The 57,671-nt window shown below is 59.6% G+C and carries 42 protein-coding genes (2 of these 42 cut by a window edge); 25 read left to right on the forward strand and 17 right to left on the reverse strand.

The features are described from left to right. Positions 1 to 1,416: the 5' portion of an ABC transporter substrate-binding protein gene (locus QD357_RS10965; RefSeq protein ID WP_414124304.1), read on the reverse strand. The gene continues 672 nt to the left of window position 1, outside the view; 1,416 of the gene's 2,088 nt are visible here — the first part of the coding sequence; the start codon lies at positions 1,414 to 1,416; the stop codon falls past the left edge of the window. A 135-nt stretch (positions 1,417 to 1,551) separates the two neighbouring features. After that, entirely contained in the window at positions 1,552 to 3,018 is a 1,467-nt protein-coding gene (locus QD357_RS10970; RefSeq protein WP_183938166.1) for an alpha-glucosidase/alpha-galactosidase, read from the reverse strand. A gap of 246 nt (positions 3,019 to 3,264) precedes the next feature. Here QD357_RS10970 and QD357_RS10975 point away from each other — a divergent pair, with 246 nt between their 5' ends. Further along, on the forward strand, positions 3,265 to 4,134 hold the full coding sequence (locus QD357_RS10975; protein ID WP_414124305.1) for an AraC family ligand binding domain-containing protein: 870 nt from the start codon (positions 3,265 to 3,267) through the stop codon (positions 4,132 to 4,134). 5 nt (positions 4,135 to 4,139) lie between these two features. Here QD357_RS10975 and QD357_RS10980 read toward each other — a convergent pair whose 3' ends face one another. Both QD357_RS10980 and QD357_RS10985 read right to left on the reverse strand, forming a co-directional pair. Further along, positions 4,140 to 4,559, reverse strand: coding sequence for a DUF983 domain-containing protein (locus QD357_RS10980; RefSeq protein WP_183938168.1), 420 nt, complete (start codon positions 4,557 to 4,559; stop codon positions 4,140 to 4,142). Positions 4,560 to 4,784: 225 nt separating this feature from the next. Continuing rightward, positions 4,785 to 6,188, reverse strand: a complete 1,404-nt coding sequence (locus QD357_RS10985; RefSeq protein ID WP_414124306.1) for a PLP-dependent aminotransferase family protein — start codon at positions 6,186 to 6,188, stop codon at positions 4,785 to 4,787. A 226-nt stretch (positions 6,189 to 6,414) separates the two neighbouring features. Here QD357_RS10985 and QD357_RS10990 point away from each other — a divergent pair, with 226 nt between their 5' ends. Next, on the forward strand, positions 6,415 to 8,658 hold the full coding sequence (locus tag QD357_RS10990) for a glycoside hydrolase family 2 protein (protein ID WP_414124307.1): 2,244 nt from the start codon (positions 6,415 to 6,417) through the stop codon (positions 8,656 to 8,658). A gap of 17 nt (positions 8,659 to 8,675) precedes the next feature. Here QD357_RS10990 and QD357_RS10995 read toward each other — a convergent pair whose 3' ends face one another. From QD357_RS10995 to QD357_RS11005, 3 genes are all read right to left on the reverse strand, one after another. Further along, positions 8,676 to 9,485: a phosphate/phosphite/phosphonate ABC transporter substrate-binding protein gene (locus QD357_RS10995; RefSeq protein ID WP_414124308.1), complete on the reverse strand. Its 810-nt coding sequence runs from the start codon at positions 9,483 to 9,485 to the stop codon at positions 8,676 to 8,678. A gap of 125 nt (positions 9,486 to 9,610) precedes the next feature. After that, entirely contained in the window at positions 9,611 to 9,916 is a 306-nt protein-coding gene (locus QD357_RS11000) for a type II toxin-antitoxin system RelB/DinJ family antitoxin (RefSeq protein ID WP_183938172.1), read from the reverse strand. Positions 9,917 to 9,985: 69 nt separating this feature from the next. After that, entirely contained in the window at positions 9,986 to 11,215 is a 1,230-nt protein-coding gene (locus QD357_RS11005) for a glycosyltransferase (RefSeq protein ID WP_414124309.1), read from the reverse strand. A 314-nt stretch (positions 11,216 to 11,529) separates the two neighbouring features. Here QD357_RS11005 and QD357_RS11010 point away from each other — a divergent pair, with 314 nt between their 5' ends. The 10 genes from QD357_RS11010 to QD357_RS11055 all read left to right on the forward strand — a co-directional run bounded on the left by QD357_RS11010 (position 11,530) and on the right by QD357_RS11055 (position 23,415). Next, entirely contained in the window at positions 11,530 to 12,861 is a 1,332-nt protein-coding gene (locus tag QD357_RS11010) for a polysaccharide biosynthesis/export family protein (protein WP_183938174.1), read from the forward strand. 32 nt (positions 12,862 to 12,893) lie between these two features. After that, complete coding sequence (locus QD357_RS11015; RefSeq protein WP_414124310.1) at positions 12,894 to 16,163, forward strand: Wzz/FepE/Etk N-terminal domain-containing protein; 3,270 nt, start codon at positions 12,894 to 12,896, stop codon at positions 16,161 to 16,163. Positions 16,164 to 16,167: 4 nt separating this feature from the next. Further along, on the forward strand, positions 16,168 to 17,454 hold the full coding sequence (locus QD357_RS11020) for a glycosyltransferase (RefSeq protein WP_183938175.1): 1,287 nt from the start codon (positions 16,168 to 16,170) through the stop codon (positions 17,452 to 17,454). Between the two features lie 148 nt (positions 17,455 to 17,602). Then, positions 17,603 to 18,295 (forward strand): sugar transferase, encoded by a 693-nt coding sequence (locus QD357_RS11025; protein ID WP_183938176.1) that lies wholly within the window; start codon positions 17,603 to 17,605, stop codon positions 18,293 to 18,295. Positions 18,296 to 18,441: 146 nt separating this feature from the next. Further along, positions 18,442 to 18,732, forward strand: coding sequence for a hypothetical protein (locus tag QD357_RS11030; protein WP_183938177.1), 291 nt, complete (start codon positions 18,442 to 18,444; stop codon positions 18,730 to 18,732). 101 nt (positions 18,733 to 18,833) lie between these two features. Continuing rightward, on the forward strand, positions 18,834 to 20,252 hold the full coding sequence (locus QD357_RS11035; RefSeq protein WP_414124311.1) for an oligosaccharide flippase family protein: 1,419 nt from the start codon (positions 18,834 to 18,836) through the stop codon (positions 20,250 to 20,252). Between the two features lie 55 nt (positions 20,253 to 20,307). Next, positions 20,308 to 21,129 carry a methyltransferase, TIGR04325 family gene (locus tag QD357_RS11040; protein ID WP_183938179.1) on the forward strand — a complete coding sequence of 274 codons (822 nt, stop codon included), beginning with the start codon at positions 20,308 to 20,310 and terminating at the stop codon, positions 21,127 to 21,129. Positions 21,130 to 21,151: 22 nt separating this feature from the next. After that, a complete protein-coding gene (locus QD357_RS11045; protein ID WP_183938180.1) occupies positions 21,152 to 21,403 on the forward strand; it encodes a hypothetical protein in 252 nt (83 codons plus the stop codon). Positions 21,404 to 21,467: 64 nt separating this feature from the next. Next, positions 21,468 to 22,652, forward strand: a complete 1,185-nt coding sequence (locus QD357_RS11050; RefSeq protein ID WP_183938181.1) for a DegT/DnrJ/EryC1/StrS family aminotransferase — start codon at positions 21,468 to 21,470, stop codon at positions 22,650 to 22,652. Further along, the gene (locus QD357_RS11055) at positions 22,639 to 23,415 is read left to right on the forward strand and encodes a 4'-phosphopantetheinyl transferase family protein (RefSeq protein ID WP_183938182.1); all 777 of its coding nucleotides are present in this window, start codon (positions 22,639 to 22,641) and stop codon (positions 23,413 to 23,415) included. The genes QD357_RS11050 and QD357_RS11055 overlap by 14 nt, the downstream gene beginning before the upstream one ends. Before the next feature lie 52 nt (positions 23,416 to 23,467). Here the strand turns inward: QD357_RS11055 and QD357_RS11060 are convergent, their stop codons facing one another. The 5 genes from QD357_RS11060 to QD357_RS11080 form a co-directional block, all read right to left on the reverse strand. Further along, a complete protein-coding gene (locus QD357_RS11060; protein ID WP_183938183.1) occupies positions 23,468 to 25,066 on the reverse strand; it encodes a hypothetical protein in 1,599 nt (532 codons plus the stop codon). Between the two features lie 48 nt (positions 25,067 to 25,114). Further along, positions 25,115 to 27,592 carry a condensation domain-containing protein gene (locus QD357_RS11065; protein ID WP_183938184.1) on the reverse strand — a complete coding sequence of 826 codons (2,478 nt, stop codon included), beginning with the start codon at positions 27,590 to 27,592 and terminating at the stop codon, positions 25,115 to 25,117. Next, on the reverse strand, positions 27,589 to 35,703 hold the full coding sequence (locus QD357_RS11070; protein ID WP_414124312.1) for an amino acid adenylation domain-containing protein: 8,115 nt from the start codon (positions 35,701 to 35,703) through the stop codon (positions 27,589 to 27,591). The genes QD357_RS11065 and QD357_RS11070 overlap by 4 nt, the downstream gene beginning before the upstream one ends. Next, complete coding sequence (locus tag QD357_RS11075) at positions 35,700 to 37,613, reverse strand: amino acid adenylation domain-containing protein (protein WP_414124313.1); 1,914 nt, start codon at positions 37,611 to 37,613, stop codon at positions 35,700 to 35,702. The genes QD357_RS11070 and QD357_RS11075 overlap by 4 nt, the downstream gene beginning before the upstream one ends. A gap of 338 nt (positions 37,614 to 37,951) precedes the next feature. Continuing rightward, entirely contained in the window at positions 37,952 to 38,794 is an 843-nt protein-coding gene (locus tag QD357_RS11080) for a glycoside hydrolase family 16 protein (RefSeq protein WP_414124314.1), read from the reverse strand. Positions 38,795 to 38,950: 156 nt separating this feature from the next. Between QD357_RS11080 and QD357_RS11085 the strand changes: the two genes are divergently transcribed. The 4 genes from QD357_RS11085 to QD357_RS11100 all read left to right on the forward strand — a co-directional run bounded on the left by QD357_RS11085 (position 38,951) and on the right by QD357_RS11100 (position 43,639). After that, positions 38,951 to 40,390, forward strand: a complete 1,440-nt coding sequence (locus QD357_RS11085; RefSeq protein WP_414124315.1) for a hypothetical protein — start codon at positions 38,951 to 38,953, stop codon at positions 40,388 to 40,390. Then, positions 40,387 to 41,652 (forward strand): polysaccharide pyruvyl transferase family protein, encoded by a 1,266-nt coding sequence (locus QD357_RS11090; RefSeq protein ID WP_414124316.1) that lies wholly within the window; start codon positions 40,387 to 40,389, stop codon positions 41,650 to 41,652. The genes QD357_RS11085 and QD357_RS11090 overlap by 4 nt, the downstream gene beginning before the upstream one ends. A gap of 232 nt (positions 41,653 to 41,884) precedes the next feature. Then, the gene (locus QD357_RS11095; protein ID WP_414124317.1) at positions 41,885 to 42,592 is read left to right on the forward strand and encodes a Crp/Fnr family transcriptional regulator; all 708 of its coding nucleotides are present in this window, start codon (positions 41,885 to 41,887) and stop codon (positions 42,590 to 42,592) included. A 279-nt stretch (positions 42,593 to 42,871) separates the two neighbouring features. Next, positions 42,872 to 43,639, forward strand: a complete 768-nt coding sequence (locus QD357_RS11100; protein ID WP_183938190.1) for a response regulator transcription factor — start codon at positions 42,872 to 42,874, stop codon at positions 43,637 to 43,639. Positions 43,640 to 43,702: 63 nt separating this feature from the next. On the opposite strand, the gene QD357_RS11105 is transcribed toward QD357_RS11100, so the two are convergent. Further along, positions 43,703 to 44,629 (reverse strand): FCD domain-containing protein, encoded by a 927-nt coding sequence (locus tag QD357_RS11105; protein WP_414124318.1) that lies wholly within the window; start codon positions 44,627 to 44,629, stop codon positions 43,703 to 43,705. A gap of 242 nt (positions 44,630 to 44,871) precedes the next feature. Here QD357_RS11105 and QD357_RS11110 point away from each other — a divergent pair, with 242 nt between their 5' ends. The 7 genes from QD357_RS11110 (at position 44,872) to QD357_RS11140 (ending at position 52,026) form a co-directional block, all read left to right on the forward strand. Then, entirely contained in the window at positions 44,872 to 46,377 is a 1,506-nt protein-coding gene (locus QD357_RS11110) for a UxaA family hydrolase (protein ID WP_414124319.1), read from the forward strand. A gap of 33 nt (positions 46,378 to 46,410) precedes the next feature. Further along, a complete protein-coding gene (locus tag QD357_RS11115) occupies positions 46,411 to 47,430 on the forward strand; it encodes an aldo/keto reductase (protein ID WP_183938193.1) in 1,020 nt (339 codons plus the stop codon). A 234-nt stretch (positions 47,431 to 47,664) separates the two neighbouring features. Next, on the forward strand, positions 47,665 to 48,654 hold the full coding sequence (locus QD357_RS11120; protein WP_414124321.1) for an ABC transporter substrate-binding protein: 990 nt from the start codon (positions 47,665 to 47,667) through the stop codon (positions 48,652 to 48,654). A 144-nt stretch (positions 48,655 to 48,798) separates the two neighbouring features. Next, positions 48,799 to 50,349: a sugar ABC transporter ATP-binding protein gene (locus tag QD357_RS11125; RefSeq protein ID WP_183938194.1), complete on the forward strand. Its 1,551-nt coding sequence runs from the start codon at positions 48,799 to 48,801 to the stop codon at positions 50,347 to 50,349. A gap of 34 nt (positions 50,350 to 50,383) precedes the next feature. Beyond that, the gene (locus tag QD357_RS11130) at positions 50,384 to 51,355 is read left to right on the forward strand and encodes an ABC transporter permease (protein ID WP_183938195.1); all 972 of its coding nucleotides are present in this window, start codon (positions 50,384 to 50,386) and stop codon (positions 51,353 to 51,355) included. A gap of 72 nt (positions 51,356 to 51,427) precedes the next feature. After that, complete coding sequence (locus tag QD357_RS11135; RefSeq protein ID WP_414124322.1) at positions 51,428 to 51,709, forward strand: type II toxin-antitoxin system ParD family antitoxin; 282 nt, start codon at positions 51,428 to 51,430, stop codon at positions 51,707 to 51,709. A 2-nt stretch (positions 51,710 to 51,711) separates the two neighbouring features. After that, positions 51,712 to 52,026, forward strand: a complete 315-nt coding sequence (locus QD357_RS11140; RefSeq protein ID WP_414124323.1) for a type II toxin-antitoxin system RelE/ParE family toxin — start codon at positions 51,712 to 51,714, stop codon at positions 52,024 to 52,026. A gap of 94 nt (positions 52,027 to 52,120) precedes the next feature. Here QD357_RS11140 and QD357_RS11145 read toward each other — a convergent pair whose 3' ends face one another. From QD357_RS11145 to QD357_RS11160, 4 genes are all read right to left on the reverse strand, one after another. Further along, positions 52,121 to 53,122: an acyltransferase family protein gene (locus tag QD357_RS11145; protein WP_414124324.1), complete on the reverse strand. Its 1,002-nt coding sequence runs from the start codon at positions 53,120 to 53,122 to the stop codon at positions 52,121 to 52,123. Continuing rightward, entirely contained in the window at positions 53,119 to 54,411 is a 1,293-nt protein-coding gene (locus QD357_RS11150) for an O-antigen ligase family protein (RefSeq protein WP_183938199.1), read from the reverse strand. The genes QD357_RS11145 and QD357_RS11150 overlap by 4 nt, the downstream gene beginning before the upstream one ends. A gap of 9 nt (positions 54,412 to 54,420) precedes the next feature. Next, entirely contained in the window at positions 54,421 to 55,629 is a 1,209-nt protein-coding gene (locus tag QD357_RS11155; protein WP_414124339.1) for a polysaccharide biosynthesis/export family protein, read from the reverse strand. Between the two features lie 148 nt (positions 55,630 to 55,777). Further along, on the reverse strand, positions 55,778 to 56,458 hold the full coding sequence (locus QD357_RS11160) for a sugar transferase (RefSeq protein WP_414124325.1): 681 nt from the start codon (positions 56,456 to 56,458) through the stop codon (positions 55,778 to 55,780). 748 nt (positions 56,459 to 57,206) lie between these two features. Between QD357_RS11160 and QD357_RS11165 the strand changes: the two genes are divergently transcribed. Then, positions 57,207 to 57,497, forward strand: a complete 291-nt coding sequence (locus QD357_RS11165; RefSeq protein WP_183938202.1) for an exopolysaccharide production repressor protein — start codon at positions 57,207 to 57,209, stop codon at positions 57,495 to 57,497. 88 nt (positions 57,498 to 57,585) lie between these two features. After that, a protein-coding gene (locus QD357_RS11170; protein WP_183938203.1) for a glycosyltransferase crosses the window boundary here: on the forward strand, positions 57,586 to 57,671 show its 5' portion. Its footprint extends 925 nt past the window's final position; the window shows 86 of its 1,011 coding nt (coding positions 1–86); the start codon lies at positions 57,586 to 57,588; the stop codon falls past the right edge of the window.

Genomic DNA, 57,671 nt, shown 5'->3' on the forward strand with positions numbered 1-57,671 from the left:
CGCCTTGGCAAGCAGCTCCTTGGCGCCCTTCAGATCGAACGGGTAGTAGACCGTCGAGTTGCGATCGTAGAAGCTGGTGCCCGAGGACAGGCCGCCGGGGTAGATCGCGGTGAACGGTCCCTTGACCAAGGAGTCACCGATTGCCTTGCGATCGAGCGCCATGGAGACGGCCTTGCGGAAATCCTCGTTGCGGTTCAGCTCGCGGATGGCCTGACCGCGTGGGTCCGGGTTGCCCCAGCCATTGGCGGAGAAGTTCATCTGCAGGTTATAGCCGATGAGGCGCGGACCGAAGGCGAGACGCGCCGGGGCGTCCGGCTGGGCAGCGCGCTTCAGCGAAGCGACGAAGTTTTCCGGCTGCTCCAGATTGGAGAGGTCGCCGGAGCCGGCAACCGCCTGCACGTCGCGGTCCGCCCAGGTCGAAAGCTTGTAGTGCAGCTCGTTGAGATAAGGCAGTTGATTGCCCTTCTCGTCGACCTTCCAGTAATAGGGATTGCGGCGCAGGACGATAATGTCATCGGACCGGTACTCGACCGGCACCCAGGCACCCATGACCGGTATGTTCATATATTCCGGCGGGAAGGCATTCTTGAACTGGTCGTAGGTGTTCTTCGAATATTTCGGATGCTGCGGCTTCAGAATATGCGACGGCCCTGGGCAGAAATTGGGATAGGCCATCGTGTAGAGATATTGTTTCGGGAAGGCATCCTTGAAGGTCCACTCGATCGTATAGTCGTCGATCTTCTTGAGGGTCGTCCCCTCGCCGAAAGCTTCCGGCGATGCGCCGCCACCGAGCGGCGAGACGTTCGGGTCGATGACTTCATCTTCCCAATAAAACATGATGTCGTCGGCATTGAAGGGAACGCCATCGGACCATTTCGCGCCTTCGACGAGATGCATGGTGAGCTTATGACCGTCCGGCGACCAATCCCAGCTCTTGGCAAGGTTCGGCAGCGGTTCGGTATCCTTCGCCTCGACCTGGAACAGCGGCGCGGTGCGCGTCAGGCACTCGGAGAGGCCGATATCGATGCCGCCCCACCCTTGCGTCTGGCCGGCACCATAATTCCATCCTTCCGGCCGTCCGCCGATGACGTGACGCAGCGTGTCGCCATAGACCCCGACGCCGTCAGGCATGTTGCCGGTTTTGAAGACGAGCGGTTCCTTAGGCAGGCGATCCTTGACTGGCGGCAACTTGCCGGTCTTTACGAATTTGTCGGTAACCCAGGCCGGCTCGTGGTATTCCGGCAGCGCCTTGAACTCCAGGATGGAGTCGCGTGCCACATATTTGATCTTGCCTTCGGCCGGGAAGACCGGCGGTACGGGCGGTACAGTCGGTTCGGATGCATAGGCGCTCATGGCGATCGCGGATGTGGCAATCGTCAACGCCGCAAGAAAGCTTATCCGTCGAAAATGTCTCATCGTTTTCTCTCTCCCGTTGTCGCGAGCGCCCCGCGGGTACGCCGCACTCCTCCATTGAACGGGTGCCGGCTGGCGTGCTGACGGGTCTCCTCCTGAAAGTCCCGCTGCAGCCAACCAGTCCCGAATGCCCAGTCCTTAACCAGCCTGCTTCATGGCTGCTTTTTCCGCTCGTAGCTCCTCGATCGAGCGTACGTTGCGGCTGGCCGCACCCTTCCAGTCGCGGGTCTTCACCTTGCCGCGCGATAGGCGATCCTTCGCCCCTTCGACCGCATGTGCGTATTGCGGCAGCCAGCGAGCCTCGGCCACGATCATTTCGTCGACCATCTGCCAGACCTCTTCCGGCGTCGATACGGCGCCGACCAACGGATCGTGCAGGACGGCGAGTTTCAGCAAATCGAGATCGCCGCTGACGGCGGCATGAACCGACATGCGCTGGACGTTGATCGAGGAAATGCAGGTCGCGGCGCAGGCTTCCGGCAGCGTGATGCCAGCCACCATGTTGATGCCGAAGCGATCGACGAAGCCGGGCGATTCAATGATGGCGTCCGCGGGCAGATTGGTGATGACACCGTTGTTCTTGACGTTGAAATGGCCGCGATAGACGCGATTGGTCTCCAGCGCCTCGAGAATATGGCTCGCATGCTCGTTCGAGCGCTTGGCCGGATCGATAGGCTTCGAGGCGCTTTCGAGGATCTGCGGGAATTCCGTCTCGAACCAGTTGCGAGTCTCGGTCGAATGGCGGAGATAGCCGCCGGTCTCGCCGTGGATCCAGTCGGACATGTCGATCCACTTGTTGATCTCGTCCGGCCGCTTGCGATACCAGGGTAGGTATTCCGAGAGATGTCCATTGCTTTCAGTGGAATAGACGCCGAAGCGCTTCAGCACGTCGATGCGCAACTTCTCCTGCTGCGAATAGACCGGATGCGCTTCGAAAGCGGCGACCAGCTCGTCTTTGCCGATCTTGCGGCCGTTGAGACGCAGATCGACGAACCAGGTCTGGTGATTGATGCCCGAGCAGATGTAGTCGAGCTCCGACTTGTCCTTGGCGCCGAGAACTTCGGCGATCTGCTCAGCCCCATGCTGGACGCCATGGCAGAGGCCGATCGTATCGACCTTGCCGTATTCGATCGCAGCCCAAGTATTCATCGCCATTGGGTTGGCATAATTCAGGAACTTCGCGCCGCTTTCAGCGACCTCGCGAATGTCCTTGCAGAAGTCGAGAATGACGGGGATGTTGCGCTGGCCGTAAAGAATGCCCCCGGCGCAGATCGTGTCGCCGACGCATTGGTCGATACCGTATTTCAAGGGGATGCGGATATCTTCGGCATAGGCTTCCAGCCCGCCGACGCGCACGCAACTGATGACGTAGCGCGCACCATCCAGCGCCTTGCGCCGTTCCGTCGTGGCAGTCACCTTGGTCGGCAACTTGTTCGCTTCGACGATCCGGTCGAGGATCGCTTTGATCATCGTGAGATTGTGCTCGCTGACATCGGTCAACGCGAATTCGACATCCCGGAACTCCGGCACGCAGAGAATGTCGGTGAACAGTTTTTTCGTGAAGCCGACGCTGCCTGCGCCGATAATGGCGATTTTGAAACTCATGATCCTCACCTTGAAGTCGGTCGAACAATCAGCAGCGGAGAAGAGGATGGTGTTTTCATCCCATGATCGCACAGACAGCGCGACATAGTAAAATCAACACTTTCTCCTCCTCCTGCCGGTCCTCATCGGCAGGTGCATGCTGTTTTCTGAGCGGAATTATGCCTATAATCATCTGGCCGACCAGAGAACTATTATGCTTTCAAGGGTAATTTTGTGCTGCAAGATTTGATCGCCAACGGACAGACCATGCGGACTGTCTCATTGCCGCGCGGACGCCACCGGCTGCACGCTATGCCGACCAGCGCCGGCTACGAAATAAGGGACAACGAGCTTTACGATTGGGATGGACGCGGGCGCGGCCAGACGCCGTTTACGGTGCTGCAGCATACGATCGGCGGCAGTGGCCGGCTGCGCTATGAAAACCGCAATTATCGTCTCAGCGCCGGTGATACGCTAATGGTGCTGGTGCCACACAATCATCGTTACTGGTTGGAAAAAGGTGAACGCTGGGAATATTTCTGGATATCGATGAACGGTGAGGAGGCGCTGCGCATCCATCGCCTCATTCTGGATGCCGCAGGGCCACTCTTGAAACTGCAGCAATCGACGATCGATCATCTTGCCGATTGCAGCCTGCGGCTGGTCCGGGGTGCGACTACACCGGCTTCTGCTTCCGCGGTTGCCTACGAAGCCGCAATGGCGCTTTATGACGATGTCTTCGGTTCGCATGGCGTCGCCGCCGACCGGTCTGCCATGCAGACGGTGATCGATTATATCGACGCCAATCTCGACAAGCCCTTGCCGGTCGCCGAACTTGCCAGGGTCAGCGGCCTCAGCCGCGCTCATTTCTCCCGCGTCTTCGCCGACAGCGAAGGCCTGCCGCCGGCGGAATTCGTCCTGCAGCAGCGCATGCAACGGGCCGCCAAGCTCTTGACCAAGGCGGCCTTCATTCCGGTMAAGGAGGTGGCGATCATGTCAGGCTTCGACGATGCCAATTATTTCTCAAAAGCCTTCCGGCGCACCTACGGGATCAACCCCACGGAGTTCCGCACCACCGGCATGTACGCGGCAGTGCGGAGCCCTGGGGAGGAAAGCAAGAATACGCGGATGAGATGATCCGGCTACGCGGAATGCGGATGCAGATCGTCGTTACGAGGCGTTTCCAGCCGCACCAGCTTCCCTTCTTCCGCCTTGTAGAAATATTGGCTCGCGACCAACCAGCCCTTTAACGGACGCAGCGGCGGGATGCAGGTGAGCAGCATGAACGGCAGCGTCGTAAACGCATGCACCCAATAGGGAGCCTCGAAGGCGACTTCGAGCCACACGGCAAGAGCGACGCTTGGAATGCAGGCGAAGCAGATGACGAAGAAGGCCGGGCCATCGGCCGGATCGGCAAAGGAATAGTCGAGGCCGCAGACTTCGCAGGACGGCCGGAGCGTCAGGAAACCCTTGAACATATGACCTTGCCCGCAGCGCGGGCAGTGGCCGCGCAAACCGGTTTGAAGCGGGGGAATAGGCGGCCATGCGTCTTCGGATGACATCGTTTTGTCCCTTCCAAGAATGGGGCATTCGCTGGAGAGCGTAGTGCCCGAGAACCTCGCAGGCGAAGCGCCCCATGCGGATCGTCTCGAAGCTGGGCGGCGCCGCCGGCGGCCTTCAAGCCACCCCGCCGTCCGTTGAAAGATGTATGGCACCAAATACATACATTGTCAATTATTGTATGTATATTGTTCGAGAGATATATGCAGGCGCGGCAATTTGTCCGATCAAATGACGAGCGCAGAAGCGGCCGGCGTCTCTGCCAGCAAATCGGCGACAATGCCAAGGCTCTGGCGCAGATGTTCGCGATCTTGCGCGCCGCCGAGCCCGAGGCGAACCGCCTCCGGCGCCGGACCAAGGGCAAAGGCATCGCTCGCGACGACGCCAATCCCCGCAGAGCGCAGCCGCGCCGTGATTTCGCCGCGCGACCATGCGGGCGACAGCCGCAGCCAGGCATGAAAACCTTCGGGATCGGCGAGAAGATCGGCTGGCAGCAGTTCCGCCGCAATTGCTTGGCGTGCCCTAGCCTCTCGGCGGATCGCCGCCAGCACGGCCTCTGCCGTCCCGTCTTCGATCCAGCGGCTGGCGATCGCAGCCGATAGCGGCGAGGCCATGCCGGAAGTGGCGCGGATGATGCCGGCAAGCCTGGTCGCTGCACGCAGATCCGGCACGGCAAGATAGGCGATGCGCAATGCGGGCGACAGGCACTTGGCAAGGCCGGCGATATGATAGACACGCTCTGGCGCAAGCGCCGCCAGCGGCGTGACCGGTTGCGTCGGCAGCGCACCATAGGCATCGTCCTCGATGACAGCGACATCGTAACGGGCGGCGATGTCGAGGATGGCCTTCCGCCGTGACAACGGCAGAGTGATCGTCGTTGGATTGTTGATGGTTGGATTGCAATAAAGCGCCTTGGGGCGCCTGCTAGCGCAGACTTGCTCAAAATCCTCTGGAATCAAGCCGTTATCGTCGGTTTCTATGCCAGCAACGGTCAGCCGCGAGTGCGCTGCGACCGAGAGAAAGCCCGGATATGTCAACGCCTCGGCGCAGACCGTGTCACCTGGAGCGGTCAGCATGCGGGTGATCGCGAGCAGCGCGCCCTGAGCCCCAGGGCAGACGAGAATGCGTTCCGGCCCGATATCAGGCAGCCGGCTTGTGAGCCATTCCGCTCCGGCCTCGCGATCACGGGCAGCGCCGCCGGGTTGTTGGTAGCGCAGCAGCAGGTCCAGCCCATCGCTGATTTCCAGCCCGCTGATTCCCTGCCACATCCGCGCCGTCAGGGCTTCGTCGTCGAAGCGCGGCGGCAGGTTCATGCTCATATCGACCAGCCCGGCGGGGATGGTCTTTTGTCGCTGCGGCGGCACTGCCCGGCCCTGGCTAACATAAGTCCCCTGCCCGATCCGCCCTTCCACGAGACCTCGTTTGCGCGCTTCGGCGTAGGCGCGGGTGACGGTGGTGAAATCGATGCCGAGCGCTTCAGCCAGCGCTCGCTGCGGCKGCAGGCGCGTACCGGTTGCTAGACGGCCGGCACGGATGTCGGCCTGCAAGGCATCGGCGATCGCCAGATAGACCGGTCCCGCCGCCCTGCTGATGGAGGGGGTCCAGAAGGACGTCGCCTGATCATCGCTCATGTCGGTACCTCCAGAGGAATGTATGCATATTGTATGGTTTTTTGGATTGCAAGCAAGAGCGAGGCCGCCGGGAAACGCCAATCCGATATCCGATTTCGTTGCACCGTCGCGAGAGGCCTGTATAGATATCGCCCGGCTGCGACCATGCTTCGCATCGCAACCACGCCTTTTTCCAAGCAATACGCGTTCGTCCAGGCTGCGACGGGCTCCATCGATAGGAATGAACATGCGTTCTGTTGTCGCTTTCAACGAATCCTGGACCTTTCAGGAAGGGTTCTCGCTTGCCGAAGTTGGCCGCCGTCAGGAGGGACAATCGGTCACCCTGCCACACACCGCGGTCGAGCTGCCGTTCAATTATTTCGACGAGAAATCCTATCAGCGCGCCTTCACCTACCAGAAGATCCTGCCCTGGAGCGCCGATTTCGCCGGACGTGAAGTGTCGCTGGTGTTCGATGCCGCCATGGCGGATGCGGTCGTTTATCTCAACGGCGAGGCAATCGTTGCCCACAAGGACGGTTACACGCCTTTCGAAGCGCGCCTGACCGACCGCCTGAAGCAGGGCGAGAACCTCCTTACCGTCAAGATCGACGGCAGCGAAAATCCGGAAATCCCGCCCTTCGGTGGCCGCATCGATTATCTCACCTATGCCGGCATCTACCGCGATGTCTGGCTGAAGGTCGCAGCCCCCGTCTCGATCGCCAACGTCAAGGTTGAGACCGGCAATGTGCTTGCCGCCGCAAAATCTGCTACCGTTCGCTGCGATATCGCCAATCCGCAAGGACTCGCCTTCAACGGCACTGTGACGGCCAGCCTTCGCGCGCCTGATGGCACCGTGCTGGCCTCGACTGTCGCCGAGACCTCGGGCAGCAGCGTCACCTTCACCTTCGACAATCTGACCGGCATCTCGCTGTGGGAACTCGACAACCCCGCGCTCTATACGATCGATGCCGAACTGAAGACCGACCATGGGTCGGACCGGTATACGGCGAATTTCGGCTTCCGCACGGCCGCGTTCACTGCCGAAGGTTTTCTGCTCAACGGCCGTAAGCTGAAGCTGCGCGGCCTCAATCGTCACCAGGCCTTCCCCTATGCCGGCTATGCCATGGGGCGCTCCGCACAGGAGCGTGACGCCGAACTCATGAAGCATGCGTTGAAGTGCAACGTTGTACGCACGTCGCACTATCCGCAATCGCCCTGGTTTCTCGATCATTGCGACCGCATCGGTCTTCTGGTCTTCGAAGAAATTCCCGGCTGGCAACATATCGGCGGCGAAGCGTGGAAACAGGAATCGATCCGCAACGTCCGCCGCATGATCGAACGCGACTGGAACCATCCCTCGATCATCATCTGGGGCGTGCGCATCAACGAATCGCAGGATTCCCACGATTTTTACGTCGAGACCAACAGGCTTGCGCGCGAGCTTGATCCGACCCGCCAGACCGGCGGCGTGCGCTACATCACCGAAAGCGAAATGCTCGAAGACGTCTATACGATGAACGACTTCATCCTCGGCAACGAGGAATTGCCGGGCTCCAATCGGCCGCGCACGCCTCTCCGGCCGCAGCAGGAGAATACCGGCCTCTCGCAGAATGTGCCCTATCTGATCACCGAGTTCGGCGGCCACATGTATCCGACGAAGATCTACGATCAGGAACAGCGCCAGGCCGAGCATGTGCGCCGGCATCTGGAAGTGCTGAACGCAGCCTATGGCGATCCGTCGATCTCCGGCGCCATCGGCTGGTGCATGTTCGACTACAACACCCACAGCGATTTCGGCTCCGGCGACCGCATCTGCTATCACGGCGTCATGGACATGTTCCGCGAGCCGAAATTCGCGGCCTATGCTTATATCAGCCAGTGCGAGCCTTCCGACGAAGTCGTGATGAAGCCGGTGACCCAATGGGCACGCGGCGAGCGCAATATAGGCGGCGTGCTGCCGCTGATCGTGCTCACCAATTGCGAAGAAATCGAGCTGCGCTACGGCTCGCTCGTCAAACGTATCGGCCCGGACCGCGAGAATTTCCTGCATTTGCCGCATCCGCCCGTCGTCTTCGACCATCGCCATTTCACCAAGGACGAACTGGGCGTCTGGGGCATGGAATGGGAGGATGCACATTTCACCGGGTTCATTGGCGGCAAGGCTGTGACAACGCTTCACATGGTCGCCGATCCCCTTCCGACAACGCTGGAGGTGAAGGCCGATAGCCTGACGCTTCGCGCCGGTGATCGCGACACGACGCGTGTCATCATCCGCGCACTCGATCAGGTAGGCTCCCGCCTGCCCTTCCTCAACGATGTCGCAACGGTAGAGGTCACGGGCCCTGCAAAGGTCATCGGCCCGAAAACGATGGCCTTCCAGGGAGGCACCACCGGATTCTGGCTACAAGCGGCCGGCGAAGCCGGAGCAATCACCGTCGAAATTTCGTCCCCGCGCTTTGCCACGCAAACGATAAAGCTGACGGCGGAGTGATCGGCTGAAATGGTAGCTCAGGCGATGGCGGGATAGCCCAACGCGATTGCCTGTCGCTCCAGCTCGGCCAGCGGCTCATAGTCGGCGTCGCCGAGCACCTCAAAGCGCCGCAACGACAATATATCTCGGAGATCCGTAAGCGTGGGCTCGCTTGCGATGTCTGCGAGAATTTGGCGCAGCAGCGTCAATTCTTCCGCCGACGTTTCATAGCCCGTGATGAATGGCAAGCCCGGTCCGCTGGCCGTTTCCGCCAGAATACGGACATCGGCGACACGGTCGGGATCGAAGCGTTTGGCGTTGCCGAACGTGATGCAATCGATGGCGGCGACATCGGCTCTGCCCGCAGTCACGGCATCGATGCTGAGCAGATGCCCGCCGGTTTCGATAACCCGGTTGAAGAAGCGGCCTCTTTCAGCGCGCGGCGCGATAGCGGCGCGAAAGAGATTGGTGCCGGAATTGCTGCCGGGATCATTGATGGCAGCGGTCAGCCCGCGGAGATCGGCAAGCGACTCTGCTGGCGAATCTTTACGAACGATGATGAAGCTGCGCATCGACGGGCCATCGCAGCCCGGCAGCTCATAGACGGGCGTCGCGGCGAGTTGCACCTTACCTCGCAGGCGTTTGACATAGGGAAAGCCGCAGGTCTGCGCCAGCAGAAGGCCGGGCTGCACCCAAGCTTCGTCATGCGTGATGCCCTTCTCCAAAGTCTCGGGAACATCGACCACGCCTGCCTTGCGCAGCCGGTCGCGGATATAGGCCCATAGAGCGTCCGTCGCGGTAACGAGCGGCGGTTGACCGGCATACATGGCAATGTTGCTGAGGCGCATGAGGGAAAAATCTCTAGAGATCGGCGGGTCTTGCCGATCCCATTACACCGCTCCGGATGCGCGCGCATCCAGGAAAGTGCAGATTTCATCGCGACCTGTGAGCGCGTATTGCGCCCAAATCAGTTTCAATGCCTGCGCACCACAGCCCTGGGAGGTGCGGCTTGTGGCTGGGCAAAATATCTCTCCGCATCGGCATCATTGATGTCGGGTCTGACATCTTCGAGCGTCTGCAGAACTTTCGCGCGGAGCCACGCATCGTGGGCATCACTGCTAATGACAAAGTCGAGTGGCAGAGCCCCCTCATTCGCCGTGCGGGTCAGCAGGATACGGATGGCATCCGATACCGTTAAACCCGCGCCTTCAAGAACGGCCGTCGCGCGTTCCATGATTTCGGCGTCGATTCGCATCTGAACCAATGCATTCCGTGCCATTTCAGCCTCCTTTGGCTGCGGGACAATATAATGCCTACGAAAGACATCTCCCAGTGGCCGAACATGCATTCAAAAAGTCGGCGCATGCACTGTCACTGGTTCCGTAGTAGCAACACGTTGCTGCGTTTCCACCGCCGGCGGGGGAAATTGTCCCTCGAACAGGCGCTGGATGGCGGCAGTGCTCCGGTCGTTGCGCGGCAGGACCAGTTTATGTGCCAGCAATTCCTCATCGATAATCGCCTGCATGCCTGTCGTGAAATTGCATAGGCTGAATTGAGCCGCATGCGCGCGCAGCACGTCCGGGCGGAACACATGCTCATTGTCTTCGAAATTATGCACCGCGTCGATCAGTGCCTTTTCGGATTGCTCTCCGAACAATATACCGCTGACGCCTGGAATAACCGTTTCCAGCGCGCCGCCGCTGCCGAAGGCGATGACGGGGCGGCCGMTGGCCATGGCCTCAACCGGAACGATGCCGAAATCCTCTTCGCCGGGGAAAATCAACGCGCGACAACGCGCCAGCTTCTCCTTCAGCACCAAGAACGGCGCGCGGCCGAGGAAGGTAATGGTCGGTCCGGCCAAACGTTTGAGTCTTTCCATTTCCTTGCCCTCGCCGATGATGACCAGATTGCGGTTCATCTTGGTAAAAGCCCGGACGGCGAGGTCGATCCGCTTGTAGGGAATAAGCTGGCCGGCGCAGAGGTAGAAGTCCTCGGTTGCCGCCGCCGGGGTGAAATCGTCCACGGAGACCGGCGGATAGAGCACCGTTGCCGGACGGCGGTAATATTTGCCGATACGGGCGCTGACGTGGTGGGAATTGGCGATGAAGCGATCGACGCGCAGGCTGGTATTGACGTCCCAGGACCGCAGCAGCGGCGCCAGCACCGGCAGCATCAGCCGCGAGGCGAAGCCGGCATTGGAGCGGTAGAAATGATAGTGGTCCCAGAGATAGCGCATCGGCGAGTGGCAATAGCAGACATGCGTCGCCTGCGGCGGCGGGATAATGCCCTTTGCCGGACCTGATTCGCTGGAGATGATCAGGTCGTAGCCGCTGAGATCGAAGCTTTCGAGTGCGAAGGGCATCAGCGGCAGTAGCGACTGGTAGCCTTTAATGGCGCCGGGGATGCGCTGCAGGAACGACGTCGAGACCTTGTGTCTCTTGATCTTTTCGGAAACGCGGCTCTCATCGTAGACGAGCGTGAAGATATCGGCATCCGGATACATGTCGCAGAGCGCTTCGACCACTTTCTCGCCGCCCCGCATCGACACCAGCCAATAATGAACGATCGCTACCCGCATCCCTCTTCCTCCGCCGTTGGTCGAGACATCATTGTGCGGGCGGCGGGCAATGCGACAGAACCCACATCGGTCCTCTATCGCATCCAAATGGTTGAAGGTGATGACCAAAAGGTCTAGGCGGCCAAAAACAGTTTAAACTCAATGATATATTCGTTGCTACCCGAACGCTGAGCCCCGCCCATTCCTTCCTCAGAAGGGATTAGCCGTAACCCTACGGCAGGGGATTTACTCGAAAACCGTTCAAGGGATGATCTCAGTCCATAGCGCTGCGGCAGGTTGGCGGCGCGACCGACACGAAAACGAGATCGCGCCTCATGTTGACAGTTTCTGCTCTTCACGCACAAGCCCGCCGCAAAACACCGGGCACCGTCCTCAGCTTGTTCCTCGCTCTGGCACTTTCGGGAACCGCTTTCATCGACAAAGCCAGTGCGGCCTCGGACGATGTCTACCACATCAAGCCTCAGACGCGGATGAAGGTCGCGATCGTCGAATGGGTCGCCTCGACAGGCGAATATAAGGAATGGACGGCGCTGAACGGCGAATATGTCGTTTCTCAATCCGGAACGATTTCGATTCCGATGATCGGTGAGATGGCGGTCAACGACAAGACCACGGGCGATGTCTCCGCGGAGATCGGCGACCGGCTGAAGCAGATCACTGGTCTTGCCACCGCTCCCACGGCGTCCGTCGAAGTGGTGAAATATCCGATGATCTACGTCACCGGCTCGGTGGAGAAGCCGAGCGAGCTGGAATTCCGGCCGGGCATGACGGTCAAGCAGGCTGTCGCCATGGCCGGTGGTCGCGAACGCCGCTCCAATCCGACCGGCGAATATAACAATGCGCAACAGATCAGCTATGCCGGCGAGATCAACCGGATGGAGCTGCAATTGAAGCAGCTTGGTGCGCGGCGCGCCCGGTTGATGGCTGAGATGAACGATCAGACGACCATCGATTTTCCGCCGGAAATCAAGGCCGCACCCGAAGGTTCGGCGATCAAACAGATCATGACCAGCGAGATCGATGTGTTCAACGCCAGGGCCGAGGCGCTTCGCCAGCAGCTCCAATCTGCCGCCGAACTCGAAACCTTGCTGCGCAATGAGATCGACATCCTCGATGAGAAGATGGCGTCCCAGGACGAGCAGGTGAAGATCGCCCAGGATGAATTGCAAGACATTTCCAAGCTGGTCGACACCAAGATCCTCACCACCTCGCGCAAGACCTCTCTCGAACGCGTCGTCGCCGACATGCAGAGCGGCAAGCTCGATCTCGTCGTCGCCTCCATGCAAGCGAAGCAAAAATTGAGCGAGACCGAACGCGATGCGCTGAACCTCAAAGGGCAGCGCAAGACCGAAGCCGGGCAGCAATTGCAGGCAGCCGAAACCGAAATCGAAGACACGAAGCTGAAGCGCAACACAACGCTGCAACTGCTACAGATCGCTGGCGCTTCGCTGACTCGCTCCCAGAGCATGAAGGCGCTCGATCTCCAGCCGCTCGAATATTGGATCACCCGCGGAGGCGATGCGGGCTCTGAGGTGCCGGAAACGGCAGAGCTGCAGCCGGGCGATGTGCTGGATGTTCGCTACAACGTTTCCAGCAGCCTGGACGGCGAGATGCTGTCCTCTGTCGATCCCACGCAATCCCAATAACCACCAGCGAAGCAAGGTCGGGCGGATATATCATGGCAGTTCACGAGATTGGTAAAAGCGTACCCGGAGCTCAATCCGAGGCCAAGCGATCAAATGGAAGCGAATATATCTCCTTTCGCGATATTTGGCGGTTCCTGCAGCGGCATATGCTGATCTTCATCGCCTTCACGGCATTGGGGCTCGGCATTGGCGGGTTCTACGTGACGACCACGAAGCCGACCTATCTGGCAACGACGCGTCTGGTGATGGATCCGGAACAAGGGCGTATTGCATCCCAGGATGCCTTCAGCGGCACGGTCATCATCGAGGCCGCCGAGATCGCCAGCCAGGTTGAGATCGTCAAATCGGAGGCGATCGCCCGCGCGGTGATCGAGAAGCTCAATCTCAGCGAGGACCCGGAAATTGTCGGAGGGGTGTCCTGGCAGGGTGCTTTGCGTGACAAACTGCATAGCATTAGTGCCTATTTCACCCACAGCCACGACGACGACGACGTAAAGCCCGCCCCGACCGAGGACGATCTGATGCGCCGTACCATGGCGTCTTTTCTCTCCAGGGTCTCGGTCAACCGTGTCGGTCAATCCTACATTCTGGAAATCGGCTATAGCTCTACTGATCCGCGCAAGGCGGCACTAGCCGCCAACGCGATCGCCGCCGCCTATATCCGCACGGGGCTCACCGAGCGCGCCTCGGCCGCACAGAGCGGCGCGAAATGGCTGGAGACGCGCCTGATCGAAGTGGGACGGCAGGCCCGCGAAGCCGCAATGAGCGTCGAAGAATTTCGCGCCAAGAACGGCATCATGGAGATCAGCACCTCCTCCTCGCTCGACCAGCAGCAATTGTCCGAAATCAGCAGCCAGGCACTGGCCGCCCGAGCGCAGACGGCCGCTGAATCCGCCAAGCTTGCGACCCTCAACCGATTGATGGCCGGCGAGAAGGTCGAGGGCGATGTCGACGAAACGATCAACAATCCGCGTATACAGAAACTGCAGGAAGATCTCGGCGCCGCGACKACCAAGCTCAACAACCTGAGCAGCCGGTACGATGCCGGCAACCCGGCAATCACGGCCGCTCAGGATGAGATCGATCGGCTGAAGGGCGAGATGCAGAAGGAGTTTGCCCGTATCCAAGCGGTCTATCGCTCCAATCTGGAAGTGGCGCAAACCCGGGAGAAATTGCTGAACGACGAGCTGGCGTCGCTGACAGAAACCGGGACAGACAAAAACCTGGCGCGTGTCGAGCTCTCCGAAATGGAGAGCCGCGCAACGACCTACCGCCGCATGTATGAAAGCATCCTGCAGCAGTTGATCGGCGCGCTGCAGAAGGAATCCTTCCCGCTCGGCAACGCCCGCATCGTCACTGCTGCCGCCGTGCCGCTGACGAAGAATTGGCCGAAATCCTCAATCGTMGTTCCCTTCTCAGCCATGCTCGGCCTTGCCTTGGGACTTGGGATGGCGCTGCTGCGTGACGGCATGGATCGGCGCGTCAGCTCCAGCGAAAAGCTGCGGCGCGAACTCGGCATCACCTCGCTCGGCCATGTGCCCGTCTATGCCGGTCCGTCCTTCGTGCCCGGCCATATCGTGGGCGGAGGCGCGACATGGCGACGAACCATGTCACCGCTCCGATCTGTGCTCGACACGCCCTATTCGCAATTCTCCGAAGCTTTGCGCGGGGTAAAACATTCGGTCGACTCCGCCTTCCCGCCGAATGCTCCGATGGTGATCGGCATCACTTCGGTCGGCACTGGCGAAGGCAAGACGACGATCGCGACCAATCTCGCCCAGCTCTATCAAAACGAGGGCGCGTCCGTGGTGCTGGTCGACGCCGATTTCCTCAATGCCCGCCTCAGCGGCGTGGCAATGGAATCGGGCACGGATTTCGGCATGGAACTGCTGCGCATGACCGAAGTGCCGCGACGCTATTCCGTCGCGCATGAAAACGGCCTGTCCATCGCAACGATCGACCATGATCCGGAGACCGACAGACTGGCATCGCAGTCCTACGGTGCCGGCATTCCCGTCGTCACCGTCGACGAAACGGAGAAATCCGTCACCGCATTCCAGCGCTATGGCCATCTGCCGGCACTCAAGGCGGAAATCGATCTGCTGCGCCGGCGCTATAAGGTGGTCATCGTCGACATGTCGGCCTTTGAAGATTCCGCCGACACACGCGTCATCTGCAGCTATCTCGAAGGCATCGTCGTCGTTGTCGGCCATACCAATAAGATGACCGTGGAGCGGCTGTCCGACGCGCTTGCAAGCTTCGGCACGACGCCGATCAATATCCTCGGCATCATCGCCAACCGCAGCAGCGAAAAGCGCCGCCATGGCGAGCGCCGTCACTGGTGGCGCAAGCCGCAGGTTCGTGAAACCCGCTTTTCCGCCAAGCGGCTCGAAGGGCGTCCGCCTGGCCGTCCGCTCAAGCTGGTCGTCGGCATCGCCAGTGCCGGCCGGCGGGACATCCTGTCCTCGATCCTTCCGCATATTGCTCGCCAAACCCGCAAGCCGGACGAGGTGGTCGTCTGCCTCGCCTCGCCGGAGGACATCGATCCGAGCTGCCTGCGCGATCTCGATTTTCCGGTGCGCGTGCTGATTTCCGAACGCGGACTCTGCCGCCAGCGCAACCGCATCCTCGACAACATCCCGGATGCGGATGCCATCCTCTTCGTCGATGATGATTTCCTCATGACGCCGAATTATCTCGAGGAGACGGAACGGCTGTTCCAATTCCATCCCGACATCGTCATGTGCACCGGCACGGTGCTCGCCGACGGGATTGGCGGCCCTGGCATCTCCGTCCGCGACGGGCTGCGAATGGTCGAATCGAAAGGCCGCCGGCGGTCGGAAGCGACGGCACAGTTCCAATCGGTCTATAACGCCTATGGCTGCAACATGGCCGTCCGCACCACGATCATCAAAGCCGGCAATCTGCGCTTCGATGAAAACCTGCCCTTCTATGGCTGGCTCGAGGATGTGGATTTCAGCCGGATCGTCGCCCGCTACGGCCAGGTGGTCAGCGCCAAGCAGTTGGAAGGCGTGCATCTCGGCACGAAGGTTGGCCGCTCGGCCGGTGTCCGGCTTGGCTACTCGCAGATCGCCAATCCCATCTATCTCATGCGCAAGCGGACTATGAGCGTCCGTCACGCGTCGCTCCAGATCAGTCGCAACCTGATCGCCAACTTCGTCAAGTCCTGGCGGCCCGAGTCGTGGGTCGACCGCAAGGGCCGGCTGAAGGGCAATGCAATGGCCTGTGTCGATCTCTTGAAGGGCAGGCTCGCTCCGCAAAACGTTGAGACGCTGGAGTAATCTCGTGAACCCATCTCGTCCCGATCGGGTCGTCATCATCAACGATCGCTCCGTCAAGGTTGGCGGAGCATCGAACCTGGCGATCCTTTCTGCCGATCTTTTGCAACGCGCTGGAATTCCAGTCACTTATTTCGCCGGCGATGCCGCCGGCGACGATCCGCCAGCGTACGACACCATCAATCTCGCTGGTCTGCCGCTGACGCAACAGGGCCGTATCAGCGCCCTCACCGGCGGGCTTTACAGCAAGAGCGCCTATACCGCGCTACAGGATCTCATTGCCCGAAAGGACACGGCAGCCACGATCTACCATGTGCATGGATGGTCGAAGATCCTGTCACCGTCGATCTTTCGAGCGCTTTGGCCCGTGCGCGAGCGCGTCGTGCTGCATGCCCATGACTATTTCCTATCCTGCCCCAACGGCGGCTTTGCGAATTATCGAAAGAACGATGTGTGTCGTCTCACACCGATGTCGATGCAGTGCCTGACGACGCAGTGCGATAAGCGCGGCTATCACGAGAAGGTCTGGCGATCGGCGCGGCATGTGCTGCGCGAACATTTTTACCCGACCCGGCAAACGCCGGCCAATATCGTCATCGTGCACCAGCGCATGCGCGACTATTTCGACCGCAGCGGTATCGAAACAAACAATATCGAAATCATCCGCAATCCGGTTGAGCCCTTTCTAAAGCAGCCGATGAGTCCGTGGAATAAGCGCGACTTCTTCTTCGTCGGTCGGCTGGAGCCGGAAAAGGGATTCGAGGACGCCGCCATGGCGGCGCGGCTTGCCGGTATAAGCCTCCACGTCATCGGCGATGGCGCCGGCCGCGCGCTGCTAGAGCGCGACTACCCCGAGGTGGTCATCCACGGCTGGAAATCCAAGGAGGAGATGCGCGGCATCATCGGCAACGCCCGCGCGCTCGTCGTTTCCTCGCGTGTACCGGAACCTTTCGGGCTCGCGGCGCTGGAGGCGGTCACCAGCGGCATTCCGGTCATCCTCCCCGACGCGGCGCTTCTCGGCGACGAGATCGCCGAGCTTGGCTGCGGACTAACCTTTCAGAGCGGCAAGGTGGAAACGCTTGCTGGTGCGATGCGCCGGTTTGCGAGCGACAACATGCTGATCCGCCTGATGAGCGTCAACTGCATGCGCAGGTCTAGTGGTCTCGCCCATACGCCGGCTTCCTGGCGGGATGCGCTGATCACTCTCTACGATCGCATTCTCGAGCGTACGACAGCCTCCCTCGCCGTCGCAGATGATTATCCGGAAGCTGCTGAACAATCACCAATCGGGTAGTTGAGTAGACGAATTACCCGCTGACCTAGCCGTGCTTTCCCGGCTTTACGTCAATGGGACTAGGGCAATACCCGCAGGGTCAATTGTCAAGTTTGAGTGCAACTGGCAGCTTTGTCGAAGGGTTCGGAATGTCGAGAGGTTCCAAGAGATGCTGTCGGCTTTTGATGGCTTTGCTCATGATGAGCAATCGCTTCATGATTTGAAACAGACAGCTAGGCGCAGCCGCGCCAAGCGTGCCGTCGATATAGTGCTTTCGGTCGTGGGGTTGCTGTTTCTTGCTCCCGCGCTTCTTGTCATCGCCATCGCTCTGCTGTTGGTCGATGGCCGCCCCATCATCTACCGCCACACCCGCATCGGCCGAGAGGGCCGCACGTTCCAGTGCTTGAAATTCCGCTCCATGCGCAAGGATGCCGACAGGCGCCTGGCCGAACTGCTGGAGCGCGAGCCGGAGCGGAAGAGGGAATGGCTGGCCACTCAGAAGCTGATGAACGATCCGCGCGTGCACTGGCTTGGCAAATATCTGCGCATGAGCAGCGCCGATGAACTGCCGCAGCTCCTGAACGTGCTGCGCGGAGAGATGAGCCTGGTCGGGCCGCGCCCGGTGGTGGCCGCGGAACTCGAGCGCTACGGATCGCAACTCTACTGCTATCTGGCGCTGCAGCCCGGCATCACCGGCCTATGGCAGGTCAATCGCTGCGCCGACACCTCCTACGAGGAGCGCGTACAGTTCGATGTCGATTACTACCACACATGCTCATTCTGGACGGACGCCAACATTCTCTGGAAGACCGTCGGCGTCGTGCTGCTTGCCCGCAATGAAAAGGAACGACTCACCAAATGAAGAAGATGGCGACCGCAGCCCAGACAGCGAGACAAAACAATATCAGCAGCCAACGGAGCACGAATTTCCGGCGCGGAAAGCGCCCTTGCCCGGCTGTGGTGCGATCGGGATCGACGTCCTTCATAACCTGTTCTGCATGTTGTCTCATGACAGTTTACGAAAAACCCTCTGTTGGGCGGATACCAACCAAAAACATCCTTTTAGGCCCGGGCCGCAACTTACGCAACGTTAGGCCGTTCAACGCCAATTTGCTTGGTTTTTGGAGCGTTCCCCTTGGCGCAAGATTGTGTTCCGAATGGGAACAATACATGATTTATCTTAAGAAAATCTGGTTTTTCTTAAAGAAGTCCACTCAATATTGTGGGGTTGAGGCGGATTGGCTGTGGAAAAACCTGGGGTTTTCAACATCCTTTCGTCCGATTCAGGCGGTGCGGTGATGGACGCATTTCCCCTTCCCCCCTCACCTAAGGGCCGATTCGGCTTGCCGCGATGGCTCCGTCTGCGTTTGCCTTCCGTTATCGGCGATGGCGCCTCGACCTTGGGTTCGAAAATCGTCTCCCAGGTCGTGCAGCTCGTCGTTTTCCTCGTCGCAGCTCGCGTGCTGGAGTCGGCCGAATTCGGCCTCTATGCCTATAGCTCCGCCATCGTGATCCTGCTCGTCGTCGTTGCCGAGGGCGGATGGGGCGAGTTCATCATGAAAACGGAGTGCACACGGGACGAGCTCGACCAGGTCGGCACGATCTCGATCATCTCCGGGATCCTGATAACAGTCGTCGGCCTGTCGATTTCCGCGGTCGTCTGGCTTGTCTTCCATCAGTCCTGGGAAGGCATGCTGCTTTGCCTCTTCAGTTGCTGGTTTCTGCCCTCATCGCTTTCGGTCGTCTATGATGGGCTGCTGGTCGCAAGGGGGCAGTTGCGCAAGCAGGCGGCTATCCGTATTGCATCCGAGCTCACCGGCCTGGGCGTGACCATGCTCGGCCTGTGGATCGGCTGGAATATCTTCTCGCTCGTGGCGGGACGGCTTGCAACATTGCTCGTCGGCGTGTTCGCCTCCGCCATCGTCGCGCGGTGGTATCCAAAACTACGCCTGACCGTGCCGTTCGCGCGCGAAATCCTCGAATTCTCGCGCCATATTCTGGCAAACCGGCTTATCATCTTCCTGCGTTCCTATTCCGGTACGCTGGCGATCGGCAGCTTTCTCGGCCTTGCCGAAGCCGGCTACTACCGCGTCGCCGAGCGGATCATCGCCGCCTTCTCCGAGCTTATCGGCGAGCCGGCGCGCATGCTTGCCTGGACGCTGTTTCGCCGGGCGGCCACTAAGATCGATGCCAACGGTAAAACGATTCGCGATGTCGGTGCCTCCGCGACCACCTTCATGACCCTGCTGATGGCGATCTCGGCGCCGATCTATCTTGGCCTGTCACTGATCTCATCCGGCCTGATCGACGTGGTGCTCGGCAACAAATGGGCGCCAGCGGCAATTCTCGTGACGATCCTGTCGGCCAAGCAGGTGCTGCTGACGCCCGGCTATGTCACCGAGCCACTGCTGTCTCTGTCCGGCAATATCAGGCATATGCCTGCCGCGCTCCTGCTCAACGGCGCTATCTCAGTCGGCCTGATCGTCCTCCTAGCACCCTTCGGCGTCGAGGCGGCGGCTTGGGGCCAATGCCTGGCGTCGCTGATTTCCTTTGCGATATCTATGCATCTGCAGCGCAACTATGGCGGCCTCGCGTGGCGGCGGGTGATCAGCGACTGCGCCTATGTCGCCGTCGCCATCGCAGCCATGGCAGCGACGGTCTATTCGCTCGGTTATCTCGCCGAAGCGTCCGCGCTACGGCATCTGGTGACGCTGGCGATACAGGTCGTCTCCGGCGGAGCGGCCTACGTTCTCACCCTCGCGATCCTTGAGAAGGTGATGGGCATCCCCATCCCGATCTTTGCGATCGTCCGGCGATAGGCCTGGGAATTTTCAAAACGAGAAAGGCCGTTCGAGGCCGGATGAGGAAATGATAATGGCGACCGCATCCTTGTCAGAGAACACGCGCTCATTCCTCGGCGGCGCGGTTCGCAGCCTTGGCCGGTCTTTGTCACCGCTGCGCGCCGCCGGCGGACGCTTGCGTTATCTTTCGCCTTTTCCGCGGCGATTTACCGGAGCTTACAGCTCCTACGAGGCCGCCTTCGCTGTCGCCAAGACCATGCCGATGGCCGGCTACGACCACGAGGAAATCGCCACCGTCGCCTTTAACAAAATGTGCCAGGTCTTCCCATGGGACTATCCGGTGCTGTTTTGGATGCGCAACGTGATGCAGGAGGTTGACGGCGTGATCGATGCCGGCGGCCATATGGGAACGAAATACCGAGCTTTCCGCCCGTTGCTCCCGATCGACGAATCCTTCCGCTGGGTCGTCTACGACCTTCCCTCCATCATCCGCGTCGGCCGACGTTTGGCGGAGCGCGATGGCCTCACCAGCCTCAGTTTCGTCGACCGGATCGAGGATGCCGGTCGCATTCCGCTTTTCCTGGGGTCGGGCTTGATGCAATATCTGGATGTGCCGCTCTCCAGCCTGCTGCAGCGCCTGCCGGCTTTGCCCCGGCATCTGATCCTCAACAAGGTCGCCTTCCACAAGAGGGGCCCGGTTGTGACGCTGGAACGGATAAGCGGCACGTATGTCCCTTATCAGATGCGCGACGAGACCACTTTCCTGAGCGATGTGACGCAGCTCGGTTACACGCAGGTCGACCGCTGGGCGATCCCGTCTCTGTCTCACCTCATCGACACTCATCCGGAATTGGGACGAAGCGAAAGCGCCGGTTTCTATTTCCGCCTCGGCTAACGATATTCCCGAAACAAGGGGCATGCTTTCGTCAGGCCTCGTCGTCGAGGCCGCCGCCAACAATCGCGATATCGGCATGCAGCAGCGTGTCGCCCGGGGCGAATTTGAAGCCGCGAATCACTTCTTAGGATTTTCTCACAATTCCTTGTTTTTCTATCGTAATATCGACTTCACAGATCATCGTCCAATCGGCATAGACGCGTATCTCAGCTACCGATTTTGGATAGGTCGTTCGGCCGTGCATCAAGCCATTCTGGCCGGAAAGCCATGCTGAAAATGCCGTGAGCGGGCGCTAGTCTCAAAGACGAGAACCGCTGATTTTATCGGGAGCGAAAGATATGGCTAAGGTCGGATTGCGGGAATGGATGGCGCTAGCGCCGGTGTTTGCCTCGGGGAAATTAGCACGCTACGGCGATGATACCGGTGGCCCATTGCTGCGATTCGAGGCGGATTTCTGCGCCAAGTTCGGCGTACAGCATGCGCTGACGATGAGCAGCGGCACCGGGGCGCTGATTTCAGCGCTGGTCGCAGCCGGCATCGGTCCTGGCGACGAAGTGCTGGTGCCGGCCTATACCTGGATCGCCACCGCCGGCGCGCCTTTGGCCGCTGGCGCCGTGCCGGTCCTGGTCGACATCGATCAGACACTGACAATGGACCCGGCCGATATCGTCCGGAAAATCACCCCGCAGACGAAGGCGATCATCCCGGTGCACATGTCGAACATGGTCTGCGACATGGACAGCATCATGGAGATCGCCCGCGAGTACGGTCTCATCGTCATCGAAGATGCCTGCCAGGCCGTCGGGCTGACCTACAAGGACAAGCGGACGGGCACGATCGGCGATCTCGGCGCCTACAGCTTCAACCAGTTCAAGAACATGAACATCGGCGAAGGTGGCGCTGTCGTCACCAACGATCCGCAGCTTTTCGCCCGGGCGCGCATGTATCACGACATTGGTTCGCTGTTTCGCGGCCATCTCGACAATGCCAACGAACCACCGATGCTCGGCGTGAATTTCAAGGCGAGCCAAATCCAAGGCGCCATGCTGAACGTGCAGCTCAAGCGGCTTGATCCGATGATTGCGCGCATGCGCAAGCGCTACGATTTGATGACAGAGATCCTGTCGAAGAGCGACAGAATGCGCATCGGTCCGCATAATGATGTCGCCAATGCCGCCGGCCTGCATGTCATCTTCGAAACGCCTGACGATGCCAGGCAGTTTGCCGAGGAGAACAAGCGTGGCGTCTATCGGCTCTATGATTCCAGCCGCCATGTCTACACCAATTGGCAGCCGGTGCTGCAGCAGCGCAGCGGCCATCCGGCGATGAACCCTTACAACTGGACCGATCGGAAGATCGAATATACGCCTGATATGTGCACGCAGACCTTGGATATTCTGAAGCGCACCTGCCGTATCAGTCTCGGCGAGAACTATCCGGCGGCGCTGATGGCCTATCTGGCACGGCGTATGGTTCGCCAAGGCCCGACCGCCAGCGGCAAGCTCTCCTATGCAACAACCTAGTTTCGAAGTCATTGGCCCTGACCTCATAGACGTCTGGACCTGGAGCCTCGATGCGCCGTCGTCCTCACTCGATGAGTTCGCCGCGCTGCTATCCGCTGAAGAGCTGGCAAGAGCTGCGCGCTTCGTGCGCGAGCGCGACAGACACAGGTTCATCGTCGGAAGAGGACGGCTGCGGTCCATCCTGGGGCGCTATCTGGACCTGTCTCCACAAAAGGTGACCTTCACCTACAACGACCACGGCAAGCCCTCCGTCGCCCTTCCTGATGGCGCGCCGATCCACTTCAATCTCAGCCACAGCGCCGATCTTGCGGCGCTCGCCGTCTCGGACCGCTACGAACTCGGTATCGATATTGAGGAAATCCGCTTCCTCAAGGAAGATATCGCCGGCCGTTTCTTTTCCCGCAAGGAGTGTCTGACCCTGCAGGCGTTGCCGCCGGAGGCCTATCTCGACGGTTTCTATCGCTGCTGGACGCGCAAGGAGGCCTTCGTCAAGGCGCATGGCGAGGGACTCTCGCTGCCGCTCGACAGTTTCGATGTAACCTTCGACTGGTCAAGCGAACCAAGGCTGGAGCGCCTGGATGGCGATCCCGACGCGCCTTTCAACTGGCGAATTCTGGAACTCGAAACACCGGTCACGTTTGCCGGCGCGGTGCTCGCCTTGACAAAGGGTCGCCCTGTCGGCCTGCGCTATCGTAGCGATGAGGGTGAGACGGCCATAGCACATCGCGATCTGCGGATTCGCTCCGCGCCCTTTAGCCCCTGATTTTGCGCATGTCGCCATCACAAAACCGCCCCGCACTTTTGCGCGGCGGTCTTTAAATGCTCAATCTTGCATCCATGACATAGCGTCCGCCCGCTGCGTCGAAATGATGGCAGCCGAGAAGTCCGGTCTTGAAGTCAGGCGTGATCGTGCGGATGCAGCGTTCCTTATAATCGTCCAGCGTGAGCTCCTCGATTTCCATGATGTTCAGCCCGTAGCCATAGATTCCATGGGCATTTCGCTGCGATGGCCTGTAGATCTTGCCGTCACGCTCGAAGATGCGCCCGGCATTGCGGGCCACGGTGCTGCCGATGACGACAGGGTTGCGCTTGTGCGGCACAACGCGCTTCAGCTCCGGGCCGTCGACCTCGAAGATGTAGAGTTCACTGCAATGATCCTCGTAGGCGTGGTGATCCGAGAGATTGGTGAAGAGCCACCATTTGCCGTCGTGACGCATCAGAATGCTGTCGGCGGCCGATTGGCCCTCGAGGGCGGTCGAATAAAGCTCCCATTTCAATGGAAATTCGGTACAGCGCCAGACCTCGAGCCGCCCCGACTGATGCGTCTCCGGCATCATGAAGATATCGTCGCCTTCGCGGAATACGAATGGATAGGAGAGATGGTGCGGACGGTCGAGTGCCACGCCGATCCGCTCCACCTTGTCGCCGTTGAAGCGGCCGACAGCGATATGCGCCTTTCGGTCGCCATCGGCATAGGCCTCGTAGAACAGATAGCATTCGCCATCGTGCTGGAAGAGGAATGGATCGGCCTTGATGTCGCCCTTGGTCGGCGGAATCTCAATCGCCTGGGTAGGATCGAAATCATCGATCCGCCCGCGGCCGGTGTAGAGCGTCCAGATGGACGATCCGAAGCGTAGCTTTGTTTTCAAGGCTTTGAGCGTTTTTGCTGAGAGATAGCCTGATAGCGCGCCGGCGTAGCGGAGGAGATCGCCGGATGATGGGGCAGACGTAGGTCCTAGGCGCGCCACCGAGGAGCCGAGCTTGCGGGTATCTGCGAGACGCGCGACTTCGCGCATCAGAAGCGTCACGCCCCGCTCCCGGACAAAAGCGGCATTGCGGGCCGCACTGAACTTGATGTTGAACGAGGAGTTGGCGATTTCGGCGACGGGCATTTCACCGCCACGCTTGGCATAAAGCATCAGCTCCGTTGTCGGTGCCTTGGCGATGACGCTGCCATAGCTGAACCAATCGACATGTTCCGATCGCTGATCGGAGAAGTTGAAGGCCCATTCGCCGAACGGCAGTGCCCGTATCGCATCGTCGGGCAATCCCTCCGGGGTGGTGCGTATGACCAGATCAAGGTCGAGACGCTTGAGTAATGCGCTTGCGACACTGCCATCAGTGGCATTGCGGCCGTTGATCGCTTCGAGATAATCGACACGCTGCCGGCCGACATCGAAATGCTTCGGAGTATAGGCAGGCTGCCGGGCCAGGAATTTGCCTTCCAGCCGAGCTCCCAGAGCAAATAACGACGACGTCTTCCGGTTGCCGAAAGCGCTGGGATGAACGAGCAGCGTAACGAGCTCGAAGCGCGGGTCAGCGAGGATCCGGTCGAAGACCATCAGCTCCCAATTCTCAAAGCCATCCTTGTGCCCGGCAAGAATGCCGATCCTCAAAGGCCTGGTCATATCCATGATCGCGTTTCCTGTGCGGTTTCGCCGGATAGCTTTCGAAGCGGCGCCTTAGGCGCCGCCGAACTTCTTGGAGACGACCGATGCCAGTTCGGCCACCGAGTCCTCATGCCAGCCTTTAATGTCGACAACGGTGGTATCTGCTGCCACCGCGTCGCCCCACCCGAACAGCAGCTTGCGAGCGCGGTGATGATTGGCCTGGCTGCGCAACAGTATCACAGAAGGGTCCTTGTTCTGCACCGGCTTATAGCTGCGCGCCGCCGCCACCAGCAGATCCGTCACCGCCGCATTGGCCTCTTCGTCAGATGAATATTGCCCAGCTTTGACACCGAACATTTTCAGAAGTGCCAGTGAGAAGTTGAACTCCTTGAGGTAGACGATCAACGGCATCCGGCCCGACAATACCTTCCTGGTGAAATAGCTGAAGCGTTTGACGCGCCGCTCCCTGTTCCAGCGCTTCTGCTCCTTTTTCGGCAGCGAGCGGAAGTAGCCTGGCGCCCATGAATCGATGATGGCGGTGAAGCTGACATCGGCGCCCTTCTCCCGCAACTGCCGGGCCACTTCCATGGCCAGCGTGCCGTTGACGCAGAGCCCGGCAAGGGCAATCGGTCCGGCGTTGACGTCGATCTGCATGGCGTCGACTGCATGGCGAGCGATGTCTTCGAGACGCAGATCAGCCAGACCTTTTCTGAGATCGGGATTGAACATGTTGACGTTATGAACCGAGATCGTATCCGGCAATGCGTTTGCCAGGCGGTAATACAGCAAGGGGTGGTTCAGCGTATAAAGCGAGGCCGGCCCCGTGCCGCGTTTGCAGGTGAGCAATTCCCAAGGGTTGGCGATCCCGGTGGCGGGCTCCTTTGTCTTTGGCGTCTCGAAAATCGCGGCGGCAAAGCCTTCGAGCGTCGGTTCCTTGAACAAAAGCTCCAACGTCGGCTTGACGTTGAATTTATCCCGCACCGCCGACAGCAGCCGCAGTGCCAGCAGGGAATGACCGCCGAGCGCGAAGAAGTCGTCCTGCGGCCGCACCTGCGGAACTTGGAGAATGTCCTGCCAGAGGGCGGCAAGCGCCGCCGTCTTCTTCGCCACCGGCGTGTCGGCCGAAGCGTGGCTTGCGGACGCCTCGGCCGCCGTGTCCCTGGCGGCAGCGATCGCCTGCCGTTCAGGCACGGTCAGGGAAGACAGCGATGCCTCGGGATGATCGAGGGCGATCTCATAGGCTTTCTGCCAAAGCTGCAGCAGGCTTTCGATCGTGCGCGCATCGAAGAGATCGGCGTTATATTCGATCGACATGCGCCAGCCCGTCGGTCGGCCGATCATGATGAAACTCAGATCGTAGATGACGCCGGGCGATTGCGAGGGCGAACTGATCAGCTCGAAGCCGCCATAGCGGTGATCCTCCAAGAATGCCTTCTGCAAATTGAAGTTCACCGAGATCAGCGGATTGCGCGAGGGATCGCGGACCGGATTGATCAGTTCCACCAGCTTGTTGAACGGCATGCGCTGATGGTTCAGCGCCCCTTCCACCGTCTCGCTGACCGAATGGATATGCTGTGCGAACGAGATGTCGGAAGAAAAATCGAAGCGCAGGACGAGGTTGTTGATGAAGACGCCAATCAGGTCTTCCAGATCGGAATGTTCACGGCCCGCCACCTGCGAACCGAACATCACCGTCTGTGCATTCGTCAGCCGATGCAGCATGGCGCTGATGATGGCGGCGCCATAGCTGTATTGCGAGACGCGGTGAGCCCGTGCGGCGGCGTCCATGCGCTCGCTGAAGGCGAGAGGCTGCGCGACGGAGAGAATATTGCCGTGATTGGTCTTCACACGGCCGCGCGGATGATCCGGAGTGACCTCGAAGTAAGGCGCACCGGTGAGTTTTTCCTTCCAGAAGGTCTTTTCCGTCTCGAAGCCGTAGCTCTGCAGATATTCCTGCTGCCAGAGGGCATAATCGCCATATTGCAGCGGCAATTCCGGCAACACCGGCGGCCTGCCGGCGTCGATAGCGGCGGCGATTTCCCCCACTTCCCGTCCGAGCACGCGGATCGACCAACCGTCGAAGCAGCTCTGATGGGCGGTGATAAGGAGAACCCCGCGGTCATTTTCGGCCATCAGCAAGGAGACGCGAAAGAGCCCGGGCTTGCCGAGGTCGAAAGGAGCTTGCGCCGTCTCCTCGCCGATCGACATAATTCTCGCCTGACGCTGATCGGCCGCCATGCTGCGAAGGTCGATCACCGACATTTTGAAATCGATCCGGTCGACCGCCTGCTGATAGGGGCGGCCCTCCCTTTCGATGAACCGCGTCCGCAGGATCTCGTGGCGCTGGATCACCTTGCGAAAGGCCTGCTCGATGGTGGCGGCTTTGAATGTGCCGCGAATTTCCCAACGAACCGCGACATTAAGGGCTGGATTGCCGGGGAGCAACTGGTCGAGAATCCAGCAGCGCAATTGCGTCTGCGTGCAGGGAAACTCGCCGATGATCTCCAGATCGGCAACCTGGCCTACGGGGCTGTTTTCAACAGTACTCATATCGCCCTCTCCAATCCGCGGCGTGCGCCGTTACGGAAGTCTCTCAATGAAGGAACGTGGAATTGCGCCGGATCAGTCTTGATCTCGCCTTGGCTGTCGGCAAAGGCCGCCAGCTCGACCACCGACGGATGACGCAGCAGATGCTTTGCCTCCAGCGGCAGGCCGGTATCGAGCATGCGGGCGGCGATGCGGAAGATGGTCAGCGAGTCGGCACCCAGCGCGTAGAGATTGTCGTCGACACTGATGTCGCCGAGGTTCAACACCTCCTGCCAGATCGTCAGGATCCGCCGCTCCGTCTCCGTCTTGGGTTGGACCTTGACGATTGCGGCCTCGCGCTGCGGCACGCCGCGCAACTGCAGGGTCTTGCGGTCGAGCTTGCCATTGGCCGTCTGCGGCAGCTCGCTTTCGGTCACCCAGAAGCTCGGCACCATATGGCCGGGAAGATTGGCCTTGGCATGGGCGGCGAGATTGGCTKACGAAAGCTCGGCGCCGCTGATGGTGGGCACGGCGTAGCAGACGAGAGAGCGGTCGCCCTTCTGGTTCTCCGCCGCGACGACGGCGCATTGGCGGACACCTTCGGCTTTGGAAACGACGGCTTCGATGTCGCCGAGTTCGATGCGGAAGCCGCGCAGCTTGATCTGCTGGTCGCGCCGGCCGAGCAATTGCAGCGACCCGTCGGCCAGGCGGCGGCCGACATCGCCGGTCTTATAGAGCCGCTTCGGCCTGCCGGTTGCGAAGCAGAACGGCACGAAGGCTTTCTCGGTCAGGTCAAGCCGGTCGAAATAACCGTTCGCCAGGCCGTCGCCGCCGATATGCAGTTCGCCCGTTACGCCGATCGGCGCGATACGATTATTCTGGTCGAGGATGTAGAGCTGCGTATTGGCGATCGGGTGACCGATGGTGATCGGCTGATCCGCGTCGGTGATCCGCTGCAACGAAGACCAGATCGTCGTCTCCGTCGGGCCATACATGTTCCAGAGCTCACCCCCGATCGTCAGCAACGATTTCGCCAGCTCCTTCGGCAAGGGTTCGCCGCCGCACAGCATCTTCAGGTTCGGCCGTTCCTTGAGGCCGGCCTCGGTCAGCATCTGCCAGAGCGTCGGAGTTGCCTGAAGCACCGTGGCATTGTGCTCGTTGACCAGTTTCACCAGCGCGAAACCGTCCTGTACTTGGGTGCGGCTGGCGATGACGACCTTTCCGCCCGATATCAGCGGCAGGTATATTTCCAGCCCGGCAATATCGAAGGAGATGGTCGTCACGGCAATCAGCGTGTCGCTGGCGGTGAATCCCGGCTCCTTCGCCATGGAGAGGAGGAAGTTCGTCAGCGCCCGGTGGGACACTTCGACGCCTTTCGGCATGCCGGTCGAGCCCGAGGTAAAGATGATATAGGCCGGAGCGGTCGTGTCGGTCGGCAGGTATTTCAGGGTAGCACCCGTCATCGAGCCGATGGCCTTGGCGTCCTTGTCGACGCGGATGATAGGCGTGCCCGAGGCAGCAAGCCGTGCCATCTCGTCGCTGTCGCAGATCAGGCCGCCGACGCGGGCGATATCCAGCGTCTGACGCAACCGCGGCTCGGGATGGGCCGGATCCATGGGCACATAGGTGTGCCCGGACTTCATKACCGCCATAAGAGCGACGATCATTTCCAGCGAGCGCTCGACGAGAAGCGCGACGCGCTGGCCGGGTTCGGGGATCGCCATCTGCAGATAGAGGGCGAGCTGATTGGAGCGGGTTTCGAGTTCGCCGTAGGTKATCGTGCGGCCGTCATGTTCGGCGGCGACAGCATTCGGGGTTTGTGCTGCCTTGCGGGCGAAGAGCGAGAAGGCAAACTCGTCGTGATTATACTCCATCGCCGTATGGTTCAGGTCGTCGATCAGCCAGGATTTCTCGTCCGCCGTCAGCAGCGACAGGTCGGAGACCTTGCGATCCATATCTTTCGCAAGTGCTGCTGCCAGCGTCGCGAAATGGCCGATCCAGCGCTCGATGGTGGCGCGGTCGAAGACATCGGCATTGTAGTCGACGTCGATGCGAATATGGTCCGTTGCCTCGATCATGTTGAAGAACATGTCGAAGTTGGAGAATGCCTTCGCATTCGGCTCGATCGTGGGCTTGAGGTTGCCGAAGGCGGAGCCACCGGCCATCCGCTCCAGGTTGAACTGGATCTCGGTGAGCGGCAGGCGCCGAGAGTCGCGCTTGATACCGAGTTTGCGCACCAGCGTGCCGTAGGTGTAGTCCTGATGCTCGAACGCCTGGAAGACCAACTGCTGCGTTGCCTTCAGGTGCGTCACGAAGGATTCCGCCGGCGTMACGGTCTGGCGCAGCGGTAGGAGATTGACGCAGTGGCCGACAAGGATCTGGTCGCCGATCAGGCTCTGGCCGGCCGACGGGATGGCGATGACGATGTCATCCTGGCCGGAAAGCCTGGAGATCGTCACCTGCAGGGTGGCAAGCAGGGTGGAGAACAGCGTCGCACCCGATTTTGCCCCTGCCTTCTTCAGCGTCTTGTAGACCTCTTCGCCGATGAAGCCGGTGCAGGTTCCGCCGGCAAAGCTGCGATATTCCGGGCGCGGCCGGTCAAGTGGCATTTCCGGCAGATCGGGAACCGTCTTGAATTGATCGAGCCAGAATTGTTCCGTTGCTCCGGATTTCTCCGGTTTCGGTGCGAAGTCGGTCGAATAGGTGGCGAAGGACAGAGCCGGTTCGAAGCTCGGCGTGTCGCCCTGTTGGTAGGCGGCATAGGCGGTCGACAACTCGTCCACGAAGACGTTGATCGACCAGCCGTCGCAGACGATGTGATGGCCGGTGAAGACGAAGACGTGCTTGTCGTCACTAAGCTTCACGATGCTGGCGCGGGCCAGAGGACCGTTCACGAGGTCAAAGGGTGTCAGCGCCTCATCTTCGATGATCTGCCGTAGATGAGCTTCATCGGCACCATCGACCAGCGGCAGGTCAAGTTTGAAATCCGGAATGAGGTGGAAGAACTGGCCGCTGCGGTCGAAACGGATATGGAAGGCATCGTGGCGGTCAACGACAGTATCAATGGCTTTGCGGAACGCTTTCTCGTCGAAAGCGCCTTCGAGCTTCAATGAAAAGGACTCGTTGAAAGAGCACGAGGCTTCGTCGCCGGCCTGTGCCGCCAGCCAGATTTCCGTCTGTGCCTCGGTCAGCGGTGCGGATTGAGGCCGCGGAGCGCGCGCTACCGCGGGTACTTTCGTTTCGACCGCCGGAGTTGGCCTATCTTCGGCAGGCGCGAGAATGCCCACCGACTGCAGGGCATCGAGACTATCGCGGAAAGCCTTGGCGATGGTCTGGAAATCGCCTTCGCTATGGGCCGTCGTCAGGAAGCAGGGATAGCCTTCCTGGATGTGGACGCCGTTCAGGCGCATCTGGGCGTAAAACAGCGACCCCAGCGAATCCTGGCTGCTGAAGTCGGCGGCGAACCAGCTCTTATAGCCGTGAACGACATCGGCAATGCCGCGCCTGGCAAGCTCCGCCTTCATCTCGGCGACGAGGGCCTGGGTCCGTTCGGCGACCCGCCCATAAAGTTCCGCACCTTCGCCCTTGATGTGATGCAGGACGGCATTTGCCGCGGCAAGCACCAGCGGGTGACGTACGAATGTGCCGGCAAAAAAAGTCGGGGCGGTCATGGGAACGGAGTCATCGCCGTAATTCCAATGGCCGCCGTCGAGAGCATCCATGAAACGCGCGCTTCCAACCAGAACTCCAATCGGCATGCCGCCGCCGACAACTTTGCCATAAGTCGCCATATCGCCCTTGATGCCCCAAATTGCCTGCATGCCGCCGGGATCGACGCGGAAGCCGGTAACGACTTCATCGAAGACCAGGGCGAATTCAGACTTGGTTGCGACATCGCGCAGCTCACGAACGAATTCGATCGGCTGCAGTTCGGGATGGCGGCTCTGGATAGGCTCAATGATAACGGCCGCGATCTCATCGGCATTGTTGCGGATGAAATCGAGGCTTTCCGGTGCGCCATAACGCAGCACGGTCATGTTGGATACCGAGGCCATCGGGATGCCGGAAGCGATCGGCAAAGCGATCGGCTTGTCAGCCCGGTTGCGGCCCTTGACCAGCACTTCGTCGAACTGGCCGTGATAGTCGTTGGCGAAGACCACGATGCGGTCGCGGCCGGTGACGGCGCGGGCAAGGCGCATGGCGGCCATGACGGCTTCCGAGCCGGTGTTGCAGAAGGTGACCCGCTCATGGCCGGTCACTTCGGCGATCATTCCGGCAACGTCACCGGCAAGCGGCGTCTGCGGGCCGATGGCAAAGCCGATGTCTGCCTGGGCCTTGATCGCATCGATGACGAAATCCGGGGCGTGACCGAAGGCAGTCTGACCGAAACCGTTGACCAGATCGACGTATTTGTTGCCGTCGACATCCCAGATGTGCGCGCCCTTGGAATGGTCGCAGACGATCGGGAAGACCATTTCCTTCCAGTCGGCGCGGAAGCCGGAAGCCGTGCGCGGGTCGGCGAGCCAATGGCGATTGTCCTTGGTGAAGGCCTTGGACTTGGCATTCTTCGCTTCATAGGCGGCGGTCAGGTCGGCGATGAAGGCGCGTTTCGCATTGGATATTTCGGGCGCCAGGCTCTTTGCGCCCGGACGGTAGAGCTTGATGCGTTCCGTGCCGAATTCGGTTTCCGTTGCCTCCGTCGCCGGCTTGGCGGCGGCTGCAGCGACAGGCGCGGGAGCAGCGACAACGGCCGGCACTGGTTGCGGGGCGGCTGCCATCGCAGCAGCAGCGGGCGGAACGAGCGCCGTGCCGCCCTGCAGGATCAGCAACTGCTGGGCAAACAACGACTGCGCGAGCAGGATCTGCGATTGCAGCACGGCTGCCAAATCGGGCGAAGCGCCTGACGCCATCGGCATTGGGGCGACGGGAAGCGCCATCGGAATTGCGACCGGCGACGGTGCTGCGGCAACGGGCGCGGCGGCAGCGACAACCGGCGTCGCCTGCGGTGCGGCGGCTGGTTTTACTCCATCCGGCGGCATCTGCTGGTCGAGATGCAGAGCCAAATCAGCGACTGAGGGAATGTTGCTGAGCAGCTCGCGGAAGGAAAGCTTGACCTTGTATTCCTTCTCGATGCGCTGCGCGAACTGGCCGACGAACAGCGAGTCGAAACCGAGTTCGAGGAAAGTCACGGCCCGCTCGGTAACCCCCAACGTCTCCCCTGACATTTCGCCGAGCAAGGTCAACAGGGATGTTTCAAGTGTGAGGACGCGATCGGAAAGGGAGAGTGGTGTTACGACGTTCATGGCGTTGTTCTCATCGACAAGGTTGACATCGGCTGCGAAAGAGGCAGCGGGCGCAGGAATTTCAGCGGGCAGAGCCGGTTGGCTCGACGCACGGCGGGAGGATTGTGGTGCGTCGATCCAGTGGCGCTGGCGCTGGAACGGATAGGTCGGCAGTGCAAGGCGCTGCTGGGCGTTGGCAGGCAGAGCCGGCCATTCCAGCGTGTAGCCGGCCATCCAGAGTTTGCCATGTGCTTCCGCCAGGGTCTCGGCAGCGGCAAAGGCACGATCATGCTCGGGCAGCGACTGAACGATGGCGGCAAGACCGTCACGGGCAATCGTCTGCGCGGCAAAGACGGAGAGCGTTCGACCGGGACCGACTTCCAGAAGCACCGGTTTTCGGCCACGGCAGAGCGTCATGAGACCATCGGCGAAGTGAACCGCATCGCGGCAATGGCTCGCCCAATAGTCCGGCGAGGTTCCGCGTTMGCCGGTCTGCCAGTCGCCGGTAACGCAGGAAATATACGGCATGGTGGCCTTGCCGTAGGTGGTCTTCGCCGTTTCTTCACGCAGGGCAAGAACGGCGTCATCCATCATCGCCGAATGGAAGGCATGCGAGGTATGCAACCGGCTGAAGGCGATGCCGGCGGATTCGAGAATGGTGCAGACCGTGTCGATATCCTCGAACGGCCCTGAGATGACGGAGAGCTTCGGCGCATTGATCGCGGCGATTTCGACATTGCCGCGCAGATGCATGGAGACCGTTTCGGCATCGGCGCGAACGGACACCATCGCACCATGCGGCTGGTTCTGCATCAGCCGCCCGCGATTGGCGACCAGCCGCAAGCCGTCTTCGAAGGAGATGACGTTTGCAAGCGTTGCAGCAACGAATTCGCCGACGCTATGGCCGATCATCGCATAGGGCTTGACGCCACGGCTCAACCACAGCCGCGCCAGCGCGTATTCGACGAGGTAGAGGCAGGGCTGGGCGATGCGCGTCTCGCGCTGCTCGTCGGCCATGGACTGCGTTACCGGGCCGGTGTGGCAGATATAGTCGCGCAGATCGACGCCAAGCGTCATCTTCAGGAGTTCGGCACCGCGGTCGATCCAGCGGGCGAATTCCGGCTCCGCGCTGTAGAGACCGGCGCCCATGCCGGGATATTGAGCGCCCTGCCCCGGAAACATGAAGGCGACCGGCGGTTGATCGGCGGCAACGAGCGGCTGATAGCGCTCCGCTGTCAGGCGATCGATCGCTTCTTCCGCAGTGCTGACGGCAATGGCGAGGCGGTGATTGAATTCACGCCGGCCGGCCTGCAGCGTGTGGGCCAGTTGCGCCAAAGGCAGGCCGGGGCTCTTGGCAAGATGGTCAGCGAGATTGCCGCGCATCGCTGAGAGGGCAGCCGGATTCGATGCCGAAAGCGGCAAAATATAGGGCTCTTCCTGCTTACCGGCGGACTCGGCGCGACGAACCGGCGCCTCCTCGACGATGACGTGAATGTTCGTGCCACCGACACCGAATGCACTGACGCCGGCACGGCGCGGCCCCTCCGTTTCCGGCCAGTCGATCATTTCGGTCGGGATGTAAAAGGGGCTGCGCTCGAGGTCGATGCGTGGGTTCGGTTTCTCGTAGTTAGGCATCGGCGGTATCTTCGCCTTGCCCAGCGCCAGCGCCGTCTTGATAAGGCCAGTAACACCGGCCGCGGCGTCCGTATGGCCGATATTGCCTTTCACCGATCCGAGGGCACAACTTGCTTGCCCCGGCGGATCCTCCGAGAAAGCACCCTTGAGGCCGCTGAATTCGATGGGGTCGCCGAGCGGCGTCGCCGTGCCGTGGCATTCGACATAGCCGATAGTAGCCGGCGAGACGGCGGCATTCGCAAAGGCTGCGGAAATCGCTTCGGCCTGGCCTTCKACGCTGGGTGCGACGAAGCCGACCTTGTCGGAGCCATCATTGTTGACGCCATAGCCGCGAATGATCGCATAGATATGGTCGCCATCTCGGATAGCATCCTCCTGGCGCTTCAGAAGGACGACGCCGGCGCCGCTGGCGAAGACTGTCCCGGCGGCGTTCGCGTCGAAGGGACGGCAGGTGCCATCCGGCGAGGCCATGCCGCCTTCCTGATAGATGTAGCCCCGCCTTTGCGGAATGGTGATGGAGACGCCGCCGGCAAGCGCCATGTCGCAGCTATAGGTCAAGAGGTTCTGGCAGGCCTGCGACACGGCCAGCAGCGAGGTCGAGCAGGCCGATTGCACTGTGAAGGCGGGACCGCGCAGATTGAACTTATAGGCGATGCGTGTGGCAAGCGTGTCGTTGAGCGCGCCGACAAGCTGTTGGAAACAGCCGATCTGATAGTTGGAGGTGAATTCCTCCGCCTTGGCGCGATCACCAAGGACGTTGTTGATCAGATAGGTCGGCATCGAGGAGCCGGCGAAGACGCCGATCATTCCCGGGTAGCGCTGCGGATCGTAGCCGCCATTTTCGAGTGCTTCCCAGCAGATTTCCAGGAAGACCCTGTGCTGCGGATCGGTCAGCGCTGCCTCGCGCGGATACATGCCGAAGAAATCGGCATCGAACATTTCGATATCGCGAAGATGCGGGCGGGCCGGAACAAAGTTCGGCTGCGCGCGCTCCTCGTCGGTAAAGGCATCTTCGAGTTCTTCCGGCGAGAATTGCGAGAAGGCATTCCGACCCTCGCAAACCATTTGCCAAAGCGCTGCTACTGAAGGCGCTCCCGGGAAGCGACCGGACATGCCGATGATTGCGATACCGCCCGAATCCTGATTGTCCCAATCCTGATTGCTATCGAAATCACGCTCATTGCCATTGGCATGACCGGTGTCGAAATCTTTCGTCATGAAGAACTCCTGCGGAATTGGGACATGGTCTTTCTCTGGAGAGCGGCGCGCTGGGCGGCTGCGATCGCACGTGCTGAACCCGAAGCCTTGCCGTCGACGTAGCGCGCCAATTCGCGGATCGTCGGATGCTTGAACAAGGCGACGACGTCGACGGAGCGCTCGAGCTCGGCCTCAAGGCCTGCATGGATCTCCATGAGCTGAAGCGACGTTCCGCCGAGGTCGAAGAAGTTTCTGTCGAGATCGATTTTCCCCGCACCCAGCGCGTCCTGCCAGAGTCTTGTCAGAAGCGTCTCCGTCTGGCTCTTGGCGATGGCGTCGGGTGCAATCTCGATCTGCTCCATCGGCGGCGGCTGAAGCTTGGAGCGGTCGACCTTGCCGGCCGGCGTCAGCGGGAATGCGTCGACCACCACGGCGGCACTCGGGATCATGTAGGCCGGAAGCGTTGCGCGCAGCGTCGCCATGACGCTCGGCACGAAATCGGGGCCTGCACTCCCTTGACGGGGGCATAGGTAGGCGACGATGCGCTTCAGCGTCGGGCTTTGGACGTGGCAAAGGACGATGCCGTCGGCAAGGCGCGGATCGCGTCTCAGCGCCGCCTCGATTTCATCGAGCTCGATACGCTTGCCGTTGATCTTGATCTGCCGATCGCGGCGTCCCTTGAAGGCGACCATGCCGTCCGCATGCAGAACGGCGAGATCGCCCGTCAGATAGTAGCGCTTCTGTCCGCCATTCGTGCTGATCGTCACGAACTTCTCTGCAGTCATTTCCGGACGTTTGAAGTAGCCGATCGCAAGCCCGTCGCCCGAGATCGCCAACTGCCCTTCGGTTCCGTGCGGGACCTCGCGCAATTCCTCGTCGAGGACGGCAACGCCGGTATGCGCGATCGCCCTGCCGATCGGCAATTCCTGGCTGGAAAAGTTCGGAGGTATCTCAAAGGCTGTCGCAAAAACCGTCGTTTCGGTCGGTCCGTAGGCGTTCGTCAGCTTGCAGCCGGGATGACGGTCGAGAAAACGGCGCGCATGAACCGCCGAGCCGACGTCGCCGCCGAACAGGACATGGCGAAGCTTCGGCATATCGCCGTCCGCATGGTCGGCAAACACGTTGAAGAGCCCCGTCGTCAGAAACATGACGCTGACGCCGGTTTCGCGAATCAGGTTGCTGAGACGAGCGACGGAGAAGCTGGTGTCCGGCATACCGACAAGCGTGCAGCCGTTGAGCAAGGCTCCCCAGATTTCGAGGGTCGCTGCGTCGAAGGCGATCGTTGCGGTGTGGAGGACCACATCATCCGGCTGGAAATCGACATAGGTCTGATCCAGGACGACTCGGGAGATACTGCGATGCGCGATCGCGGTGCCTTTCGGCCGGCCCGTCGAGCCGGAGGTGTACATGACGTAGGCCAGGTCGTCGCCGCCGATCTTGACGGAAGGCTTCGGCTGCGGCGGGCGGATGGTCATTTCCGCGATGATCGCGCTGGCCTCGATGACCCGGCCGCGCATGCTGGGAACGACGCTGATCTTATCGCCATAGGCCGAATCGACGAAGACCACCTTCGGCTCGCATTCGCCGATGACATAATCGAGATGTTCGAGCGGAAAGGCGGGATCGAGCGGAAGATAGGCGCCACCCGCCTTGAGAATGGCGAGCTTGCAGATGATGGCATTGAGGCTGCGCGGCAGGAACAGGCCGATAATGTCAGCCTTGCGGACGCCGAGTTTCACGAGATAGGCGGCCAATGCGTCGGAGAGCCGATCGAGATCGCGGTAGCTAAGCGCCGTATCGCCGAAAACGACCGCCGTCGTGTGCGGCGTGGCTTGAGCCTGTTCACGCACCATGTCGTGAAGGTTGCGGTCTCGGTCGTAGTGCATGGCTACGGGAGAATTGGCTTTCTCTTCTAAATCGAAATCGATCATCGCTGTGCTCCGGGCTACGTTTGCTGACTGCGACGGCACGGTCTGCGTGCCCAATCGTCGTCAGCAGAATTTCACGCTGTCGGAAAATCACCAGTTGATCATTGGGATGACTGCCGTCCTCCACGAAAGTCTTAAGCCTTAGCCGACGTAGACATTTCGTCGGAAGCGACCGCCGAGGCGGTCGCGAGCTGTCCAAAAGCATTACGGGAAGAGGAAACCGAGTGCCTCACGCGCGAAAATACCCTGCGTCCCAAAGGGAGAAGGTTTCGATTCTGCGTTTATTGAAAGAGTGCAGGCTGAGACTGTCGCTGCAGAGAGAAGGCATGCAAACCAGGCGCCTACTTGAATTGGTAGGCCCTGACATAGTCGACAAACATGAAGGACGGATCCGGGGCCACCATGCTGGTGACGCCTTCGACGATGCCGAGATTCACAAGCATATACATCGGCTGGCGATGTTCCGGCAGGACCTTGGTCTTCCAAACGAACTTGCCGTCGAAATACATGCGTATGAAATCCGTATCGATCTTTACGCCATAGGTGTGCATGTCCGTTGGACTTGCTGTTCCAAAGACATTGATGCGCGAAAAATCGGAATCATGCTTTCCGCCGCGATGCCAGACATGCACGGTGGCGGAATAGGCGCCCGGCTTGTCACCATAATATTCCAGGACATCGATTTCGGCCGTGGATTTCGAGCGATCCTTGCCGATCAGCCAGAAGGCCGGCCAGACGCCGGGGCCGTCCGGCAGCCGGGCGCGCATTTCGAAATAGCCGTATTCCTGTGAAAAGCCGTCCCCCTTCGCATCGACCGAAGCGAGCAGACCGGAGCGCCACGCGCCCTTGCCGTCACGCGCCGCGGTGATGCGAAGCATGCCGTCTTGGATCGAGAAGGGGAAATCGCCTTTGGGATCCGTAAAGCGCGCGCCGCCGAAATCGCCGTTCCAGGGTGTATGCGCGATCCAGCGGGTGCCTGGCCCCCAGGGTGAGACGCTGAGACTATCGAAATTATCCTCGAAGGTCAGCGTCATCGCGCTGGTGTCGAGCGCGTCTCCCGTATCGCCCGCTTGCGCGGCCACGCCGCTGCCAAGCAGCGCGAGCGTCGCACCAAAGCCTGTACGGAGAAATCCGCGGCGGCCGACCGACCATTGTGGTCTATGTTTGAACGAGGTGTGATCCATGCTCCGACGCTAACGCAGCGGCATCTATCCGGTACAGAACCCATTTCGGTTTATGCCGTACCCCAAAGGGCTTAAGCGCGGCGGAAATACAAGCCAGCCAGCGCCGTGATAGTTTTTGTCCGGATGAAATAGACGATATTTCGGAGCGGACGGCATATGAATTTCATGGGTTTACTAACGTTTGTCGTCGGCATGGCCATGCTGGCCGCACCCGTTCGATGGTCGTTTACCGTCATGATTCTATCCACGGTGTTCGGCGCGGCTGCGGCCTTCAGCGTGCCCGGCCTTGGCGGCGCATCGGTTCTGGTGCCGAGCCTTTTCCTACTGTTCTTCGGCGTGCGCTTGTTCCTGGCCTATGGCGAAGGGCCGCTCTTTGCAGCTCTGGCGCCGCCGCGTCCCGGTTTCTGTCTTCTGGTGCTGACCGTCTTCGGTCTGACGACAGCAGTCTTTTTCCCGCGMCTGTTTCAGGGCATGACGGAGACGATGACCGTCGAGCGGTCGGTGGGCGGACGCAACTTCATTTCGCTAGTGCCGCTGAAGTTCTCGTCGAACAATATCACCCAATCCGTCTATGCGGTCGGTGGCCTGATCTGCTTTGCATCGACTTTTGCCTTMATTCGGAGAGGCGGCACTCCCACCAATTTGATCAACGGAATGCTGGTGGTTGCCAGCGTCAATCTGGGCTTCGCCCTTGCCGACATCATCACTTATTTCAGCCATACGGAATTCCTTCTCGGTTTCGTACGAACCGCCAACTACGCGCTGCTGACCAATGCCGAGAAAGGCGGATTGAAACGTATCTCCGGGACATTTCCCGAAGCGTCCGCCTTTGCCGATTTCACGCTTGTGCTCTTTGCGATGATCGCCAGCCTATGGCTTAGCGGCGTCCGGTCCCGCACCACCGGCATCATAGCCGGCCTGCTGCTGGTGGCCCTGATCCTTTCGACATCGGCGACAGCCCTCGTCGGTCTCGGCGTGGTCTTGCCGGTTCTTTGCCTGCAATCCTTCCTGGCCTCGCGCAGCGAACCCGGCACCGGGCGCCCCGTCATGATCGTCGCCATCATGGCCGCCATGCCGCTTGTCATTCTCTTCGTCCTGATCGCCATGCCCGATCTTGCCAACGGCCTGCACGACTTTCTCGATGAGATGCTGTTCTCGAAAGCCGACAGCCAGTCCGGGCGAGAACGCTTCATGTGGAATGCCATGGCCTACCAGACGTTTATCGACACGCTGGGCTTCGGCGCCGGATTGGGCAGCGCCCGCGCATCTAGCTTCGGCCTTGTACTGCTGTCCAATCTCGGCGTCATCGGTGCGCTGATCTTTGCGATCTTCGTGCTGCTGATCCTGAAAGCCGATACCCGGCCGGGGCGTATATCGTCCTCGGAAGCTGCAGCCGTCGCCCGGGCCGCCAAGGCCGGATTTATCACCGTGCTGGTGTCCGCCGCCACGTCGGGCACCGTCTATGACCTCGGGCTGATGTTCTATATTCTCGCAGGCAGCGTCTCCGCCCTCACGGTTCCATCTCCGGTGCGCGTAAGCGACGCGCCKGCGGCGGTGCGCATGCGACATATCGGTGTTTTGGGGAGATTGCAGTGAAGATCGTCGTATTCAACGTCAAATACAGCGAAAATCTTGGAGACGGTCTCCTGGCGCAATGCGTCGAGGCAGGCCTGACCAAGGACGCCGATCATATCGAGGTGGAGACGATCGATCTCGCCGGCCGGGAAGGTTTCGGCAGAGGTGGAAGTAGCGGCCGGCGCCAGCAGGCGCTGAAGGTGCTGCACCGGCTGCCCCCCTTCGCGCGACGCTGGGTGGTGAGCTATGTCCTCGGGCGCACGTTGCGAAAATTGCGAGGCCAATGGGATGCCAAGATCGCTGCCGCGAATGCGGTGGTGATTGGCGGCGGTAATCTCTTTCAGGATGACGATCTCAATTTTCCCTTGAAGGTCGGCACCGTGCTTGATTGCGTCCGGCGCCACAATCGGCCATTGGCGATCTACGCAGTCGGTGTCAGCGGCAATTGGTCCGCCCCGGCCTCGCGCCTCTTTGGCCGGCTGAAGCAGACCAATCTCGTGCATCTCTCGGTGCGCGACAGCTTCGCCCAAGACAGTTGGCGCCGGCACTTTCCTCACGGACCGGAAGCGAAGATCGTTCACGATCCGGGTTTGCTGACCCGCGCGCTCGTCAACGATGATTCCAGTCCGGTGTCACCGAGGCGCCAGCCGACCATCGGCCTCTGCGTAACGGAGCCGGTCATTCTGCAACGGCATGCCAGCCAGAAGGCCTCGGCCATTCCGCTGCAGGATATTGCCGAATATTGCGATCTCATTCGACTGCTGGTCCAGGATGGATACCGCGTTTGCCTGTTCTGCAACGGCGCCAGCGAGGACCAAATCTTCGCGCAACGCATAATGGATGAGGCCTCGATGCACCGCCTCACCAAATCCGGTGCGCTGCAACTCGCCCCACGCCCACGCGTGCCGGAAGAGCTGATCCGGATACTTCAGTCGACCGATGTCATCCTTGCTCACAGGCTGCATGCCTGTATCGCCGCCTATTCTCTGGGGATTCCCCATGTCGGGCTTGGCTGGGACAAGAAGGTCGAGGGCTTCTTCCGATCGGTTGGCCGGCAGTCCTACTTCCTCAATGGCAGCGGGACGTCCATCTCGGATATCGCCTCATCAATAAGGGCGGCTGATTCGGAAGGAATCGATTCGCTCCGCCATCGGGTGATTATGGCGGAGGCCGAAGCGGGAATCGCCGATATGCGTCGGAATCTCACCCGGAGGGATCAGAATATTGTCGTCGAGATGTCATCCGTAATACGAAATGATCATCAAGCGGCCGCCACGAATTAATACAAAGAAAATCCGGGGTAATTACCATGTATAAGGAGCGATGTTAGAAACTTTAATCACATGACGAGCAAATTAATCGCCATGCGATTTTGAAGAGAATCCACATAAGCAATATAGACTACGAGCCACGCCGAAAGTTGCGTGCTATATACTTGCCATACGTAACGTGATATACCTTCCAGGACAGGTTAATTGGAACCGTCCCGATATGGTATGTGGTTCGGGGGCATGTATGACAACGCAGGTTTCCATAGGGCGTCTTCAGACTTCGAGTCCTGATCTTTCCCGCCAGAAATCCGAGCTGACGGGCGGTATTCCGCGCACATATGCTCCCGGTGAAACCATCTACGATTATGAGGACGATACACCGCGTCTTCTTTTTCTCGTCAGCGGCTGGGCAGTTTCCAGCAAGATGCTGCCGAACGGTACGCGCATCGTCATCGAATTTGCGCTCCGCGGCGACATGATCTCAACACCTTCGGTAGAACTGGCGCGCGAGACGGTGCAGGCGATCTCCAAGGTCACCGTCATGGAGTTCCCGGATTTCACCTCGCATGCAACCCTGGACGTCTCTTCGCGGCTCTATCGCATCGTCCTCACCGAGATGATGCGGCGGCAAGCGCGCATGTCCGAGCGGCTCGCCAATATCGGCCGCCGCGACGCGCTGGAGCGCACCGGTCACCTACTGCTCGAGCTGGCCACCAGGCTCGGTCCCTCGCGACTGAAACCGAACTTCGACGGTTTCGAATGCCCGCTGACGCAAGCCGATATCGGCGATGCGGTCGGTCTGTCGACGGTACATATCAACCGTGTTCTCAGGGATATGAGGGTGGGCGGACTTCTATCGTTCCGCAACGGCATCGTCGAATTTCTTGACCGCCACAAGCTCGCGGAACTCGTCGATTTCGATGAAACCTATTTTGCGCCGCATATGATTTAAAGTGCGGCGCGAGCGCACTCGAGTTGTTTCAAGTCGATAACAATCGTGAGGCGAAATTTTTTAGAGTTTATTAACTTATGTTAATGTCCGCATAAATAGAATCAGCGATTATCCTTCTTGTGATCAGGTACACTACATTTCAAGGACAGGAGGAATGCTATGAGTCAACACGAAATTTATCGGTTTGGTTCGGTATATCTATTCAGTTACTTTGAAATAATACCTATTCATATGAATTCGGAAGAATAGAGGCCAAGTGTGGAGTAAGGAGTAACGGCCATGGACAGACAGTCTTTAGCGAATGAGAAATTTGGGACAGAAACTGCAACCCGTCTTATTTCAGTCCGCGCGTCGGATTCATTGCGGGCTTTCACCGCGGCAGGCGCGGTCAGCACCGACGAATGCGAGGACTATCTTCTACTCATCGATACTCGAGCCCTGGACAGAGAATGCCTGTCCCGGAGCCTGACCGAATATGACGAGAACATGAATATCGTCACCGTCGGATCCTTCGAGGAATGGCAGAAGCGCCGTATGCAGAGCGAACCGTCTGCCATTCTCTTCATGATCGGCGGGCGCAAGGTTTCGGATGCAGACGTCTGCGAGAAAATCTCCGCCCTTGCGGAAAGATTCAAGGCCAGCCCTGTTATTGTCGGGGCTGAGAGCGACGAGCTTGCGCAACTTCTCAAGGCGCTGGAATGCGGCGCTCGCGGTTACATTCCGACCAGTGTCGGGATCAATGTCGCCGCCGAAGCCGTAGCGCTCGCCCGGGCAGGCGGCGTGTTCGTGCCGGCCAGCAGCATTCTCGCAGCCAAGGAGGTCATCGCCTCCGTGACCAGCGGAACACGCTGCGCCGACAGTCTCTTTACGCCGCGTGAAGTCGTTGTTGCCGAAGCTCTTCGCCGCGGCAAGGCTAACAAGATCATCGCCTATGAAATGGACCTTTGCGAAAGCACGGTCAAAGTACATATCCGCAATATCATGAAGAAACTGAATGCGACGAACCGGACGGAAGTCGCCTATAAGATCAGGGAATTCGTGAGATAATATGAGCTTTGAATCAGCAAGCTTCGCCGGTGCCGTTTAAACGCGGCGCTGGCGAAATACGTTTTAGCCCCGAATATTCTGAATGCTTGAACTTGCAACCTCGCTCGCATTCTGCGGAATGGATTGCAGAAGCGTCTGTCTTGCCGAGGCAAGATGCGTACGACAAGCCCTGTCGATCCGCTCCGGATCGCGAGATTGCAACGCCTCGATATAGTCGAGATGTTCGATGATGGCGCGCGCATTGCGCTCCCGGGCAAAAGCCTTATTCCACTGATAGTGATAATGGAAGACGATGGCGATCGCGTCGTAGAAATCGGCGATGAAGCGATTGTTCGAAGCGCGGTGGATGAGAAGGTGGAACCGCTCGTCGAGCTGCGAGAAATCGCGAAAATGCTCGTCGAAATCGTCCTGCAAGTCATAATGCTCCCGCTGGATGGCCGCGAGATCGCTCCAAGCCGGATGCCCTGCCGGCAAGCGCCCGAACTCGGCGGCCGAATGCAGCTCGAACATTTCGCGCACCTCGGCAAGCTCAAGAGCGAATTCGCTCGTAAAACCCTTCAGGATCCAATGACTGTTCGGCCGCTTTTCGATCAGACCGAAACGGCTGAAGCGGATCAGGAACTCACGCACCACCGATGTTCCCGTGCCGATTTCGCGCGCCAGTTCCAGCTCGTTGATCTGCATGCCGGGCTGGGCTTCGTCGGAAAGGATGCGCAGCATGAAGCTGCGCTCGATAATGTTATGCAGCGAATTGGTTTCTTCTTCCGGAAAGAAATCGGCCTCGGTCGGCTGGCGCAACACTGTCTTTTGCCGCTTGTTCCAGCGGATGATGCCAGCGTCACTTAGACGCAGCAGAATGGCGCGCGCCGTGCTGCGGCTGATGCCGAGTTCGGCGGCAATTTCAGGCTCAGTCGGCAAGGCGGCGTCCAGCTTCAAGCCGGCGACGTAGCGATTGTACGCATCCTTGAAGAGCGTGTTTTGTCTCGCCATTTCCCCCTCTCTTATAGCTCGCAGCTCTGCATCGGCGACGATGTCTGAACCATGTTCGAATGGCAGTCAAATTCGCCGGATAGGCCGCGATAACGTCCACGCCTGTCGCGCACGACCTCCTCCCAGGTTGGCGTGCGATTTCCTCGTTGACACCAAAATGTTTATTGTAGATAAAAAACAAAATCAATCGGCGATGCGCTCAAAGCAAACGCCGAAAAGCAAGATTGCGCAGGGAGAGGACGTTGAACAGCCAACCTTGGATCCTTCTGTCGGAAGGCGACAATGTCGCGGTGGCGACGGCGGCGATTGCGGCTGGGGCTACGGTCGCCAACGGCGTTGTGACACGGGACAAGATCGATCCCGGTCATAAATTCGCTATTCAAGACATCGCCACCGGCATGCCCGTGGTGAAATACGGCCAGGCAATTGGCCGCACGACGGCCGACGTTAAGGCTGGCGATCATGTCCACAGCCACAACCTGCACTTCGAAAACGATCGCCTGGCGGCGACCGCCAATTCCGCGCCGGAAGCGGCAACGGCGGCCGACAAGGCTCGGACGTTCATGGGCTTTCGCCGTACTGACGGCCGGGCGGCAACGCGCAACTATGTCGGCATCATTGCCAGCGTGAACTGTTCCACCACGGTTTGCCGCGCCATCGCGGAAGAGGCAAACCGGACGCTCCTGCCCCATTATGACGGCATCGACGGTTTCGTGCCGATCGTTCACGACCAGGGCTGCGGCATGAGTTCGACCGGTGACGGCATGCAGACGCTGCATCGCACGCTTGCCGGCTATACGCGCCATGTGAATTTCGGCGGCGTGCTGATGATCGGCCTCGGCTGCGAGGTCAACCAGCTCACGCTTTATGGCCAGAGCGGCGCCGGCGCCAGCAAGCGGCACTTCAACATTCAGGATGCCGGCGGCTCGCGCCGTGCTGTGGCGCTTGCCATGGGTGTCCTCAAGGAGATCGCCGAGGAAGTCGGCCAGGCTCGTCGCGAGCCGATCTCGATCAGCGAAATCATCGTCGGCCTGCAATGCGGCGGTTCCGATGGCTTCTCCGGCATCACGGCAAATCCGGCGCTGGGTGCCGCCGCCGACCTGCTGGCGGCTGCCGGTGGCACGGCGATCCTGTCGGAAACCTCGGAAATCTATGGCGCGGAACATTTACTGCGCAGCCGTGCGGTCAGCGACTCGGTCGCCGCCAAGCTCGACGAGAAAATCGACTGGTGGGAAAAATATGTCGCTATGCACGGTGCCTCGCTCGACAACAATCCCTCGCCCGGCAACAAGCGCGGCGGGTTGACGACCATTCTGGAAAAGTCGCTCGGCGCCGTCGCCAAAGGCGGGCGCTCACCGCTGACCGCCGTTTACAGCTACGCCGAACGGGTAACGGACCACGGTCTCGTCTTTATGGACACGCCCGGTTATGATCCAGTTTCGGCAACCGGCCAGGTGGCGGGCGGAGCGAATATGATCGCCTTCACGACAGGTCGCGGCAGTTGTTTCGGCTCTCGCCCAGCGCCGTCCTTCAAGCTGTCGAGCAATTCGGCGCTTTACCGATCTATGGAAGAGGACATGGATATCGATTGCGGTACGATAGCCACCGGCGAAGCGACGATATCGGGCAAGGGCCGCGAGATCTTCGAACTGATCATCGAGATTGCATCGGGCAAGAAGACGAAAAGCGAAACCTTCGGCTATGGCGACAACGAATTCGTGCCCTGGCATCTCGGCGCGACGCTTTAAATAAGTAATGCATGCCATCACAAGGGAGAGGTGATGAAGAGGAGAAGAATCGGCAGGACAAGCCTGGAGGTCACCGAATTCAGTTTCGGGGCCGCAGCGCTCGGCGGTCTTTACCGCACCTGCCCTCGCGACCAGGCCATGAACACGCTGCAGGCAGCATGGGATAGCGGCATCCGCTATTTCGATGTTGCGCCTTGGTATGGCTTCGGGCTCGGCGAACGCCGTGTCGGCGATTTCCTGCGCGACCAGCCGGAAGACAGCTATGTCCTGTCGACCAAGGTCGGGCGGCTGATGCGGCCTGTTGCGAGCGACAAGGTGCCGAACTACGGCTATGTCGATCCCCTGCCCTTCGATGCGGATTACGACTACTCCTATGACGGCATCATGCGGTCGGTCGACTTCAGCTATGCCCGCCTCGGCCTCAACCGCATTGATATCCTCTACGTTCACGATATCGGCGGCTACACCCACGGCAAGGCGCTGAATGACCATCATCTCGGTCAGCTCCTACGCTCCGGCCTGAAGGCATTGGAAGAGCTGAAGTCGTCGGGCGCGATTAAGGCCTACGGCCTCGGCGTCAACGAGGTGCCCGTGTGCCTCGACGTCATGCATGAGGCGGACATCGATTGTATCCTGCTTGCCGGCCGCTATACGCTGCTCGACCGTTCGGCGGTGGCCGAGCTGCTGCCGCTCTGCGAGAAGAAGGGCACGTCACTTGTGGTTGGCGGCGTCTTCAATTCCGGCATTCTCGCGACCGGCCCCGTGCCCGGTTCGCATTTCGATTATCTTCCGGCGACGGCTGACATTCTGGCCAAGGTCGGGGCGATGGAGGACATCGCCCGCCGCCATGGCCTGCCGCTTGCCGCACCGGCGATCCAGTTTCCGCTCGGCCATCCGTCCGTGGCTTCGGTGCTGATCGGCACGGCGAAACCGGAAAGCCTCATCCGCAATATGCAGCTCGTGGAGCCTGAGCTTCCGGCCAGCCTCTATGCGGAATTCGAAGGATTGACCCTGGTCGCGCCACCTTTGGGAGATGAAGCCGTCCGGGTTTGAAAGAGAATAAGGAGCTATCGGGCCGCCGAGAGAGGCGGCTTCGAAGAGGAGGAAAGCCTGTTTTGGCGTGGATGGAACCGCGCATGATTCCGAAAAGTAGTGAAACCGCTTCGGATAAGATCATGCGCAGCAAATATCCCCGCGATGCGTGAGCCCGACAGGGGCTCACGATACCGAGCCGCAAGCGTTCAACGGCCGGTGTACAGGAGCAGAGCGCGTTGAGAGGAGAAATCAATGAACATCGCCAAATCCCTTCTGTCCCGCCGTACTTTTGCCGGTCTTGCCGGCGCGGCCATCATCGCAGTCGCCATGCCGGTGCAGTCCTTTGCTGCCGACGTGACCATTCCGATCATCGTCAAGGACACGACATCCTTCTATTGGCAGATCGTTCTCGCCGGCGCCCGCCAGGCGGGCAAGGATCTTGGCGTCAAGGTGCCGGAACTCGGCGCCCAGTCCGAATCCGACATCAACGGTCAGATCAGCATTCTCGAAAACGCCGTTGCCGGCAAACCGGCCGCCGTCGTGATCGCCCCGACCGAACGCAAAGCGCTCGGCAAGCCGGTGGATGAAGCCGCCAAGTCCGTGCCGGTCGTCGGCATCGACTCGGCCGCCGATTCCAAAGCCTTCGTATCGTTCCTGACGACCGACAACACAGCCGGCGGCCGCATCGCCGCTGACGGCCTTGCTGCTGCGATCAAGGGCATGACCGGCAAGGAAGAAGGCGAAGTCGCCATCATCACCAGCCTGCCGGGCGTCGGCTCGCTCGACCAGCGTCGCCAGGGCTTCCTGGACGAGGTTAAGAGCAAGTACCCTGGCCTGAAGGTCGTCGCCGATAAATATGCCGATGGTCAGGCCACGACCGGCCTCAACATCATGACCGACCTGATCACGGCCAATCCGAAGCTCGTCGGCGTCTTCGCCTCGAACCTGATCATGGCGCAGGGCGTTGGCCAGGCGATTGCCGAAAACAAGCTCGGCGACAAGATCAAGGTCATTGGCTTCGACAATGACGACAAGACCGTCGGCTTCCTGAAGTCCGGCGTTCTCGCTGGCCTCGTCGTTCAGGACCCCTATCGCATGGGTTATGACGGCATCAAGACGGCGCTCGCCGCCTCCAAGAAGGAAAAGGTMGAGGCTAACGTCGACACCGGCGCAAACCTCGTCACCAAGGCGAATATGAGCGATCCGAAGATCGACGCCCTGATCAATCCGAAGGTCAAGTAACGCGTTGAGGCCGCGCCTGGGAGACCGGGCGCGGCCTGTTTTCATTCCGGCTTTGCCTGGCCGGCTTTGCTTGGCCGGCTTTGTTTGGCCGGCTTCGTTTGCGCAGAGACGAACGGAGCGAATGCTCGCCTAAGGAGGAGACCCATGACGAACCTCGAAGAGATCAGTCATCGACACGATGACAATATCCGGACGGAAGCAAACCGCATTCCGGCGGGTTCGCCCATCCTCGAGCTCAGGGGGCTGCAGAAGCGCTATGGCTATGTCGAGGCGCTGAAGCCCGCGACGATCACCTTCCTGGCGGGCGAAATCCACGCCATCGTCGGTGAAAACGGCGCTGGCAAGTCAACCCTTATCAAGCTGCTGACCGGCGTCATTACCAGGACGGCAGGCGAGATATTCTGGTGTGGTCATCCGGTCGGACTTTCCAATCCGAACGAAGCGATCGCCCGCGGCATCAATGCCGTGCATCAGGAGGTCGTGCTCTGCCCCCATCTAACCGTTGCGGCCAATCTCTTTCTCGGCGATGAAGTCAATCGCCTGGGGCTGATGCGCAAGAAGCAGATGGAGAAGCTGGCACAGACCGTGCTGGACGATCTCGGCTTCGGCCTGCCGGCAGCCGCCTTGCTGAGCTCGCTCACCATCGGCCAGCAGCAACTTGTGGCCACCGCCCGCGCCGCGATGCGCGGCACGCAATTCCTGATCTTCGACGAGCCGACGGCCTATCTCACCCGCAAGGAATCGGCGCAGCTTTTCAAGCTGATCCGCCGCTTGCAGAGCGAGGGCGTCACCATCGTCTATATTAGTCACCGCATGGAAGAAGTCTTCGAACTGGCAGATCGCGTCTCGGTGCTGCGTGACGGCACCCATGTCGGCACGCGCGCCGTCGGCGAGACCAATGAAGACGAGTTGATCAAGCTGATGATCAACCGCTCGATCGAGCAGATCTATCACAAAGAAGAAATTCCGATCGGCGACACCATCCTGGAGACCCGCGGACTCTCAGGCCCCGGCTTCGAAAATGTCTCGCTGACCGTCAGGGCCGGAGAAATCGTCGGGCTCTATGGATTGATCGGCGCCGGCCGCAGTGAATTCGCGCTTGGGCTTTACGGCCGACAGCCGCTGTCCGCAGGCGAGATTTACTGGCAGGGCAGCAAGGTCGATATCCGCAACGAGCGCGACGCCATGAATCTCGGCATAGCGCTGGCGCCGGAAAGCCGCCGCGACCAGGGGCTTTGCCTCAACCTGCCGATCGGACTCAACATCAACCTGCCGGTATTCAAACGGCTGAGCCAGGGACCGATCATCAACAATAGCGGCGAAGCGGCCAATGCCGATAAGCAGATCCGCGATCTCAGTATCAAGACGCCAAGCCGGCGGGTTCTCGTTTCGGCCATGTCCGGCGGCAACCAGCAGAAGGTCGTCATCGGCAAGTGGCTCAGCCACGGCGCCAAGCTCTTCATTTTCGACGAGCCGACCGTGGGCGTCGATGTCGGCACCAAGGCGGAGATCTATCGGTTGTTCGCCAAGCTCTTGCGAGGTGGCGCGGGCATCATCGTCATCTCGTCCTACCTGCCTGAGGTCTACGAACTTGCCGACCGGCTGCATGTCTTCCGCCGCGGCCAGCTCGTCGCCAGCCATGATTTTCACGCCGCCACGCATGAGGAAGTCCTCGGCGAGGCGATCGGCGTCTGAACGACACATAAGATAAGAAAGAGGGAGAAAAACAATGGCCGCAAATACCACAGAGGGCCCCACCGTCGCGCCGCGGCGCAAGATGAATATCCTCTTCAGCTTGACGCTGATCCTTCTTCTTCTTGCTCTTTGGGTCGTTCTGGGCTTCTGGACCGACAAGTTCTGGACGCCGCTTAACATCACCAACCTGATGCGCCAAGGTTCGATGACGGCGATCCTGGCTCTCGGTCAGACCTTCGTCATCATCACCGCGGGCATCGATCTGTCTGTCGGTGCGATTGTCGGCTTCTGCACCGTCATCATCGCCTGGCTGCTGCAGGCCGGATTTCCGGTTTCCGCCGCCATTCTCATAACCCTGCTGTTCGGTGTGCTGATCGGCGCATTCCATGCCTTTGGCATCGTGCGCATGGGCCTGCCACCCTTCATCATCACGCTGGCGACGCTGACATCCTTGCGCGGCATCGGGCTGCTCATCACCAACGGCTCGACGATCAACATCGTCAACGACGATTTCACTAACTTCGCCGTCGCCGATTTCTTAGGCATTCCGAGCCTGTTCTGGATGGTCATCCTGGTGGCGATACCGGCCTTCATTTTCCTGCATCTCAGCCGCTGGGGCCGCTATCTCTTCGCCGTCGGTTCGAACCGTGAAGCTGCGCGTCTCTCCGGTGTCAACGTCACCTGGATGATCTACCTCGCTTATATCCTGTCGGGCACCTGCGCCGCTTTCGTCGGCGTCCTGCTCGCCTCGCGCATAGCCATCGGCAATGCGACACAGGCAGATGGCTGGGAATTGCAGGCGATCGCCTCCTCGGTCATCGGCGGCACCAGCCTTTTCGGCGCGGTCGGCTCCGTCTACGGCCCGCTGATCGGTGCGTTCATCCTGGCCACGATCAACAACGGCGCCAACCTGCTGAATTTGAATTCATTCTGGCAGCGCATCATCACCGGCGTGCTGATCATCGTAATCGTCTATTTCGATCAGTTGCGCCGCCGTCGCCTCTAAAGGTATTCGACAACAGTCTCTCGCGGATGGCATGCTAAAAGCGTACCATTCGCTTCTGTTGTAGGAGACACAATGGCTCCAGTTGAAAAAATGACGATCGCTCTAACACCCGAGATGGCTGGATTTATCCGTAATGCCGTGGAGGCGGGTGACTATGCGTCGACCAGTGACGCAATTCGGGAGGCAGTCCGTGAGTGGCAGGAGCGTCGCGATTTGCTTGGTTACACGATAGAGGAATTGCGGGATCTCGTGAATGATGGCTTGGCCAGTGGCCCAAGCGCGCACGAGTCTATGGCAGATGTAAAAGCTGAGGCACGACGAAGATTGCAGGCGACGGTCGAAAAGACCCGCTGATCATGCTGCCAATAAAGCGAACAAGCCGCGCCGATGAAGATCTGATTTCCATCTGGCTGGAGATCGCGGAGAACAATCCCGTCGCCGCCGACCGTATCCTTGATGCAATAGAGAGCCGCCGGCTCCAGCTCGCCTCTCACCCTTTTTCCGGCCTCGCTCGAAATGATATCGGCTCGGGGATTCGCCATTTGGTCGTCGGGAGCTACCTTACTCTGTATCGTATTGCCGACGATCGTATCGATATCGTCAGGGTGCTGCATGGTCGGCGTAAAATCACCCGAAAAACAATAGAGGATGAAGGGAGTTCCGGTCGCTAGCCTCTGGTCTGTTTCCGATCGGCACACCTGGCTCTTCGATATCTGCACTCGAACCACATCCGACATTAGATCGAAACCAAGGTTTGATCATCGGTCACGCCGGAGATGGGCGTGACCTTTGCCAGCTCAAATTCCGCAACAGGTTCCGCAGCGGCTTTTCGACCGCTTCGTAGGCGCACACACCCAGCAAAGTGCCCGAGATGACGCTGAGGAATGTCGCGACGTCGTAGGGCATTTGCGTGGACGCAACCATCTTTATAACCACCGAGATCGCCAGCGTGTGCCAGAGATAGATCGAATAAGAGCTATTGCCGAGATAGGTGAGCAGCGGGATGTTCGGCAGCTTTCCGTTTCGTTCCAGCGATACCATACCAAGCACGAGTGCCACGGCGAGCGGTCCGCAGGTCAGTTCGTTGAAGTCGAGGCCGATGAGCTCAATGGCGGCAAAACCCGCCAACGCGGCGGCGACCAGGGCAAGGCCGAGACCGGCGCCCGGTATCTTCCCCGCTAGCCACAGCCGACCAAGGACTGCGCCGGCGACKAATTCCAGGATGATCGGGCGCGTATAAGTGAGCAGCAGGGAGGATTGCGGATTGAAAATGCTGCCGGCGATGACGAAGGCAAGGAAAATGCCGGCCATGCTCGCAAGCTGCAGACGGCGCGGCAACAACAAGGTCGCGGCGAAGATGACGTAGAAGAACATCTCGAAATCCAACGTCCAACCCTGCACGAGGACCGGCCAGATTTCGCCGCTGCTCGGCGAGCGCATCGGAATGAAAAACAGCGAGGCCAAGGTATGCATGGCCGTCAGCTTCATGTTCGGAAACAGGCCGGCGAGACCGCCTGCAACCATGATGCCGGTGACGATCCAGTAAGACGGCGCGATGCGCTGCACGCGATCGATCAAGAAGCGCATCGGCGTCACCGGACGGCGCTCGCTCATCGTCCACATGATGAAACCGCTGATGACGAAAAACACGTCGACGCCGGCTGCCCCGATGCGGAAATGGCTGCCGGTACGCTCTGCGGCGTGGAACAGGACCACGGCAAGAGCGGCAAAGCCGCGCAGATATTGAATGCCATAGAGGGTCTTCATCTGCTGATCCGCGGCTCCCAATTCATCGATGGCACAAACTCCATCCGATCGTCGGGAACAAGCGGAGCGGCCTTTGGCGCCCGCGTCTTCATCGTCAGCTTGCCCGCCGTGAAATAGAACAGGAACGAGCCGACATGGTATGGATTGAGGATGTCGATCTCGACGAAGGCGCGGATCAGAAGCAGCGTCGCAACGCCGAGTAGGACATAGGATTCATCATTTCTGATGTCGCTCAGGAACCGCTTGATATGGCCGATAACGGCGGTGAGCAGGATCGCAATGAGCAGGCAGACGCCGATCAGGCCGGTCTCGACGGTTGTTTCGATGAAGGTGTTGTGGAAATGGAAGCCAGCGCGGGAGGCGATGTAGAATTCGTCCCACAAGCGCTCCGGCTCCGAAAAGCCCTGGACCCAATAGGCTTGGTAGCCGACGCCGAAGAACGGATGCTGCCAGATCGCTTCGATGCCCTGTTGCCACAAATAGGTGCGACCCGTCAGTGTCGAGTCCTTGCCGAAGGCACCGAGGACGAGATCGACGCCACCGAAATTGATACCGGCGACAGCGACCGCCAAACCGGTTACGGCCAAAACTGCAAACAGCCTCTTCCGCTGCCGAGGCGACAGGAACAGGATGCCCCGCATGCCGATACTGAGCACGACGACCAATCCTGTGGTCAAAACCGAGGTCGCCGATTGCGAGGCGAGCAGGCAGTAGGCGGACAATAGGCCGGCAATACCACCGCCCAGCAGCCAGATGCGGCGCTCGCCGAGGATGAAGACGGCGGCGAAGGCGAAATAAATGCCAAGCGAGGCGTAGAAGCCGAGCTGGTTCTTCGAGTCGAAGGCGCCGACGAAGCTATAGGTGCCGTCGAGCGGGTCATAGGCGTAGTAGCCGAAGAGGATCGAATAGAGCAGCACGAGGCCCACGCCGGCAATACCGCCGCGCGTAAGTGTGCGGATATCCAGCGTGCGCATGGCGATCAGTGCGCAAATGATATGCGTCATGTACTGGATCGCAGCGCGGGCCGTAATGGATGGCACGGCAGACCAGAAGATCGACAGACAGGTGAACACGCCGAAGGCAAAGAGCCAGAGCTGCTTTTGATAGTTACCGAGCGTGCTTCGGTAGCCGATCAGGACCAGCGGAAACCAGAGGCCATAATAGGCAAGTATAGAGGCCTGCCCGAAGCGGGAGGAATAAGCGAAGACGAAGAAAGAGAGCGCAACCGCCACCATACCGTAGGTGGCGTTGCTCCCTGGACGAATAAAGGTCGATTTCGCGATCTGCATCGACCCTCCTTAACGCATGGCAAGCCCGGTGCTGACCTTGATGAGGTCGCCGGGCAGAACCTTGGTGTTCTCGTCGGCCTGAATTTCCTTCGTCTGGCCGTTGTCATCGCGCACGATGGTGTAGACGATGTTGACGTCCTGCCCATGGGCATCAACATTGCTGGCATCGGCCGATTGCGCGATTGCTTCCTGCATCAATGCCTGGCTCGTGGAGAGCTTGAGCTGCAGGGTTTCCAACTGGGTGTCTGTGTCCTGCATATCCTGCGCAAGCGAGTTTTGCCAATCGTTGCGCAGTGTCGTTTCATCCTGGTCGGCCTTGCTGATGCTCTGCTTGGCGTTCAGCGATGCCGTGTCGGTATCCAGCAAATTGGTCTCGACGTCGGAGGCGCGCTGTTCGGCCGAGATCCTGCGGGATGCAAGTTCCAACCCTCTTTCGGCGAGGCTCTCGACCTTGTCGCGGTCAGCCTTTGCGAGGTCAAGCTGGCGGCTCAGCGTATCGGTCTTCTTTCCGAGCGCCTCGACTTCGCTTTGCAGCAGCACTTTCAAGTCCGCCAGGGCCTGCAATTGCGTCTTCATGCGCTGACTGCGCGATTTCATCAGAGCGTCTTCGCTGGCGAGCAGGTCGGCCGATTGCGGCAATTTCTGCAGCTCCGGCGGAACATCGATCTGATCTTTACCGGCAAGCTCCGCCAGCAGGCGCGCCTTGCGTATCAGCAGGCGTCCACGCTCCGCCATCAGGACGACGGCATCGCCCTTGGCGTTGATGTAATCACGGGCAAAGCGCTGGCCGGCATCGGCACGGTGCAGGCCACCGCCGAGGCTGACTGCCTTGAGCACAGTGAGGCTGGGTACAAAAGGATACTGGCCCGGATTCTGAACCTCGCCACTGAGATAGATAGGCCGGAATTGCGAAAGCTCTACGGAAGCCGAAGGGCGATCGCGCAGGCCGAATTGTTTTTGCAGCCCAATGCCGATCGCTTCGGCAATCTCGTCGGTCGTCTTGCCGCTCGCCGGCATATCACCAATGAAGGGGATGGAAACCGCGCCGGACGGGCCGACCGTGTAATCACCCGAGATCATCGACCAGTCGCGGACGGAGCCCTCCGCGGTCTGCCATTCGGCAACGCGAATGTGCAGTTTGTCCATGACCCCCAGATGGTATCCAGGAAGACTATCGGCATGGGCGTTACCCGATACCATGCACAGGCTGAGAACCATAAGAGCTGCGCAACGAAAAGGTGTGGCCGTGCCAACGGACTTACCAGGAGACTGAATTTCAATCATGCAGGATCTTCCCTGTTATTGGATTGCAGCCCCGCAATGCGGGGAAACCGCAGGCATCTCCCTGCGGTATCTGCGTTCGCCATCAGTAGCTGCCGCGCGATAGGCAGACCGCAGGAATGGTTTTGGCGATGATGACCACGTCGCTGCTCAGAGACCAGTTCTTGACGTAGTGGGTGTCGAAGGCGACACGGCTGGCATAGGACACGTCGTTACGACCGCTCACCTGCCAGAGGCCCGTCAGGCCGGGGCGGGATTGGAGGTAGTAGATCGCAGCGTGTTCGTAGAGCTCCAGCTCGTCTTCGACGACAGGACGTGGGCCGACGACGCTCATTTCACCGCGAATGATATTGATGAGCTGCGGCAATTCGTCGAGGCTGAGTTTGCGAAGCACCGCGCCGACAAGGGTGACGCGGGGGTCGTCTTGCAGTTTGCGTGTTGCACGCCATTCTTCCATTGCTCTGGGATTGGCCTGGAGATAGGCCTTCAGAACCTTGTCGCCATCGACGACCATGGTACGGAACTTAAGGCAACGGAAGGTCTTGCCGTTATGTCCGATGCGGCGGTGTCCGTAAAACGCGGGACCCCGATCCGAAAGTTTTACCAGGAGCATAAGCATAAGGAAGATGGGGCTGATGAAAATCAGCGCCGTTAATGCAGTGGTGACGTCGAACGTCCTCTTCAGGAATCCACCTGTTGGCGGAAAGACGTCACGTTCCGGAGCGCTGAAAAAAGCCGATGTGGCCGATCTCGTCGCAGACTTCATAGAGATGACTCCATTCATGTTGGCGAATTGGTCGGAAATGTCTCGGTCGCCTAGTTAGGGCTATGCAGTGAGGAGTGTAGGTGGGGATTATGATTTTTTAAGCCAAATTTTTGTGGCAGTGCGAAATCGCAGCGGGGTTTTACCCCAGATGCATTAGAATTCCTAAGTTTAGATGTTTCTTATATAAATTTTATACTAAAGAATGTATTGTATAGACGGCTAAAAAATGCGCTTCTTACGTTACGTATGGCGGCCGGAGAGAATGTTAACGGCTATTAAGGCTAGTTTGTTCATCCCCTCTTGTCGGAATAGGCTTTGCTCGCTCTTGAGCGTTCATGCGCAATCTTGATTTTCCAAGGAAAATATTGCGCTGCAACACCATATTGCGACGCACATATTGGCAGTCGCGACGGCCGAACTTTGTAACAAAAGTTGATTGAATTGATTAAATTCCGAGGCAATCGCATGAGATAGCCATGATCATTAAAATTGTATGCATTCCTAAACGCGACAACTTTAATGCGAACTTTAAAAAAAGACAAAAGACATGGGCCGCAATTGCACGTATTATGGAGGAGTAGTTTTAACGGGTGATGCGCTAAAGTCATATTCGTTCGTAATCGTAATAGACCGCCTAGGTTTGGTTGAATCTAAAGGATTCATTAAATATATTTGGCTCGTGGGTCTATTTTGGGAGGCAAGACCTTGATCGCTCTTTTCCTTTTGACTGCGCGGAGGAGGTAACGTCATGTATGCACCACGCGTTTTCATCAGTATGGTCGGTGCTCTGGCCGTATTTGCCATCGCAACCTATTTCCTGACGCAATCTCTTTCGACCACTTTGATCGAAACGGTGATTTGCGCCGTGCTGCTGCAGATTGGTTACTTTATCGGTATTCTCTTCCTGGTGTGGAAGGAACGGAGCGCCAGAGCGGCGTTGCTGAATCAAGATGCGGCGGCAACGTCGTTGCGTGACGGCGACAAGGTCACCGGCCTGTCCGCTTCAAATCTCAATCGCTCTGAGCCTTTCAACCCCTAAGGTCGCCATCAGGCGCATCTTTTGACGCTCGTGTGGTTGCCGATGGCTGTCGCCGTCCTAAGTCTCCGGCAGAATAATGGAGGCTGACGTGACTGACAGTGCCGAAAACAATGTCTGTGTAATTATTGCCGCGAAGAATGCCAGCGACACCATTGGCCTTGCCGTCGCTTCCGC

Source organism: Rhizobium sp. BR 317, assembly GCF_047445835.1.
Classification (GTDB): Bacteria; Pseudomonadota; Alphaproteobacteria; order Rhizobiales; family Rhizobiaceae; genus Rhizobium; species Rhizobium paranaense.

Excerpts from the sequence above, each read along its gene's own strand:
- QD357_RS11135 (WP_414124322.1), top strand. The coding sequence starts at position 51,428 with ATGGCTCCAGTTGAAAAAATGACGATCGCTCTAACACCCGAGATGGCT.
- QD357_RS11155 (WP_414124339.1), bottom strand. The coding sequence starts at position 55,629 with ATGGTTCTCAGCCTGTGCATGGTATCGGGTAACGCCCATGCCGATAGT.
- QD357_RS11000 (WP_183938172.1), bottom strand. The coding sequence starts at position 9,916 with ATGGCACGGAATGCATTGGTTCAGATGCGAATCGACGCCGAAATCATG.
- QD357_RS10995 (WP_414124308.1), bottom strand. The coding sequence starts at position 9,485 with ATGCGCCTCAGCAACATTGCCATGTATGCCGGTCAACCGCCGCTCGTT.
- QD357_RS10980 (WP_183938168.1), bottom strand. The coding sequence starts at position 4,559 with ATGTCATCCGAAGACGCATGGCCGCCTATTCCCCCGCTTCAAACCGGT.
- QD357_RS11150 (WP_183938199.1), bottom strand. The coding sequence starts at position 54,411 with ATGCAGATCGCGAAATCGACCTTTATTCGTCCAGGGAGCAACGCCACC.
- QD357_RS11095 (WP_414124317.1), top strand. The coding sequence starts at position 41,885 with ATGACAACGCAGGTTTCCATAGGGCGTCTTCAGACTTCGAGTCCTGAT.
- QD357_RS11050 (WP_183938181.1), top strand. The coding sequence starts at position 21,468 with ATGGCTAAGGTCGGATTGCGGGAATGGATGGCGCTAGCGCCGGTGTTT.
- QD357_RS10970 (WP_183938166.1), bottom strand. The coding sequence starts at position 3,018 with ATGAGTTTCAAAATCGCCATTATCGGCGCAGGCAGCGTCGGCTTCACG.
- QD357_RS11030 (WP_183938177.1), top strand. The coding sequence starts at position 18,442 with ATGACAGTTTACGAAAAACCCTCTGTTGGGCGGATACCAACCAAAAAC.
- QD357_RS11125 (WP_183938194.1), top strand. The coding sequence starts at position 48,799 with ATGACGAACCTCGAAGAGATCAGTCATCGACACGATGACAATATCCGG.
- QD357_RS10990 (WP_414124307.1), top strand. The coding sequence starts at position 6,415 with ATGCGTTCTGTTGTCGCTTTCAACGAATCCTGGACCTTTCAGGAAGGG.
- QD357_RS11055 (WP_183938182.1), top strand. The coding sequence starts at position 22,639 with ATGCAACAACCTAGTTTCGAAGTCATTGGCCCTGACCTCATAGACGTC.
- QD357_RS11165 (WP_183938202.1), top strand. The coding sequence starts at position 57,207 with ATGTATGCACCACGCGTTTTCATCAGTATGGTCGGTGCTCTGGCCGTA.
- QD357_RS11160 (WP_414124325.1), bottom strand. The coding sequence starts at position 56,458 with ATGAAGTCTGCGACGAGATCGGCCACATCGGCTTTTTTCAGCGCTCCG.
- QD357_RS11100 (WP_183938190.1), top strand. The coding sequence starts at position 42,872 with ATGGACAGACAGTCTTTAGCGAATGAGAAATTTGGGACAGAAACTGCA.
- QD357_RS11040 (WP_183938179.1), top strand. The coding sequence starts at position 20,308 with ATGGCGACCGCATCCTTGTCAGAGAACACGCGCTCATTCCTCGGCGGC.
- QD357_RS11010 (WP_183938174.1), top strand. The coding sequence starts at position 11,530 with ATGTTGACAGTTTCTGCTCTTCACGCACAAGCCCGCCGCAAAACACCG.
- QD357_RS11080 (WP_414124314.1), bottom strand. The coding sequence starts at position 38,794 with ATGGATCACACCTCGTTCAAACATAGACCACAATGGTCGGTCGGCCGC.
- QD357_RS11140 (WP_414124323.1), top strand. The coding sequence starts at position 51,712 with ATGCTGCCAATAAAGCGAACAAGCCGCGCCGATGAAGATCTGATTTCC.
- QD357_RS11060 (WP_183938183.1), bottom strand. The coding sequence starts at position 25,066 with ATGGATATGACCAGGCCTTTGAGGATCGGCATTCTTGCCGGGCACAAG.
- QD357_RS11025 (WP_183938176.1), top strand. The coding sequence starts at position 17,603 with ATGCTGTCGGCTTTTGATGGCTTTGCTCATGATGAGCAATCGCTTCAT.
- QD357_RS11075 (WP_414124313.1), bottom strand. The coding sequence starts at position 37,613 with ATGATCGATTTCGATTTAGAAGAGAAAGCCAATTCTCCCGTAGCCATG.
- QD357_RS11130 (WP_183938195.1), top strand. The coding sequence starts at position 50,384 with ATGGCCGCAAATACCACAGAGGGCCCCACCGTCGCGCCGCGGCGCAAG.
- QD357_RS11045 (WP_183938180.1), top strand. The coding sequence starts at position 21,152 with ATGCTTTCGTCAGGCCTCGTCGTCGAGGCCGCCGCCAACAATCGCGAT.
- QD357_RS11065 (WP_183938184.1), bottom strand. The coding sequence starts at position 27,592 with ATGAGTACTGTTGAAAACAGCCCCGTAGGCCAGGTTGCCGATCTGGAG.
- QD357_RS11105 (WP_414124318.1), bottom strand. The coding sequence starts at position 44,629 with ATGGCGAGACAAAACACGCTCTTCAAGGATGCGTACAATCGCTACGTC.
- QD357_RS11115 (WP_183938193.1), top strand. The coding sequence starts at position 46,411 with ATGAAGAGGAGAAGAATCGGCAGGACAAGCCTGGAGGTCACCGAATTC.